Genomic DNA, 56,607 nt, shown 5'->3' with positions numbered 1-56,607 from the left:
ACTATTTAGAAGTGCCTGAGCATAGAAGCGAACAAGGATAATGGTGTAAAACATACAGGTGGTTCACCTGAGCATGTTAATAATTGCCTCTATCCTGCTATCAAAGATGGGGCGTGCCCATGACATCGCTATATTAGCTAAACAAAATAATCGCGAATGCCCGTTTTCTGACGGCCAGACATCTATAAAAATTGAACTAATAGGGTAAGGAGAAGCGTGTGGAAACGTTAAATAGCCTTTTTGGGGCGATCAATGGCGTCGTGTGGGGGCCATTGATGTTGATTTTGCTACTGGGTGTGGGGATCTACCTACAAATTGGTTTAAAATTAATGCCCATTAGAAAGTTGGGCATGGGCTTCAAGCTACTTTGGCAGGGGCGTGAGCCTAAACCTGCCCACAAGGACGCCGTCGCTAAGGCTAGCGTCGACAAGTCCGATGAAGACGGCGAAATTTCCCCTTTTAATGCCCTGATGACGGCGCTTTCAGCCACCATCGGTACCGGCAATATTGCCGGTGTGGCCACCGCAATTGCATTAGGTGGCCCAGGTGCTGTGTTTTGGATGTGGATTACAGCGCTGGTGGGAATGGCAACAAAATTCGCCGAAGCGGTATTGGCTGTACGCTATCGTGAAACAGATAATACCGGCCACCATGTAGGCGGCCCCATGTTTTATATTAAAAACGGGCTGGGTAAAAAGTGGCTTTGGCTTGGCGGTCTGTTCTCGTTTTTTGGTGCTGTCGCAGCCTTTGGTATTGGTAATACGGTGCAGTCTAACTCGGTCGCAGATGCGATGGACGTCACCTTTGGCGTACCGCATTGGCTTACCGGTGTCATCATCATGGTATTGGCCGGCGCGGTCATTCTAGGTGGCATCAAGCGGATTGCGAAAGTCGCTGGGAAACTCGTACCGATCATGGGGATAGCCTATGTGATTGCCGGTGTGCTGGTGCTGATTGTTAATGCAGGGCAAATCGGCGAGGCCTTTAGTCTGATCTTCTATTACGCCTTTAATCCCATGGCGGCGGCAGGTGGTTTTGCGGGTGCCGCTGTGATGGCTGCTATTCGCTTCGGTGTGGCGCGGGGTATTTTCTCCAATGAGGCAGGTTTAGGTAGTGCGCCTATTGCTCATGCCGCGGCCAGAACTAAAAACCCGGTTCGCCAAGGGCTTATTGCCATGCTGGGCACCTTCATTGATACCATCATCGTCTGTACTATTACGGCACTGGTGATCCTGACCTCTACGGTATGGCAAACGGGTGAAGAAGGCGCATCGCTTACCGCGCTCTCCTTTGACCAGGCACTGCCTGGATTCGGTAACCCCATTGTGGCTATCGCGCTGGCTATCTTTGCCTTCACGACCATTCTAGGCTGGTCGTTTTATGGCGAAAAATGTTTCCAGTTCCTGTTTGGAACGCGCTCCATCATGCTCTATCGCGTTCTGTTCGTATTAGCCATTCCACTGGGTGCTATTGCGCAACTCGGCTTTATTTGGCTCATGGCCGACACCTTTAATGCCATGATGGCCATTCCTAACCTGATTGCACTGGCGCTGCTTTCCCCGGTGGTTTTCAAGCTGACCAAAGACTACTTTGCGGGCAAGGAAGTGTTAGCCGGTGAAGAACTAGACCATGACAAGTAAGCGATATTGGCCGCTTAAGCAGTAATCGCATCGGGGAGCTATGACAATAGCTCCCCGTTGTTCGTTTTTACCAAGGAAACTATCATGACCGATCTAAAGCATACGCCACTTCACGCACTGCACCTTGAGCTCGGGGCAAAAATGGTGCCCTTTGCTGGATATGATATGCCGGTGCAGTATCCACTGGGGGTAAAAAAAGAGCATGAGCATACCCGGCAACAGTGTGGCCTCTTTGACGTTTCTCACATGGGGCAGATTCTTGTATCGGGGGAAGATACCGCCAAGGCGCTGGAAACACTGATTCCAGCGGATTTAGTGGGGCTCCCAAAAGGTGAGCAGCGCTATGGTCTGTTCACCAATACTGAAGGTGGAATTATTGATGACTTAATGGTCGTTAATGGTGGCGACCACTTCTATCTGGTGGTTAATGCTGCTTGTAAAGACCAGGATTTGGCGCATTTGCGGGAAAGCTTGGGCGCCACCCACAAAATTGAGTTGTTAGACCGCGGCTTGCTTGCCCTGCAAGGCCCCCAGGCACATGCTGTTATGCAGCGCCTTTGCCCAGCGGCATGTGAACTGGTGTTCATGCAGCATCAACGTTTTACTATTGATGGGCATGAGGTATGGGTGAGTCGCAGTGGCTATACCGGCGAAGATGGGTTTGAAATTTCCGTGGCAGCCGATGCGTGTGAAGCGTTTGCCAAGCGCCTGTTGGCGGAGCCGGAAGTTGAGGCGATTGGGCTAGGCGCTCGTGATTCGCTGCGCCTGGAGGTCGGGCTATGCCTTTATGGGCATGATATGGATGCCACTACAACGCCAGTGGAAGCCGGATTGATTTGGGCGATTGGTAAGCCCCGTCGTCATGGGGGCGCGCGTTCGGCAGGTTTTCCTGGGGCAGATGTCATTCTTCATCAAATCGATGCCAGGGATCATTTACGCAAGCGTGTAGGGTTGCTGGCAGAAGGTAGGGCACCTATTCGAGAAGGCGCTGTGTTGCGGGATGCGGCAGGTAACGAAGTTGGAGTCGTAACGTCAGGCACGTTTGGGCCAAGCGTTGGGCATCCTGTCGCCATAGGGTATGTTAGCCGCGATTGGGAAGCGCCAGCAAGCCACGTGTTTGCGGATGTGCGTGGGAAACAACTGCCGATGACCGTGACGCCTATGCCCTTTGTTAAGCCCCGCTATTATCGCGGTTAAGTCAACCGTAAATAGTCGTTCTAGAAAACAAAGCCCCTTTTGATAAGAGGCTTTGTTCGTTTAGCAAGCGTGTTAACCAAGCATTGTGTTAACGCAGTACCTTGCTGGGATCGATCGGCTTGCCGCCCTGGCGTAAATCAAACAGCAGATCGTAACGTTGAGTGGTATTACTTTGGCCTACTTCACACAGTTCATCACCTGCTTTGACTTGCTGTCCGACCGAGACCAGCGTGCGTTCACACAGTGCATATACGGTTTGCAGATTATCAGCGTGGTGCACAATCACGACTTCACCTAGCTGGCGCATACCGTTTGCAAAGCGCACCTCGCCGGGGGCTACGGCCTGAGCACGCGCACCGGCTTGGGTCGCAAGCAGCATGGGTTGCAATGCTCCTCGGCTGTCTGCACCAAAACGTCTGACAATGCGGTAGTCTTCAAGCGGCCAAGGCCAGCGGCGCGCGGATGCGGGTAATGACGTAGAGGCCGGAGGCGACGCTGCCGGGGTGTTGCTAGAGGTACCGCTAGAGGGCGCCGGACGATTACTAGGCACTGGGCTACGCGTACCGCCGCTACTTAAAGGAACGCTGATAATTTGGCCTATCCTTAGTGCGGTGGGCGAAGCGCCGGGGTTGGCGCTCTGAATACGTCCACTGGTCGTGCCAAAGTGTCGTGCTATGTTGGAGTACGTATCGCCAGGCCGGATTTGATAACGGTAAGGGCCGCCGGAGGGTGCACGCTCTTGTTGAGTAGGTATCATCAAGCGCTGGCCAACCGCAAGACGACGCGCATTGACGCCTGGATTAAAACGCTCCAGACGCTCAAGAGGTACGTTAGCCCGGTTAGCCAGTTTTCCTAGCGTATCTCCACGTTGAACGGCCACCCAGTTGCCACTGATTTGGCTCGTACTATGGGTAGGTACGGCATCGCGTTGGGAGGAAGAGGGCGACGAACCTGCACAGCCTGTTAATACGCTAATTAGCAAGCAGACACCAAGCCAGACAGTTAGGCGTGATCGGATTGGCTGTCCAACAAGGCATCTTTTTCCTGCCAGAGTGAATTGGTCCATGCGTGGAAGCGTTCCTTATGCTGCTTTTCTTCGTGGTAGTCGGATTCGTGCATCCACTGGGGAATGGGCAATGTTCGTGCCTGTAGTGTAATAGGCGCTTCCTGACCGCATAAAAAACCCCAAAACGTTGGCGACGGGTTAGCGTAACTGATCGTTACATCAAGAATACCATCCAATTGATCGCCAAGCAGGCTAAGTACCTGCGAAATTCCCCCTGCTTTTGGCCTTAACAAATGCTGATATGGGCTTTTCTGTGCGTCGCGCTTCGCTATGGTAAACCGTGTGCCTTCGATGAAATTAAATATGGCGATGGGCGCGCTCCGCGCCCGGTGGCACATGGACGCTGTGGATTGGCGGTCTATCGTGGCAAGAGTGGGGTTCTTGGCGATCTGTTCACGGCTAAAGCGGCGCATAAACGGAAATTCAAGTGCCCAAAAGGCAAGACCTACAATCGGGATCCAGATCAATTGTCGTTTTAGAAAAAAACGCGGCATAGGGATACGGCGGTGCAAGGCCATGAAAAGAATAAAAATATCGGTCCAGCTACGGTGATTGGATATGACCAGCCACCATTGGTGTGGGCTCAACGATTCAGGAATCGAAAAAGTGACATCTGGCCTCAGCCAGCGCTTCATCCACCAAAGATTAGCGCCGATCCAGTTAAGGGCCACGGCGCATAAGCCGTCAAGTATCCATTTTCTAAAGCGTTTCACTGGGATAACGACTTTTAGAAAAGTGAGCGCAATAAGTGGAATGCCCCAAAAAAGCGTGGTGAGCGTGAACAGCGCAATGCTGACTAAGCCCTTGAAAATAGTCATATCCGTCCTTCAATGAAACGTATAACGATGCGATTAATGCTAATGGATCAATGCCATACTGCCCAGCACAATGGTAAAAAAGCACTTATTTTATTGTCGTTACCTTTGCGCGCTTCAAAAAGTAATTTTCTATCCAGCGACACTTCTGGCTCTTTAATGGCTAAGCTTAAGGCAGCCTGTGATAGGCATCACTTTTTGGGCTTGGGTAACCAGGTATAGTAATAGAGACAACACTGACAGTACCGATAAGCGCATTGTACGCACCACCGACAACGAGGCGAGGCATAATAATGGCAGGATTTGATAAGCGTGTTGCTTCCTATGCCGAAGCGATGGAAGGTATCGAAGACGGAATGACCGTACTGGCTGGCGGCTTTGGCCTATGCGGAATACCAGAAAATCTAATAGCAGAAATAAAACGTCGAGGTGTTAAGAACCTGACGGTTGCTTCTAATAATTGCGGCGTTGATGGTTTTGGTTTGGGCGTTCTGCTTGAAGATCGTCAAATCCGCAAAATATTTGCCTCTTATGTCGGCGAAAACGCGCTCTTTGAGCAGCAGATGCTCAACGATGACATTGAGGTTGTGCTTACTCCTCAAGGCACGCTGGCTGAAAAAATGCGGGCGGGTGGCGCAGGTATTCCAGCGTTCTATACCGCGACAGGCTACGGTACTCCCATTGGTGAGGGTAAGGAGGTGCGTGAATTTAATGGGCGCCACTACATCATGGAAGAAGCCATCGTCGGTGACTTCGCAATAGTAAAAGGCTGGAAAGCGGATCGTTATGGCAATGTCGTGTACCGCCATACAGCGCAAAACTTTAATCCCTTGGTGGCGACCGCTGGAAAAATCACAGTGGTGGAAGTTGAAGAAATTGTAGAGCCTGGTGAGCTTGAGCCCAGCCAGATCCATACCCCGGGTATTTATGTGGATCGGATTATTCAGGGTTCGTTTGAGAAACGCATCGAGAAACGCACGGTGCATGGCTAAATCGTTGACCGTTAACGGCTAAACAACTTTTTTAATCGCTCAATAATGAGGTTGCCACCATGGCTTTAACACGTGAACAGATGGCGCAGCGTGTTGCGCGTGAATTGGAAGATGGCTTTTACGTAAATTTGGGTATTGGTATTCCCACTCTGGTTGCCAACTACATTCCTGAAGGCATTGATGTGATGCTTCAGTCAGAAAATGGTTTATTGGGCATGGGGCGTTTCCCGACGGAGGAAGAGCTTGATGCTGACATGATTAATGCTGGTAAAGAGACGGTGACCGCTCGGCCTGGTGCTGCTATTTTTTCATCGGCAGAATCTTTTGCCATGATCCGCGGTGGGCATGTGGATCTCACCGTTTTAGGTGCGTTTGAAGTCGATCAGAATGGCAATATTGCGTCATGGATGGTGCCAGGCAAGTTGATTAAAGGAATGGGGGGCGCCATGGACCTGGTGGCTGGCGCTGAAAATATTATTTGCACGATGACCCACGCCTCCAAGCATGGCGAGTCGAAGCTGCTTGAGCAGTGTACTTTACCGCTGACGGGCGCTGGTTGTATTAACCGCGTTCTGACTGACTTGGCCTACCTGGAAATTAAAGACGGCGCCTTTGTGCTTAAAGAGCGCGCGCCCGGGGTCAGCATCGATGAAATTATCGAAAAAACGGCGGGTAAGCTGATAGTGCCTGACCATGTACCCGAAATGACGTTTGTGGAAGCGTAAACGCAAATGTAAGTACGTTACTTGTTTTAAGCAGCCTTGGCAGGCTGCTTAGACAATCTCACAGCGGGCATGGGCCGGAATGAGTATTTCGGCGATGCGTTCATGGCCCGCATCGATATGTTTTTGAGTCAGCGCCAGGCCGCCCAGGCAGAGACGATGCTCATCGCCATCACTAAAGATGATGCGTTGCGGCATGGCTGGATAAAAATGATGCTCAATAAGCGTCGAAAGCGCAAACACGCCGTTTTGCGGCTCTTTTTCACCGGGCATGCCTGTTTTTTCTAGCTGGTCATTAAGCGCTGTTAGCGTATCGCCGAGCTCGGCACAATCAAAGCCTGCATGGTGTAGGCGCGGGCCCATAACCGCCAGCCAGGCAGCAAGAGGGTGCGCCTTTAGAAGCTGCTGATATAGCGACCAGGAGGGCATGGGCCACGGACGACCGCGACAAAGTAAGTTGTGGCCCTTGCAGTCCTGTGGGTGTGATTGATTCACCAGCGCAGCCAGTGCCTCACGAGGCAGTTTTGACAGCGTCCCCAACTGTAGCTCAGCTAATACTAGCCAACTTCCTTGGTCATCAGGCGCGAGAAGGCGAATAAGAAGGCCCTTGTCAGCCATCGCATAATGAGCAACCTGACGATACCCCATGTGCGCCAACCGGTTATTCAAAACGGAAGCAGAAAAAGGACCATGGTTAAGCGTTACGAGCGTTAAGTATTCCGCCGTAGAGGAGAGAGGCCAAAGACGCAAACCGCCGATGTCGGGGTGCGAGTGAATATAGTCAAGCCAAAGCTGCTGTACGAATTCATCACGTTGCACGATGCTATCCTCGCCGCCTAAACAAGCGATGTTAGAAAGAGGGTACTTGTTTAAAACCCAGTATAGGCAGGCGAGAAAAAGCGTGTTCAACGACTATAAACGGCAAATTTAACGTAACGAATCTTCCTGGGGAGCTAATAACTGCTTCTCACGTACAAACCTGTCGAATTCGGTAAAACCGCCTATGTGCGTTTGGTCGACAAATACTTGCGGCACCGTATGGATAGGCTTGCCTGCCGTTTTAGCGATGTCCTCTTTAGTAACGCCTTCAGAGGGCATATCGACATAGCGGTAACCCTCGATCTTACCGATTGTTTCCAAATGCTCAGCAAGTTGCTTGGCACGGACGCAGAAAGGGCAGGTCATTCTGCCAAAAATAACCACAAACATGCGAAAACTCCTAACGTCAAAGTGATGGATGGCTCAAGGGGGCTTATTGTGGCGTAGCAGTCCTTGTTTCGCCAATAGGGTAAGGCAATGACGCCGATGGTATCGGCGTCTGCGGTGGCTGGTTTGGGAGCTAATGCGGTAGGCAAACGCAACGCGGAGAATGCTAGCTTTGTTGCGGAGTAGGCCGCTGGTGCAGGACTAACGCTTAACGGGGCGTTTTTGCAGTTTACGCTGGAGTGTCCGGCGATGCATGCCGAGCGCGCGAGCTGTCGCGGAAATATTGCCGTCGTGTTCATGAAGCACTTTTTGAATATGCTCCCACGTGATTCGATTAATGGACGGAGGGTTATCAGCAAGCTCTATATTGGGGTCGCCTTCCTGGTGTTCAAAGGATGCGACAATGTCGTCAGCGTCGGCTGGTTTGCACAGGTAGTTGACGGCTCCGAGCTTCATGGCCTCCACGGCCGTGGCAATGCTTGAGTAACCGGTAAGCACCACAATACGGCAGCTTGGCACGGCGGCCAACATCTCAGGGAGCAGCTTTAGTCCTGAGCTGTTTTCAAGCTTGAGGTCGAGCGTGGCCATGGTGGGTTGAAACTGAACGGCTACCGCAAGCGCCTGGTCTGCATCATGCGCTGTCATTACCTCATAACCGCGGCGGGTAAACGCGCGGCTGAGCACGTGACAGAACATTTCATCGTCATCAATAATTAGCAGGCGCTGATCTGTCGTTTGCATGATGTCCTCAACGATAGTGCTTGAAACACACTAAAACGCGTTTCAATTAGGCTGTGCCGTTAGTTTGGCTTAAAGGGGGGCGGAGCTACGCGGAAGCGTTACTTCTGTCAGCGTGCCACCTTCGGGATGATTATACAGACTAACACCTCCGCCAAAGCGATTGATCGTGGCATGGGTCAAAAACAGGCCAATGCCCATTCCCTTGCTCTTGGTAGAAATAAACGTATCACCGAGCTGGTCAGCGATAGACATGGCAATGCCCGGGCCGTGATCACGAATATCAATGACAACACTCTCTTCCTGCCAATCAAGACGAATAGAAACATGTTCGGGGTTGGCATCAGCGGCATTGTTTAGCAGGTTCATTAGTGCCTGGTCCAGCGTTGTGTCAACCGCAAGCCAGGGTTTGCCGCGCCTTTCAACGATCTCAAATTGGTGGCTAACATCTGGCCGCAACACTAACCAGCGCTGCACAACGCCGGTTAGCCAGGTCTGGGCATCCAGTATTTCGGGTTCTGCCATACGTCGCCGATCGGCACTGGTGACCAAATGCTGAAGACGAGATTTGCAAATGTCGACTTGCTGGCGCAGTAAGCGAATATCCTGCTGTAACGTTCCCCCTTCGGGGGCCTCATCCTGCATCTCTTTTAACAGTATGGCCATGGTCGAGAGCGGGGTGCCTAGTTCGTGTGCTGTGCCCGCCGCCTGAGTGGCTACAGCCAGCACCTGTTCGTTACGCAGCGCCGCTTCGCGAGTAAGTGAAAGTGCTTTATCTCGATTACGCAGTGCATGGGCCATTTTATAGATAAAAAACGTGACCAGGCCTGCTGAAAGGCCAAAGTTAAGCCACATGCCCATGACATGCAGATTGAGCATTTCATCGCTATTAATATGTGCCAGTTGGGGGACGTGGTGGTAAAAGAACATTAGAAAGCTGTAGCCTGCCATGGCGCAGACCGCACATATCCAGGCATGGCGCCATGGTAGCGTTGCCGCGGCAATCGTCACAGGCACCAGATAGTAGGTAATAAACGGATTGGTGGAGCCTCCCGAAAAATAAAATACCAGGGTCAGGCCCGCAATGTCGGCCAATAAATGCAGCAGATACTCAATATGTTCCACCGCTCGCGGGCGCCCCAATCGCCACCAGGTGGCGATATTCAATAAGCCCATAGCGATAACGACACTGACGACCGCGGTGACGGGTAATTCAAAGGCCAGTAGCTCCACGCCGACCACAATGGCGATCAGAAACCCTGTCCAGGTGATTCCCCGAACAATAGTGAGGCGAACCAGATTGCGGTTCGGGGTCGAGAGGGGCAGCGGCAAAGCCGTTTGCATGGGCTACTACCTATTTACGTGAAGTTTTGATGCTGTGAATGACAACCTTAATGAGTAGCGTCATGACATAGGTCAGCCAGCCAGCGGATGCCATTAGATTGAATAACAGCATTTTTGGTGGCAGCCAGGTGCTGCCTAACGTCGCTTCCACCATGATATGAAAGAACATCGCGAGCAGAAGGGGTAGCGCTAGAATATGAATCCACATATCCGTGCGCCGCTTACGGATATGGTAGCGGCACAGTAGATAGCGCATCGGTCGGTGTGCCCAGCTAAATAGCACCAGCGCACCCACGATAAAAAGTGCTGCCAGCGTCGGCTCGGTATTGCCGGTATGTACGGAAATAGAAATCGACCAAGCGAGACCTAGCCATACCAGCCCCTCTATGCTGGCAATAATATCCGCATAGCGTCGCACATTTTGCATAAACAATTGGACCTTGAACCTCTAAGAGTGCCGTTATAATACGATACTTGTTACGGTGTGTGACATTGATAAGCAGATTTCTCCGCCAAGTGGATCACGTATACTGTATTGGCTTTTCTTCTTTAAACAGCTTAGGACTTGCCGTGGACGCTATTACCCTGACCCGCCCCGATGACTGGCACCTCCATTTGCGTGATGGCGAGGCGCTGAAAGCCGTGGTAGGCCATACCGCCGCCCAAATGGGCCGTGCGATTATTATGCCTAACTTAACGCCTCCGGTAACGACCACGGCTCAGGCGCTTGAATACCGTGAGCGTATTTTGGCGGCCTTGCCTGAAGGCAGCACGTTCGAGCCACTTATGACGCTCTATTTAACCGATACGACGCCGCCTGAGGAAATTGAGCGCGCAGCACAAAGCGGCGTGATTAAAGCGGTTAAGCTTTACCCTGCCGGGGCAACCACCAACTCGGATTCGGGTGTCACCGATCTTGCGCACTGCGATGACACCATTGCCATGCTTGCCAAGGTGGGAATGCCGCTGCTTGTTCATGGTGAAGTAACCACTGCTGATATCGATATTTTTGATCGTGAAGCGGTATTTATCGAAACGGTAATGAAGCCTCTGCTGGCGCGTCATCCCGCGCTAAAGGTTGTTTTTGAGCATATTACGACCCAGCAAGCGGCAGAGTTTGTGGCAAACGCGCCGGATAATGTTGCGGCCACTATTACGGTTCATCACCTGCTGTTTAACCGCAACAAAATGCTGGTGGGTGGGATTCGCCCGCACTACTACTGCCTGCCCATCTTAAAGCGCGAACAGCACCGCCAGGCATTACTGAAAGCAGCCTCCAGTGGCAGCCCCAAGTTCTTTTTAGGTACGGATAGCGCGCCTCACGCCAAGGGCGATAAGGAATCCAGTTGTGGCTGCGCTGGCGCTTACACGGCACCGGCGGCGATTGAATTATATGCAAGGGCCTTTGATGAAGTGGGCGCGCTCGATAAGCTGGAAGCGTTTGCCAGCCTGAATGGTCCGCGTTTTTATGGCTTGGCGCCTAATGCCGATAAAATCACGTTAGAGCGTAAACCCTGGCAACTGCCGGAAGCCTATCCTTACGCGGGGGGCAAAACGATTGTCCCATTGCTGGCGGGAGAGTCGCTTGAGTGGTCCATTAAAGCGTAACTGTTGATGAAGTAAGAAATCTGTTGATGAAGTAAGAAACGAAAACGGAGCCATTTGGCTCCGTTTTCGTTAGTGGTAAACACCGGCTATTGCTACGATCTTAGCGCTGGCCAAGTGTCTGTAGCATGTGGTCCACCATGCGCGATGAGTGGGCGGCGGCTATGTCCAGGAACTGTTCAAAAGAAAGGTGGTTATCATCGTTGCCCGGAATATCGGATAACGCACGAATCACCACGAATGGGCATTGATATAGGTGACAGGTTTGCGCAATCGCTGCAGCCTCCATCTCAACCGCCAGCATAGAGGGGAAGTGGGCCTGTGTCGCAGCCACGCGTGCAGGGTCAGACATAAACGCATCACCTGTCGCAATGAGACCCTCTCGGACGTTAACCTCGCCAACCTCTTTGATTGCCTGGCGGGCAATGGCGCGTAGCTGAACATCTGCCAGGTAAGCCGCGGGCATGCCGGGCACCTGACCTATTTCATAGCCGAACACCACTGCATCGACATCATGATGGCGTACTTCATCTGAAATGATGACGTCACCAATGTTGAGATCGCTTGCAAATCCGCCCGCTGAACCCGTATTGATGATAGCGTCGGGGTGGTGGCGTTCCAGAAGAATGGCGGTACCCACAGCCGCATTCACCTTGCCAATGCCGGACTGTAGTATCACTACCTCTAGCCCATGGCGCATACCGGTATGAAATACAAACCCTGCATGCTCATAGCGCTCAGCATTGTCGAGCTGCCCGACCAGAATGCCGACTTCTTGCGCCATTGCGCCAATAATGCCAATACGCTTCATCGAATAGGCTCCTTTATCAAACCCTAAAAATTAACAGTACAGTAAGCCTAAGCGTTGGCGTCGTGATGCTCAGCCGCTTCAAGCGTATTTTCGAGCAAAGTGGCAACGGTCATGGGGCCTACGCCACCCGGAACGGGGGTGATAAAGCTGGCCCGCTCGGCCGCAGCTGCAAAATCGACATCTCCCACCAGCGAGCCATCTTCCTGACGGTTAATACCAACATCAATCACAATGGCACCTTCCTTAATCCACTCCCCTTTAACAATGCCAGGTTTGCCGACAGCCACGACCACCAGGTCGGCACGGTTAACATGGGCCTGCAAATCCTGGGTAAAGCGATGGCATACAGTGATGGTCGCGCCTGCCAGCATCAGTTCCAGCGCCATTGGGCGGCCCACGATGTTAGAAGCGCCAACGATAGTGGCGTTTAAGCCACGCACCGACAGGCCGCTTTCTGCCAGCATGGTCATGACCCCTTTGGGGGTGCAGGGGCGTAGAGCCGGCAACCGCTGAGCAAGCCGGCCAAGATTGTAGGGGTGAAAACCATCGACATCTTTGTCGGGCTTAATGCGCTCCAGAATCGGGTTGGCGTCCAGGTGAGCTGGTAGCGGTAGCTGAACCAGGATGCCGTCTATGCTTGCATCATCATTAAGCTGGTCAACCAATGCTTCCAACGCTTGCTGCGTGGTAGCGGCGGGGAGGGCATGTTGAAACGATAGGATGCCCGCTTGTTCGCAGGCTCGATGTTTATTACTAACATAGACGTGAGACGCCGGGTCTTCACCGACCACAACAACGGCTAGTCCTGGTGCACGAGCGCCTACTTGCTGACGTTTGGCTATCTTCTCGGCAACGCGTTGACGGACATGAGCAGCGATGGCTTTTCCATCGATAAGTTGGGCGGTCATTTACAAAGATCCTATGGAGGTTGGAGCGCTGATGCAAAAGCACGCTTGCTTGAGCATTTACTATAGGGAGTAATTTTCGCATGCCCAAGCGGCCAGGCAAAGCATCTACACAATCAATCGCGTTAAGTGTTGACTTTAATTTTAAAAATAGTAATATATGCCTCGCTTGAGACGAGCAGCGCGGTAAGCGTCAAAGGTGATAAATCGGGATGTAGCGCAGTCTGGTAGCGCGCCTGCTTTGGGAGCAGGATGTCGGGGGTTCGAATCCCTCCATCCCGACCACACTTAACGCGAAAGGCGTTACTTTGCTTTTCCAAGTTTGGTTGTGGTCAAGTGCTCATTGGCGTTCAGTGTTTTTTGGGATGCTTTATGTGCGCCCATAGCTCAACCGGATAGAGCAACGGCCTTCTAAGCCGTAGGTTGCGGGTTCAAGTCCTGCTGGGCGTGCCATTAGTAATGCTGTTCGATGGTCATTTGCCGGTTAGGAAAGTTTAAGTACGTTAGTGCTATCAATGGTGGGTGTAGCTCAGTGGTAGAGCCCCGGATTGTGACTCCGGTGGTCGTGGGTTCGAACCCCATCATCCACCCCATTCGATAGTAATATGCGGCTACAGTTTTAGGTTGTGGTGGATGTAGCTCAGTGGTAGAGCCCCGGATTGTGACTCCGGTGGTCGTGGGTTCGAAACCCATCATCCACCCCATTCGTATTGCTTATTTAATATCTTCTCTTCATATCTGATACCACTTAATTGTGGTTTTTTTGTTTTTGATCCCTGCATTTTTCTTTCATATCCCTTCCTGCATGTTGTAATGTCTGTTTAAAGACAGCTTGTTTTATTCGTCATGCTTCCTTACTGCTTCCCTGGCTGTGCTTGCTCTTCATGCACCCTGCATTTAATTGCTGCTTAAGCTGTTTTTGTGGCTTTGTCCGCCTGCAAAGCTCTAAAGCAGTGGAGTTGTCTGCTAGTGATATTTTTATAGCGTTAATTGCTGTAAAAAGCCTTGAAAAAAGCTTTTTAAGCTGTGCAAGTGCCCTTTGTTTAGTGATATTTTTCAATCAGTTGCTGGCGTTGTTTTCGCCTGTATTAAACGTAGGTATTAGCGCTGAGGAGAATACAAGATGACGCGACAAACGGTAGTGCTAGGGGCAGGCATGGTGGGTGTCAGTATTGCATGGCATTTACAGCGTCGCGGGCACCAGGTCACCTTGGTGGACAGACGCCAGCCTGGTCGGGAAACGTCGTTTGGTAATGCGGGCATCATTCAGCGAGAAGCGGTGCGTCCTTATGCATTCCCTCGTGATATGAAAACCATTTTAAGCGTGCTGCCTAACAAGCGCGTGGATATTCGTTATCGCCCGGCAGGCATGCTGAATGCCGCTTCACCCCTGTTAAGCTATTGGCATAACTCTTCATCAGGCCGCTATAAAAAAATCATTCCTGAGTGGGCTTCTCTCATCCAATTGTGCTTAAAAACGCACGGTCCGATGATTGAAGCTGCTGGCGCCGAGCACTTGGTGCGCCGTGAAGGGTGGTTAGAGATTTACCGCACGCAGTCGCGCTTGGAAAAACGTATTAAAGAGGCTGAAGAAGCTCGTGAGCATTATGGGGTGCAGTTTAACGTGCTGGATCGTGCAGGCATTGAAAGCAAAGAGCCGAATTTAGGTAAGGATATTATTGGCGCTATTCATTGGCTGGACCCCTGGACGGTGGCCGATCCGGGTGCCTTGGTGGCCGCCTATGCGCAAGATTTTATGGACAACGGAGGCAAGCTTCTTCAGGCGGATATTCAAAAAGTTGAGCAAGCAGGCGAGCGCTGGCGGATCGTTACTGAAACGCAAACCCTTGACACTGATGGCGTGGTGGTTGCCTTGGGACCATGGTCTGGCGAATGGATGAAAGGGCTGGGCTATCATTTTCCTACCTTTGTTAAGCGTGGCTATCACATGCACTATGCTGCCCAAGCGCCAGCCAAGCTGAATTACTGGTTAATGGATGCTGAAGTTGGCTATTTGCTGGCGCCCATGAACGCAGGAGTGCGTCTGACGACCGGTGCTGAGCTTGATCGAATAGAGTCGCCCGCTGATGAGCATCAGCTGGAAGCGGCGGAAAAAGTGGCCAGGACTATTTTTCCGCTTGGCGAGCGCTATGATGCGGCCGCCTGGAAGGGCGCGCGCCCCTGTTTGCCAGATATGAAGCCGATTATTGGACCGGCACCACGCCATCCTGGGTTATGGTTAGCATTTGGGCACGGGCACCAAGGGTTTACCCTTGGTCCAGCGACAGGTCAGCTATTGGCTGACATGATCGAAGGCAAGCCGACAGAAATTGATATGTCACCCTTTCGAGCTGAGCGGTTCTAAATCGCCACGCCGCTTTGTAGGTTGTCCGGTTATTTGCTAAGCTGATTTGACGTTTGACTTCTGAGGGCAGGCTTTATGGATGTATCTATAAGCAATACGGTGAGTACAGCGCTTTATATGAATCAAGCGCAAACTGCTGAACAGGCCCAAATGCAGATCTTCAAAGACGCATTGGATATTCAGGCCCAACAGGTCACGGAAATCATGGCGTCAGCGGATATGGGCGCTGAACCCAATCTTGCTCAAGAAGGTAATGTGGGTACGCAGGTTAATACCTACGCTTAGAACGTTGTCTGCGACCACCATCAGCTAGCATTTTAAAGCGCCGACCCGTTCGGCGTTTTTTGATTGGGCTCAAAAGTGATTTTGCAGGCCTCGCTCGCGCGGACACATGGTAGTAGCCCTTAAAATGTCCCAGCATCCATCATGTGTCTTCCCCCAAGGGTTTCAAGGCGCAGGTTTCAATGAACATGGCACCAAAACGGTCATAACGTTACAATCTCGCCCCATTCTGAATCACTCAGCCAGAGTCGCGTTACGTTGCTGAGTACTAATTTCTGTAGAGGCAAGATGAAAGACACTCAGTTAGCCCAGGAAGCGGATCTGCGCCGCACATTCGCTATCATTTCGCACCCTGATGCGGGTAAAACAACCATCACCGAAAAAATGCTGCTGTTTGGGAATGCTATTCAGCTGGCAGGCTCGGTGAAAAGCAAGCGTAATGACCGACACGCGACGTCTGACTGGATGAAGATGGAGCAGGAGCGGGGAATCTCGGTGACGACCTCCGTTATGCAGTTCCCCTATGGCGGTCGTGTTGTGAACTTGCTGGATACGCCAGGGCACGAAGACTTCTCGGAAGATACCTACCGAACGCTGACCGCCGTTGACTCCGCTTTGATGGTGATTGATGGCGCCAAGGGTGTCGAAGATCGGACCATCAAATTGATGGAAGTGTGTCGTTTACGTGCCACGCCCATCTTGACTTTTATTAACAAAATGGACCGTGATATCCGTGACCCTATTGAGGTGATGGACGAAGTCGAGACGGTTTTAAATATTCAGTGCGCGCCCATGACATGGCCTGTTGGTATGGGGCGTCATTTCAAGGGTGTCTACCACCTTTACAATGATGTTATCCATCTGTATACCCAGGGTCAGGGCAGCCATATTCCGGAAGACAAGCGCATCGAGGGCTTAGATAGCCCTGAGGTTGATGCCGTTCTGGGCGAAGAGCAGGCCGAAGAGCTGCGTATGGAAGTCGAGCTGGTGCGGGGCGCTTCGCACACGTTTGATCTTGAGGCTTATCGGCGAGGTGAGCTTACGCCCGTCTACTTCGGTACTGCGATGGGGAACTTTGGTGTACGCGAGATGCTGGACGGCTTCGTCGAGTATGCGCCTGCCCCTCAGCCGCATAAAACTGACCTGCGTGAAGTAACCGCTCACGACGAGCGTTTCACCGGGTTTGTATTTAAGATCCAGGCCAATATGGATCCTAATCATCGGGACCGTATCGCTTTTTTACGTGTTTGCTCCGGCAAATATGAGAAAAACATGAAGATGCGCCATGTGCGTATTGGCAAGGATGTCAAAATTGCCGATGCGTTGACGTTTATGGCATCTGATCGTTCCCATGTAGAAGAAGCCTGGCCGGGTGACATCATTGGCTTGCATAACCATGGCACGATCCAAATCGGCGATACCTTTACCGTTGGCGAGGATATGCGTTTTACCGGTATTCCTCACTTCGCGCCCGAGCTCTTCAAGCGAGTCCGCCTGAAAGACCCGCTGAAAATGAAAGCGCTTCAGAAGGGCTTGCAGCAGCTGTCCGAAGAGGGCGCTACTCAGGTCTTCATGCCTATGGATAACAACGATCTAATCCTGGGGGCGGTGGGCACCTTGCAGTTTGACGTGGTCGCCCATCGGCTAAAGGAAGAGTACAAGGTCGATTGTCTGTATGAGGGGGTCAACGTACAAACGGCCCGTTGGGTATATTGCGACGATGCCAAAATGCTCGAAGAGTTTAAGCGTAAAGCCAGTACGAATTTGGCTATTGATGGAGGCGGTTACTTAACCTACATCGCACCTACTCGGGTTAATTTACAAATGACCCAGGAGCGCTGGCCCGAGATTCGCTTCCAGCCCACACGAGAGCATTAAGTTAGCTACTCTTTAAGATAAGCAAAGGTTGGCAAGCCCAGGGAGGGGCTTGCGTGATATATCAACAGGGAGGCCCGGCAGTGCTTATCGATGCCCATTGTCATCTGGACTTTAGCGCGTTTGATCAGGACCGCGATGCTGTTTTTGCAGCAGCACACACGGCCGGTGTCTCTCATTTCATTGTGCCTGGCACTACTCGGAAGCGTTGGCAACAGGTGCTGGCGCTAGGCGAGCGCAGTGATGTTAGCGTGTGCTTGGGCCTCCACCCCTATTTTATGGAACAGCACCAGCGCGATGAGGATATCCTTGCGCTGGAGCAGGCGCTGTATTCAAATCCACAGGTGGCAGCGGTTGGGGAGTGCGGTATTGATGCACGCTTTACAGATTCCTGGGAGCCGCAGTGGCGCCTTTTCGATGATCAGCTGCGCTTGGCCAAGCAGTACAAGCTTCCTGTCGTGGTTCACTGTGTGCAGGCCAATGACAAGGTCAGTAAACGACTGCGCCAGTTAGTGCTTCCCCAAGCGGGGCTGATTCACGCCTTCTCTGGCTCTATAGAGCAAGCCCAAAAGTTTTTAGACGGAGGCTTTGTACTGGGGCTTGGGGGCGCTGTTACCTATGAGCGTGCTCAGCGGCTGCGGCGAACGGTAGCGGCACTGCCCAATGATGGCTTTGTACTGGAAACAGATAGCCCTGACATGCCCCTTAGCGGTCATCAGGGTGAGCGTAACGAACCCCAATGTGTTGCTCGCGTGTGTCGCGTCGTGGCCACGCTGCGCAACCAAACAGAAGAAGAGGTGGCGGCACATAGCAGTGCCAATGCCGCCCGATTGTTTAACCTTAAGGCTTTTCAGGATTCTTAAACGAGTGAGCTTAGCCCTTGTAAGCCTAGTCCTTTTAAACCTGACCCTTTTAAACCTGGCCCTTTAACGTGGCCACCAGTTGTTCAGGGTCAAGCCGTTCAATAGCGTAGGGTAGCGGCAGTAGGGTGATTGCGTTGCCTTCCCAGTAAAGCGGTATCGCTTCTTCTGTCGCCTTGGTATTCATCACTGCCAGTAGCTCCACACTATCATTATCGCGCCTTACGCTTGCAACGACCTCGCCCATGGCTTTATCCAGCTCGGTTTTTATGCTGGCGCCTGTCTCGGGTAGCGTTGTCGATGTAAGTTCAGCGTGAACCAAGCGTTTTTTAACTTGTCCACGAAAGTGTGCTCGGGCTACCACTTCCTGTCCTGTGTAGCAGCCCTTTTTAAAGCTAATGCCCCCTAGTGCTTCCCAGTTCAGCATTTGAGGCAGAAATTGATCCTGCTGAGCCTCTGAGAGCCAGGCAATTCCGCTGCGAATGTCGGCAAGTTGCCAGGCAGCCTGCTGGGCTTCGTCGTCCACCACCTGTTGAGAGGATGCCTCTGTCGTTGTCTCAGTCGTGCAAAACAGCCAGCGAGGCATTTTCCCGGCCACGCGTACAACGCTTGATTGTTCATTAACGCTTTGTGCGTATGGTTGTTCAGGAAGGGTTAATCCCAGTGACTCAGCTAAGGTGTCTGCTGCTTTGCTGGCGCCAATAAACGTGATGTTTGTGTTATGGATCAATTCAGCCCGATAAAACGCGGCAAATTTTTTTAAATGGGCCGCCAGCGAGTCGGCAAGAGAGACACTAAGGATAAGTCTAAAGTGTTCAGCGTTAAGGCGCAGCAGCTGACCATTGGCGAGCATTCTTCCTTTGGGTGTGCAAAAACACGTAAGAGGGGCAAACTCGCCATCCGCTAAACTTACCTGAGCGCTTGTTTGGCCCTGCAGGAATTTTTCAGCATCTGCCCCTGTTACATCCAGCGCTGCCAAGTGATGAAGGCGCACATTGTCGGTGATCGCAGTAGAGGGGATAACCGTTGCCATATAGACTCCTGATGAGTAGCTGATCGCTGAAAGTAGGATTAGGACACCGCGCTTCTCAACCTGTGGGCGAATGATGCTAATTGCAAGGTGTAAGAGCGTGCTAGAATCTTTCTGTTGTATCAGTTTTGCATAAGGTTAAGTGAGGAGGGTAGCGTAATGGCACAGCAATCGTTAACGTTTCAAGGCGTAAAAAACGCTGATCAAGTCAACAAGATTACCACGGCGTTGATGATGTTGGAGGGGGTTGATAGTGCAGAGGTAGGTCGCCACGGCGCAGATGTGGATGGCCGTGTTAAACGTGAGGCACTGATCAACGCTGTAGAGAAGCTCAAACTGGGAGTGAAAGTATCCTGATGCATCCGCCTATTACGGTAATCAGCCAGCGTAACCATGTATTTCGCCAGCGTATTGAGGTCGATAGCCTGGAGGCCCTGTATGCCGATGTTCCCACTCTGGTCGGAGGCGAAGGCAGTGCGCCCGACCCACATGACTATTTCGATATTTCTCTGGGAACGTGTAAGGCCATTACGGTGCAGATGTATGCCAAGCGCAAGAAGTGGCCGCTTACCGCGATTACTGTCACGGTGCAGCGGGACGACAGTGAGGAGGCGCATGGAACTTATAAATTGAATGTAGCGTTAACACTGCATGGGATCAGCGACCCGGAACAGCGGGCACGCCTGGAAGAGATCAGCCATCGCTGCCCCATCCAGCGCCTGATGACGCAGGCAACTGTCGATATCACTACGCACGTTATTTAACTTTTCATTCAGGAGCAATGATGAGCAAAGAGTTTCGGTTACAGTCGAAATTTAGGCCTGCCGGTGACCAGCCAAATGCGATAAAAGACTTGGTAAGTGGCCTGGAGTCAGGACTTGCCCATCAAACGCTGCTGGGTGTAACCGGGTCGGGCAAAACATTCACCATGGCGAATGTGGTTGAGCAGCTTCAGCGCCCGACCATTGTGATGGCACCTAACAAAACCCTCGCGGCTCAGCTTTATGGAGAGTTTAAGTCCTTCTTTCCGGATAATGCTGTCGAGTACTTTGTTTCGTATTATGACTACTATCAGCCCGAAGCCTACGTACCATCATCGGATACGTTTATCGAAAAAGATGCCTCTATCAATGACCATATTGAGCAGATGCGTCTCTCGGCAACCAAGGCGTTGCTTGAACGTCGTGATGCGCTCATCGTTGTTTCCGTTTCTGCTATTTACGGGTTGGGTGACCCCGACCAGTATTTAAAAATGCGTCTGCACTTTACCCGCGGCGAGTTGATTGATCAGCGTGCCTTTTTGCGTCGTTTGGCGGAGCTTCAATACACCCGTAATGACATGGACTTCCGCCGAGGTACGTACCGCGTGCGCGGGGATGTTATTGATATTTTTCCTGCTGATTCTGATGAAGATGCGGTAAGGGTTGGGCTGTTTGATAACGAAATTGACTCTATTCGAATTTTTGATCCGCTAACCGGGGACATACGGGGCCAGGTCCCGCGTATGACAATTTACCCCAAGTCCCACTATGTGACGCCACGTGAAACCATTTTAGGCGCGATTGACTCAATAAAAAATGAGTTAAAAGAGCGCCTTGAATGGATGCGCAAGCATGAACGCTTGGTAGAAGCGCAGCGCCTTGAACAGCGTACGCTTTACGATATCGAGATGATGCTGGAGCTGGGTTACTGCAACGGTATTGAGAACTACTCACGCTACTTATCCGGGCGTGCGCCTGGCGAGCCGCCGCCCACGTTTTTTGACTACCTGCCTGACGACGCGCTGCTGTTTATTGATGAGTCTCACGTCAGCGTGCCTCAGGTGGGCGGTATGTATAAGGGTGACCGTTCACGTAAAGAGACGTTGGTAGAGTATGGTTTCCGCTTGCCTTCGGCGTTGGATAACCGTCCCATGAAATTCGAAGAGTGGGAATCCATTGTTCCTCAAGCTATTTTTGTTTCGGCGACGCCAGGCAAATATGAAGCCGAACATGCGGGCCAAGTCGTTGAACAGGTTGTGCGTCCTACGGGGCTGCTGGATCCTGAAATTGAAGTGCGCCCGGCCAGCACTCAGGTGGACGATCTGCTTTCCGAGATCGGCTTGCGTACTGCCGCCGGTGAGCGCGTACTGGTGACAACGCTAACCAAGCGTATGGCTGAAGATTTAACAGAATACTTTGATGAACATGGGGTGCGTGTTCGCTATTTGCACTCCGATATCGATACCGTCGAGCGGGTGGAAATTATTCGTGATCTGCGCTTGGGCAAGTTTGATGTGTTGGTAGGTATTAACCTGCTGCGCGAGGGGTTGGATATTCCAGAAGTTTCGTTGGTGGCGATTCTAGATGCTGACAAGGAAGGCTTCCTGCGTGCAGAGCGCTCGCTAATTCAGACCATTGGACGCGCGGCACGTAACGCTCACGGTAAAGCCATTTTGTACGGTGATCGTATTACCGACTCCATGCGCAAAGCGATTGATGAGACAGAGCGTCGTCGGGCCAAACAGCAAGCGCACAATGAAAAGCATGGTATTACGCCAACCACCGTGACGCGCTCCGTGGCAGATATTCTGGAAGCTGCGCAAACCCCCGGCAAAAAGAGCAGCCGCAAGCGTGGGTTCGAGCGTAAGGTGGCAGAAGGTGCCGGTGATTACGATATCGCCAGCATGGGGGCGCATGATTTGTTAGCCGCTATCAGCAAGCTGGAAGACGCAATGTTTGAGGCAGCGCAGAATCTGGAGTTTGAAGAAGCAGCGCGCCTGCGCGATCAACTGCATCAAATGAAAGAAAAACAGCTGGCGCTAGGATAGAGATATGCCAGAAGGCCCCGAAATCCGCCGGGCAGCCAAGCGCATAATAAAAAATTTATACCGTTATCTTGTTCCGGTTGTCAAAACATCACTATCAAACTCATTCAATGGTAAATAAGAAATCGTAGAAGCTGCCGCTTGGGGATCAATACGGTATACTGCTTGCACGCTTAAACGGCTATTTCCACCTTCGTTAAAGTAGCCGTAGACAAGACGAAAACCAAGGAGCTGTTACTCCATGACCGTGATTCGCCAGGACGACGTGATACAAAGCGTTGCCGATGCTCTGCAGTATATCTCTTACTATCATCCTAAAGATTTTATTGATGCCATGGATGCAGCATATAAACGGGAACAAAACCCGGCTGCAAAGGATGCTATCGCGCAGATTTTGATTAACTCAAGAATGTGCGCTACTGGCCATCGGCCTATCTGCCAGGACACGGGTATTGTTACCGTCTTCGTTCATGTAGGCATGAACGTTACCTGGGACGCGGATATGAGCCTGGACGACATGGTCAACGAAGGTGTTCGCCGCGCTTACCAGTTGCCCGATAACGTGCTGCGTGCATCCGTGCTGGCAGACCCGGACGGGAAGCGCCAAAACACCAAAGATAATACGCCGGCTATTATCCACCACAAGCTGGTGCCTGGTGACAAGGTCGACATTCACGTTGCGGCAAAAGGCGGCGGTAGTGAAGCGAAATCCAAGTTCGCGATGCTCAATCCCTCTGACAGCGTTGTCGATTGGGTCATGGAACAGCTTCCCAAAATGGGGGCAGGGTGGTGCCCGCCGGGCATGTTGGGTATTGGGATTGGCGGTACGGCTGAAAAAGCGATGCAAATCGCAAAAGAAGCACTGCTTGACCCTATTGATATTCAGGACCTGCAAGCACGTGGCCCGAGCAACCGCGCTGAAGAACTACGGTTAGAGCTTTTTGATAAGGTCAATAAAAGTGGTATTGGCGCTCAGGGTCTCGGCGGCCTTACCACGGTGTTGGATATAAAAGTAAAAGATTACCCGACCCACGCAGCGAATAAGCCGGTTGCGATCATTCCTAACTGTGCGGCAACTCGCCATGCGCATTTCACGCTGGATGGCTCAGGCCCTGCAGCGCTTGACCCGCCGAAGCTGGAAGACTGGCCAGAAATTACCCGTGAAATGGGTGATAACGTGAAGCGCGTTAATCTGGATACCGTAACACCTGAAGAAGTTAAAACCTGGCAGCCCGGTGATACGCTGTTACTGAATGGCAAACTACTGACCGGTCGAGATGCTGCTCATAAGCGCATGGTGGATATGCTGGCGAAAGGCGAGCCACTGCCTGTTGATATGAAAGGCCGGTTTATCTATTACGTTGGCCCAGTTGATCCGGTACGTGACGAAGTGGTGGGGCCAGCAGGGCCCACAACGGCGACGCGGATGGATAAATTCACGCGCACCATGCTCGAAGAAACCGGGCTTTTGGGTATGGTCGGTAAAGCGGAACGTGGTCAAGTAGCCATAGATGCAATCCGCGATAACGAGGCTGTCTACTTGATGGCGGTAGGTGGCTCGGCTTACCTGGTCGCTCAGGCAATTAAAAAATCCCGGGTCGTCGGTTTTGAGAACCTGGGGATGGAAGCCATCTATGAGTTTGAAGTAGAAGATATGCCGGTCACCGTAGCGGTTGATAGCCAAGGCACTTCGGTTCATCAAACCGGACCGGCCAAATGGAAGGAGATTATTGCTCAAACGGCATAAGGCGGTCTGTGCTGTGGAGTGATTAAATTACAGAAGCCCCGTTCATACGGGGCTTCTGTGCATTGAGAACCATAGCGATACCCTGTTTGAAATATCCATACGTTTAATGGAGATGTAGGTATGGTCTCTTGGCTGCTAGGGACAAGCATTATGCTGATACACCTGTTAGGGGTGATGTCGGCGATCATGGCGCTAATGTCTAGCCGGACATCACAAGGTGCCGTCGCGTGGATTATCTCTCTTCTTACCTTTCCTTATATCGCCTTACCGGCCTATTGGTTCTTTGGTCGACCGCGTTTTTATGGATACGTAATGGCCCGTGGGGAGCGCGATAGCGTGTTAAGGCGTGTGCTTGCTCGCTACCAGGAAAGCTCCTTACCTTATTTAGTCCCGTTTTCTAATTCTGATACACAAGCAGTAGAGCAGTTGGCCATGATGCCTCTCACTCGGGGCAATAGCGCTGAGTTGCTTATTGATGGTGACGCCACGTTCAATAGCTTGTTTAACGGTATTGATGAAGCAGAGCACTATTTACTGCTGCAGTTTTTTATTGTGCGAGATGATGCGCTGGGTCGCCGTCTTCAACAGCACTTGCTGGGTGCGGTACGCCGTGGGGTACGCGTGTATTTTCTTTACGATGAAATTGGTAGTCGCAAACTCAATGAGGGCTATCTTCGGGAACTGGCCGCAGAAGGCGTAGAAGTCAGCCCGTTTCGCTCCTCAAGAGGCTTTAAACATCGCTTTCAGCTCAATTTTCGTAACCATCGCAAGGTAGCTGTTATCGATGGTAAGCGGGGTTGGTTAGGAGGCTTTAATGTGGGGGTTGAATATCTGGGCCAGGACCCTCGCCATGGGCCTTGGCGTGACACGCACCTGGTACTGGAAGGCCCCAGCGTATTGGGGCTACAAGAAGCTTTTTGGGAAGATTGGCACTGGGCAACGGGGGAGGTCACCAGCTTGAATTGGCAGGCGGAAAGCCACCCTAATATTGACCAGAATGTTGTTATTGTCCCTTCAGGCCCCGCGGACAAACAGGACACTGCCAGCCTGTTGATTCAGCAATTGATTCATAGTGCAACGCATCGGCTATGGGTCACCAGCCCCTATTTTGTACCCGACCAAGGCGTTCAGGATGCGCTACGCTTGGCCGCCATGCGGGGAATTGACGTACGAGTGATGATTCCCGAGCGGCCAGACCATCTGCTGGTATTTCTCTCGGCCTTTGCTTTTTTGGCCGATATGTTAAAAGCAGGCGTTAAAATATACCGTTATCAACCTGGGTTTCTGCACCAAAAAGTAATTCTGATTGATAATGATGCCGCCACCGTAGGTACGGTAAACTTGGATAATCGTTCATTTCGCTTAAATTTTGAAATTACAGCGTATATTCCTGACACCATATTTGCCGCCGAAGTGCACACCATGTTGGTGAAAGACTTTAATGATTGTCGGCGTATCACAATTGATGAAATTCAACAGCGTCCATTATGGAAAAAAGTAGTATCACGGGCGGCGTATTTAATGTCGCCTGTCCAATAGCAATAATCGGCAAAGGAGTGTTGGGTGAATCTTGAAACAAAATGGCTAGAAGATTTTGTCGCACTTGCGAATACACGCAGCTTTTCAGCGTCTGCCCGCCAGCGTCATGTTACTCAACCTGCTTTTAGCCGCCGCATTCGAGCACTGGAACAAGCCATTGGCGTAACCCTTGTTGACCGCTCAACAACTCCCGTAGGGCTTACGTCAGAAGGGCAGTTGTTTCTGGTGACGGCGCGAAACCTCGTTGAACAGCTTAACGAGTCATTAAGTCATTTGCGTGGCTTGTCGATTGCCAATGAAGCACTTGATATTGTGGCCGCTCACTCATTGGCATTAAGCTTTTTCCCCCCTTGGATTTCACGCCTTCAGAAAGGCCTTGGAGAGCTGCCAACGCGTTTGGTCGCCATGAATGTAGGCGAAGCGATCCACGTGCTGCGTGAAGGTAATTGCGATCTCATGCTGGCCTATTATGACCCCTTTGCCACTATGCAGTTGGATGCCGAGGTTTTCCCGTCCTTCTCGATAGGCAAGGTCAATATGCTGCCCGTCTCGCTACCCGACGAGACGGGGAAGCCCTGTTTTTCGCTGCAGCAAGAGGCCTCAATTCCCTACCTGGCTTATACCCAGGGCGCTTTTTTAGGGCGTAGTGTGCGAATGTTGTTAAAAAATGACCCTTTGCGTATGAAATTACGTACGGTTTATGAAACCGCCATGGCAGAAGGATTAAAAGGCATGGTGCTTCAAGGTATTGGAGCGGCATGGATCCCTGATTTTTGTATTCGTGAAGAGCTCAAAAGTGGGCGCTTGGTCAGAGCCGGTGATGAAAGTTGGGACATACCGCTCGAAATTCGCCTTTATCGCTGCTCGTTGGTACACAAACCAGGCGTTGAGAAGCTTTGGCGTCAAATGATGAAGCTGCCACGTGATTTTTTACAAGCGTAATGGGTTAAGTTGACGTGCTGAAGTCAGCAGGCAGGCCAAGAAAGTTTTGAATAATAAAAAAATGATCTTCGAATAGGCTGTCTGGCTCTAAATCAGCCAGTGCCACCCACCGTGCATGATCACCGCCTTTAACGGGTTTTAAACGTGGCAGCTGTTGGTCTGGGCGTAGTGCAAAGTAGAAAGCTTCCGCTAGCGTGCGTCCTCGCCAGCTTCGGTGCGGCTCATCAAAAAGGCGCTGCCCACGTAATGATCCTTTTAGAACGGGTTCTGGTACTTTCAAGCGCAGCCGTTCCCTGAGCTCCCGCAAGCACGCATCCAGCAGTCGCTCATGAGGGTTAATGAATCCGCCAGGCAGCGCAAACAACCCTTTACCGGGTGCTGAATTACGGCGCACCAGAAGTACATGCCCGGATTGCACAACCACCGCATTCACGGTAACAAAAATAGGTGGGTAGGGAGCATGTGACCAGGCTTGATGGTACTGGTCCAGTAGTCGTTGCTCTTCCAGTAATTGTTGATAGGCGCTTTCGCGACAAAATTCGCTAACGCGACTGACCACGCCGGGCGGCAGGTCATGATAAGCCCCCGTGCTCAAATAATCGTCTGAAGCGCTTGGCGATCGAAATAGTCGTTCACGAATCTGGCTGGCTGAAATGCCTTCAATCAGCGGAACGCTGACGGATTCCCACTGCGGAAACAGAGACAAGTAGTAGCTTGACTGGCCACGGCTTGCACCAATCAAACCAATGCGTGGTAAACGAATATTAGCCGGTGCGGCCAAGTCTCGTACCTTTCGCTGTACATCTCTTACCCAAACATCATCGTTATACAGAGCATCCAGCAGCGGCGTGATTTCTAACCGCTGGTTATCAGCGTCATCAAACCCGGAACGAATCATTGCCTGGCGTTCATCAAAGCGCCATGGGTTTCTCAGCGAGCGCGCCTGCCATGCAGAGCCTACCAGTACAATGACCTGACGTGCCTGATTAAGCGCTTCACGGATAACGGCCAAGTGGCCTAAGTGAGGAGGCTGAAAACGCCCAATAAATACCAAACAATCAAAGGTGTAATCAGGCGTAGAGCATGTTGCATCAAGGGCCATGGTGCTTCCTTTAACATTTGGTCAAATAACAGCGTCATTATGAAGAGAGCGGTTCAGCGGTGCAATCTGGCGAAGGCTACGTACTGCACCCGTATTGGGTATGCTGCTAAGCTATTGCACATAAAGGTATCCATCAATGACGCAAGGGACTGAATATGACTAAAGACACCCTCACTTTTTGGTGGAAGGTGGTTCAGGATGCAACGAAGCTATGGTTAGAGCGTCATGCGTTTAGCTTCGCGGGCTCATTAGCGTTTTATACGCTTTTTTCATTAGCCCCTACTGTCATTATTGCCGTTGCGGTTATCGGTATTGTCTTTGGTGAAAACGCTGCTCAGGGGCAAATCGTGGCCCAGTTGCAGGACTCACTGGGTACCGATGTGGCCTCCGCGATTGAAGAGGCCGTTATCCACTCTCGGTTCGAAGAGTCTGGTGTATTGCCTTCTGTGTTAGGCGTTTGTGCTCTGTTAGTCGGTGCAACAACCGTCTTTGCGCAAATGCAGCTTTCACTGAACACCATATGGGGAGTGATCGCCAAGCCGGCCAGTAACAGCTTGTTTGTATTTATAAAAACGCGCTTTTTATCGTTAATGGTTGTCTTTCTCATTGGTTTTATTCTATTAATTTCGTTGGTATTAAGTATTGCTTTGCGAAGCATCCTGCAAATGGCAGGTGATCTTGTCCCGCTCGCGGGCTATACCACGACACTATTGGACTCTCTTGTGTCACTTGGCGTCGTTACCTTGCTATTTGCTGCTATTTTCAAAGTGTTGCCCGATGTAGTGCTACGTTGGCAGGATGTCCTAACCGGGGCTGTTGTCACGGCCGTACTGTTTACTATCGGCCGCACCGTAATTGCGATTTATCTCACCTATACCGCAACGGCATCGACATACGGCGCTGCCGGGTCGGTGGTGATGGTATTGCTCTGGGTGTATTACTCGTCACTTATTTTATTGTTTGGTGCCGCCTTTACACGCTCGCTTTTACTGCGTCGAGGCAGAAAGCTTATTCCGCGAAACAGTGCCGTTCAGGTTAGGCAGGAAGTCTTGGAAACAGAGGCGTTTACGCCCAGGATAGCAGGAGACGAATAGTGTCAGCGTGTTGCATAAAAGCCTTGGTCACCGGAAAAGTGCAGGGCGTAGGGTATCGCCGCGCCGTTCAAAAGCAGGCGTTACCGGCGGGAGTAACCGGTCATGCCAAAAATCTGGCGGATGGTCGGGTTGAGGTGCTTATGTGTGGCGAGTGCCATCATGTAAATATGCTGGTGGAGTGGCTTTGGCAAGGCCCTGCTAATGCGCAGGTAACCCATGTTGAATATGAGGCATTAGCCCAATGCCACGCTCCTGATGCTTTCACGACGCATTAGGCTAATATTTATTTTAGGCTTACCTGGTGTGCTTCCAATGAGCAATATTATCCGCCGTTAGGGCGATAATATTCTGGCGCGCTTCTGGCGTTACCCATGCATTGTGCGGGGTGACAATCAGATTGAGTGGTTCATCCAGCGCTGCCAATAGTGGATGCCCCTCCCTCGGTGGCTCTACAGGAAGCACGTCTACGGCTAACCCGCCGATACGCCCTTGGCGTAATGCCTCAAGCGCCGCTACTTCATCAATAATGCCACCGCGAGCGCAATTTACGAGCAGAAGGGACGGTTTAGCCTTGGCCAAGCGCTCTTGGTTAATAAGGTGCTGCGTATCAGCATTAAGCGGGCAGTGTAGGCTGATAATATCGGCTTCAGGCAGCACGTCATCGAGAGAAGGGCGTGCGTCGTTAGCTTCATGACCGGGGCGTGCCGTAAAGGTCACCTGAAGGCCAAAGGCCTCCGCCAAGCGCGCCACTTCCGTTCCCAGTTCGCCCTGGCCCACCATCACCAGCCGCTTGCCCGCTAACTGTAGCGTTACGTGGTCCTGGAGGCAGAAAAAGTCGCTTTGCTGCCAAACACCTTTGGCGACTTCCTGTTGGTATAGAGGTAGCCGGTTTGCCAGGTTAAGTATCAGCATTAATGTGTGCTGCGACACGCTTGCCGTGCCGTATGCCGCGACATTCTTAACGCTGATATTAAGTGCTTTTGCTGCCTCAAGGTCGATATTATTTAGACCAGTAGCCATGACACAAATCAGGCGAAGCGAAGGCAGCTGTTTTAACGTTTCCGCATCCAGTACCACCTTGTTTACTAATGCGATGTCAGCATTTGCCAAGCGCTCTTTAGCTTGTTGCGTTGTACTTTGATCGAAGACATCCAGTTGAGTAACCGCACCGCGAATAGCGCTTAAATCTATTTGAGGCCCAAGACTTTTCGCATCCAACATGACCGCATGAGGCATTTTATTCTCTCCAGTTGCTGCCAGGGCTTGTTAACCTTGCTCGGCAGGGGGCACAAAAGGGTATAATATTGACGCTTTATCAACCGCAGCCTTGGATTTTATATCGACAGGCTACATATTCGCAGCTGACTGCGTTTATATTCGACAATATTCTGTCGTCGTTGAGCTTTCAGGAATTATCAACATGCCTATCTATGAATATGAGTGCAAGGCCTGCGGCCATCGCATGGAAAAATTACAGAAAATCAGCGCAGATCCGTTAAAAGAGTGCCCTGCGTGCAATCGTAATGACTTGGCGCGGCTTGTATCCGCGGCAGGGTTCCGCCTGGCGGGCGGTGGTTGGTATGAAACCGATTTTAAAACGGGAAGTAAAAAGAACTTGGTCGCTGATGCAAAAAGCACAACGGCTAACACCAGTGCTAAAAGCGATACTACTTCCACGTCAAAAGACTCTGCAGTTTGACTGTAGCGGTCGGGGCCTGGTTGGCCCAAGACACCTTATTTGCCACGAAACAGAACAGGATTTGACATGCGCAGCCATTATTGCGGCCAGCTAAACGAGACATTGGTAGATCAAACGGTCACCGTTTGCGGATGGGTACACCGTCGTCGCGACCACGGCGGGGTAATTTTCCTCGATATGCGTGACCGTGATGGCATCGCTCAGTTTGTGGTAGATCCGGATACTGCTGATGCATTTGCCAATGCCGATCGTGCGCGCGGTGAGTATGTTCTGCGTATTACCGGCCGCGTTAGGCTGCGCCCAGAAGGTACCCAAAACCCCAATATGCCCACCGGCATGATTGAGGTGCTAGCCAAAGACGTTGAAGTGTTGAACACCGCGGCCACACCGCCGTTCCAGCTTGATGAGCATGGTAAGGTGGGTGAAGAAGTTCGCCTGAAGCACCGCTATATTGATCTGCGTCGCCCTGACATGATCGAAAAACTGCGTCTGCGCTCGCGCATTTCGCATAACGTCCGTGCGTTCCTGGAGAATCAGGGCTTTCTGGATATCGAAACGCCGATCCTAACGCGCGCGACGCCCGAAGGTGCCCGAGATTACCTGGTACCTAGCCGTACGCATGCGGGTAACTTCTTTGCACTGCCTCAGTCGCCACAGCTCTTTAAACAGCTGCTGATGGTGGCGGGCTTTGATCGTTACTATCAAATTGCCAAGTGCTTCCGTGACGAAGACCTGCGCGCCGACCGTCAGCCTGAGTTTACTCAGATTGATATCGAAGCGTCGTTTGTCGAAGAAAACGATATCATGAGCATCACTGAAGACATGATTCGTCAGCTCTTCCAGGAAGTGCTGAGCGTTGAACTGTCAGAATTTCCGCGCATGACCTGGCAAGAAGCTATGGACCGTTTTGGTTCAGACAAGCCGGATCTGCGTATTCCGCTTGAACTGACCGACGTTGACGACCTGATGAAACAGGTCGATTTCAAGGTTTTCTCTGGCCCCGCCAGTGCCGATGATGGCCGAGTAGCCGCGCTTAAAGTACCGGGCGGTGCCAAGCTCTCGCGTAAGGAAATCGACGAATATACCAAGTTCGTGGGTATCTATGGCGCGAAAGGGTTGGCCTGGATCAAGGTCAATGAGCGTGCCAAAGGACTTGAAGGGCTTCAGTCGCCTATCGTCAAGTTCATGGAAAACATCGTTGAAGAGCTGCTTGATCGTCTTGGCGCAGAAGATGGCGATATCATCTTCTTCGGTGCTGACAAAACGCGCATCGTTAACGAAGCCATTGGCGCGCTGCGCGTTAAGCTGGGTGCTGATCTTGATCTGTACACCCAAGCGTGGGCACCGCTGTGGGTGGTCGACTTCCCGATGTTCGAGGCGGATGACAATGGTCGCTTAAGCCCGTTGCACCACCCGTTCACCGCGCCGTCCTGCTCGCCGGAGGAGCTCAAGGCTGATCCGGCAAAAGCGCTTTCACGCGCCTATGATATGGTGCTCAACGGTACCGAGCTGGGTGGCGGCTCTATCCGTATCCATAATCAAGACATGCAAAGCACGGTGTTTGAGATTCTGGGTATTGGCGAGGAAGAAGCCCAAGAGAAGTTTGGCTTCCTGCTGGACGCACTTCAGTACGGTGCACCGCCTCATGGTGGTTTGGCCTTCGGCCTGGACCGCTTGGTGATGTTAATGGTCGGTGCCAACACCATTCGTGAAGTTATTGCCTTCCCGAAAACGCAAAGCGCCGCTTGCTTAATGACGGATGCACCTGGTGAGGTTAGCCCAGACCAGTTGAAAGACCTTAATATCCGCTTGCGTCAAAAAGCCAAGCCTGAAGCAGCCAGCGAGTAAGCCTGGCGCTATTTGATGTAACGGCTATGAGTTGCACAATGGCTAAAAACACCGACGCCCCGGCGTCGGTGTTTTTGTATCAGTGCTTTTTGTGGTGTGGAATTTGTAACCTTGAGCGGATAAACGTTAATGGATAAAGCAGGCGCTGCGTTACCCGTGCGTATATTAGGCATCGACCCTGGGTCTCGAATTACTGGCTATGGTGTTATTGATCTTGTCGGTGTTAAACCCGGCTATGTTGCTAGCGGCTGCATTCGCACCTCAGAAGGGCCGCTGGAGCAGCGTTTGGCGCAAATATACGCAGGACTAAGCGAAGTAGTGGGTTTGTACAAACCCACAGATACTGCGATAGAGCGCGTTTTTATGGCTAAAAACGTCGATTCAGCGCTAAAGCTGGGGCAAGCGCGTGGTGCTGCGTTGGTATGTATGGCAAACCACGGGCTAAGCGTCGCCGAATATGCCGCACGGCGTATCAAGGAAGCAGTAACCGGGCAGGGAGGCGCAGATAAAGAACAGGTTCAGCACATGGTGACCGCGCTTTTAACGCTGTCTGCCACACCTCAAGCGGACGCGGCAGACGCCTTGGCCATCGCATTAACCCACGCTTATACCAACAATGCAGTTTCCAGTACGCCTCGTGGGCGCGGGCGGCGCGCCTCTACAGGGCGCTGGCGACTTTAACGACCACTGGTCACTTGTACAGAGTAGCATTATAGTAACCGTCTGTTTTTACTATCGCGAGCGTATTTATGATTGGACGTCTAAGTGGCTATTTGCTGGAAAAACAACCGCCCTGGATCGTTATTGACGTTCATGGCGTGGGTTATGAGCTTGAGACTTCAATGAATACGCTTGTCTCGCTTCCTGCATTAGGCGAAAGCACATCTCTGTATACACATTTAACCATTCGTGATGATGCCCACCTGCTGTACGGGTTTGCGCGACAGCACGAACGCGCTCTTTTTCGGGCGCTGATTAAAGTCAACGGTGTAGGTCCCAAGCTAGCGTTGGCGATCTTGTCAGGAATGGATGAAGACGCCTTCATGCGCTGTGTTCGTGATGATGACAGTAAGGCGTTAACCAAGCTGCCTGGTGTTGGCAAGAAAACCGCCGAACGACTTATTATCGAAATGCGTGACCGTTTTCCTGAATGGGAGCAAGGTGCTGACGCGCCGCTTGCCCTGGAAGGCGCCAATGGGCAACCGAGCCGTAATAACCTGGCCGATGCCGAGTCCGGGCTCGTTAGTCTGGGCTACAAGCTAGCCGAAGCCAGTAAAATGCTCTCAGACCTTGACCCACAACAATCGGCAGAGGCCTTGATCAAGGCAGCGTTAACACGGCGAATGAGCGGTTGATTGCGGTCGCCGTTTTGCCGTCACCCAGTGCAAGCAGATCGCCAGATATTCAAAAAGAGCATCTATGTTAGAACATGATCGGTTGATAGCGGCTGAACCAGAACAGGGAGAAGGGCGGATTGATTATGCCATTCGCCCCAAGCGGCTGGATGATTACATCGGCCAGCCACGGGTTCGCGAGCAGCTTGAGATATTTATTGGCGCAGCCCGATTACGCGAAGAGAGCCTTGACCATACCCTTGTATTTGGCCCACCAGGGCTAGGTAAAACCACCCTGGCCAACATCATTGCAACGGAAATGGGCGTAGGGCTTAAGTCAACGTCTGGTCCCGTATTGGAGCGTGCAGGCGACTTGGCTGCCATGCTGACCAACCTTGAGCCAGGCGATGTCTTGTTTATCGATGAGATCCATCGGTTATCGCCCGCCGTTGAAGAAGTCCTTTATCCCGCCATGGAAGACTTTCAGCTGGATATCATGATTGGTGAAGGACCCGCTGCACGATCCATCAAGCTGGACTTGCCGCGTTTTACGCTGGTGGGGGCGACGACCCGCGCAGGTCTTTTAACAGCACCGCTACGTGATCGGTTCGGGATCGTTCAGCGGCTTGAGTTTTATAATCTCGAAGAACTCACTGAAATTGTGACCCGTTCAGCTCGCCTGTTGGGTGTAAAAACCAACCATGAAGGCGCGGTTGAGGTTGCCCGGCGCTCCCGAGGGACGCCACGTATTGCCAATCGCTTGCTGCGCCGAGTGCGTGACTACGCAGAAATTAAAGGGGATGGCACCGTAGACGTGGCATTGGCGGATGCGGCGCTTAATATGCTCAATGTGGATCACTATGGTCTGGACCACATGGACCGGCGGCTGCTGCTCGCGATGATCGATAAGTTCGAAGGCGGCCCGGTAGGCGTCGACTCTCTCTCGGCCGCCATTGGAGAGGAGCGCACAACGATAGAAGATGTCATTGAGCCGTATCTTATTCAACAAGGGTTGATGATGCGCACGCCGCGCGGACGTACCGTTACGCGTCAGGCATGGCGGCACTTTAACCGCGTTCCCAACGAGCACTCGGTTGATATGGAAGGGGAGCGTCGCCCATGAGTACTTCGTTTTCAATGCCTCTACGTGTTTATATGGAAGATACTGACGCTGGCGGCATTGTCTACTACGTTAACTACTTGAAGTTTATGGAGCGAGCGCGCAGTGAGTGGCTGCGCGAGCAAGGACTCAACCAGCAAACGTTACTAGACGAAGGCACGCAGCTAGTGGTATATCGCTTAGCTTGTCACTATGCGAAACCGGCTCGCCTGGACGAAGCGCTTGAGATAACCGCACGCGTCATTGATATAGGGCGATGCCGAGTAACGTTTGAGCAGTTTGTAATGCGCGGTGAGGAACTCCTATGCAGCGCGACAGTCGAGATAGCGTGCTTGAGCGCTGAACGGATGCGGCCCAAAGCCTGGCCCGCTTTTTTTCAGTCCCAGCTACAAACGTTAGCGATTTCTTAATATTCGATTTCTTAACAGTCGATTTCTTAACACTGCGGTTTCGTAATTTAGAGACCACTACTTGTCGGGCTTGACCGGCAATCATTGATTGATGAGGGCACCTGTGAACGATAACACCATGTCCATCCCGCACCTGATTATGAATGCCAGCACGGTTGTACAGCTGGTAATGCTACTCCTGGTGGTGGGGTCAGTCCTCTCTTGGGTGGTGATTTTTCAGCGCAGTATTGCGCTGCGCCGCGCCAAGCGGGAATACGACCAATTCGAAGAGTCGTTTTGGTCAGGTGTCGACTTAAACGAACTTTACCGAGAAATACCAGCTGATGACCCGCGCCATGGCGCCGAACATATCTTTCAGTCTGGGTTTCGTGAATTCAACCGACTAATGCCAAAAACTCACAATGCCGACACCGTGCTTGAAGGTGTGCAGCGCAGCATGCGCGTTGCCTGGTCACGCGAAGAAGACCGTCTGACTCAACACCTGGTGTTTTTGGCAACGGTTGCCTCTGCCAGCCCCTATATCGGCTTGTTTGGTACCGTCTGGGGCATCATGGGCTCTTTCCAGTCCCTTTCAATGACCCAACAAGCGACACTGGCAACCGTAGCACCCTGGATCGCCGAGGCACTCATTGCGACCGCTATGGGGCTTTTCGCGGCTATTCCCGCTGTTATCTTCTATAACCGCTTATCTAACAGTGCGTCTCGCTTACTCGGTAAATATGAAGACTTTGCCGAAGAGTTTCACGCTATCTTGCATCGTAATTTGCAAGGCCGTGATGGCAAGCCTAGCGCCAGTTAAGGGAGTTAGCCATGCAAGGTCCGTTCAATCGCAGCGGCAAAAGTAAGCCGATGGGGGAGATTAACGTTGTCCCCTTTATCGACGTTATGTTGGTACTGCTGGTCATTTTTATGATTACCGCTCCGATGCTAACGCAAGGCGTTCAGGTGGATTTGCCTCAGGTGTCATCCGAACCGATCGATACTCAGGACAGTGACCCGATCATTATTTCGGTGGATCGTGAAGGCGGATATTTTATTACGCTGGGTGAGGATTCAACCGCCGTTTCGCTTGAGCAAATATCAGAACGCGTTTCGGCCATATTGCAACGTCGCCCGGGCACGCCCGTCATGGTGCGTGGCGACCGAGGCGTACAGTATGGACAAATTGTTCTACTCATGAGCACGCTCCAGCGCTCGGGCGTTGAAAACGTAGGACTGCTTTCAGAGCCGCCGCAAGATGAGTAAGGGCAAGCCGCAAGTAACCGTTGCTGCGCCGCATGACCCGCAAGACGTTGGCTACACATTGCCAATCATCCTCGCGGTCGCTGTGCATTTGGCTATTATTGTTTTTAGCCTTATTAATTGGCCCAGTTCAACCCCGGAACCTGACTCTTCATCCATTGTTCAGGCCACGTTTGTGAGTACCGAGACGTTCACAGATCAGGCCCAGCAGGTAACTGAACAGCAGGCGGCAATGAACAGCTCAACTGAACCTGTTCCTGAGCCGGAAGTGAGTGAGCCTGAGGTAGCTGAGCCAGAGCCGGATAACCAAGAGGCCGAGCAGCAGGCTGCCGCTGAAGCTGAAGCGCAGGAACAAGCTTTGGAAGAAGCCCAAGCCGCAGCAGAAGCCGAAGCGCAACGCCGCGCTGAGGAAGCCGAACGACTAGCGCAAGAACAGGCGGCGCAAGCTCAAGCCCGTGAGGCAGAAGCCCAAGCTGCGGCGGAAGCAGAAGCCCAGGCAGCGGCCGAAGCAGAAGCTCAGGCAGCAGCCGAAGCAGAAGCTCAGGCAGCGGCTGAAGCAGAAGCTCAGGCAGAAGCCGAAGCAGAAGCCGAAGCAGAAGCTCAGGCAGCAGCTGAAGCAGAAGCCCAGGCAGCGGCCGAAGCAGAAGCTCAGGCAGCAGCCGAAGCAGAAGCTCAGGCAGAAGCCGAAGCAGAGCGTCAACGTGAAGCTGAAGAGCAGCGTGCTCGTGAAGAAGCTGAACGCCAAGCTGCTGCCGCAGCGGAAGCCGCCATGCAGCGCCAGTTAGAAGGTGAGGCGGAAGCAGCAGCCAATGCACAGCAAGCGCAGCAGGCCGCCAATAGCTTTATCAATATTGTGCGTCGCGCGGTTGAACAGGCGTGGTTGATCCCACCTGGAGCAAGCGACTCATTGAGTGCTACGCTACAAATACGTTTAGGCCCTTCGGGCGAGCTGCTTGCAACGTCAATTGCTACATCTAGTGGCGACAGTGCATTTGATCGGTCTGCCATGCAAGCCGTTGAACATGCTGCACCGTTTGGTGAATTAAGAGATTTACCTGCGGAACAGCAGCGGAACTTACGTCAATTTAATCTGCGATTTACCCCGGGGGATGTTCGCTGATGCAAAAACTAAGGAAAGTGTGGTTATTTTGCGTACTACTGCTAGTAAGTGGTTTCGCAGCTGCGAATGCAAACTTGACCATCGAAATTACACGGGGCAGCGACCAGGCATTACCCATTGGGGTGGTGCCTTTCGCAGGCAATCAGGGCATGTCGGAAGATGTTGCTCAAATCATTCAGGATGATCTTGAGCGTAGTGGTCTATTTTCACCGCTAGAGCGTAGTGCCATGTTTGACCAACCAAACCAAGCGGATGATGTTGAGTTTGGGACCTGGCGGTTATTGGACGTGCGTTATCTGGTCGTTGGGCGTGCCGAGCAAACGGACAACGGCTATCAGCTACAGTTTGACCTGATGGATGTCAGTGGCCAGCGCCGGATGATTGGCGAAACCGTCATAGCGAATGCCGATGATCTGCGTGGTGCGGCACACTACATCAGCGACCAGATATTTGAGGCGATTACTGATATACGCGGTGCTTTCTCAACCAGCATTGCTTACGTAACGGCCCAAGGGGTTGGCGATAATATGCAGTTCGGTCTCTATATAGCCGATGCTGATGGTCGCAATAGCCAGCAGGTATTAACGTCTGATCAACCGATTATGTCGCCCACTTGGTCGCCGGACGGACGCAAGCTTGCTTATGTTTCCTTTGAAACGGAGCGCCCAGCGATTTATATCCAGGATATCGCCACCGGTCAGCGTGTCATGGCAACATCCTTTGACGGTATCAATGGTGCACCTACGTGGTCCCCCGATGGTCGCCGTATCGCTATGTCGTTATCCAAGGATGGGCAGCCTGAAATCTATATCATGGATATCGCTAACCGCTCGGTAGAACGCGTTACCAACAGCAATAGCATTGACACTGAGCCCGCTTGGTCACCGGATGGTCGTAGCCTGCTGTTCACCTCTGATCGTAGCGGCGGCCCTCAGATTTACCAGCTTTCGTTAGGTAGCGGCGAGACAAACCGCGTGACATTTACCGGCAATTATAATGCCCGCGCGCGCTACTCTCCGGACGGCGATCAGATCTTTTTAATCCACCGTTCCAGCCGAGGATACCAGGTCGCACGCCAGGATTTGGATGGAGGGCGGCTGGTCGTAATAAGCGATTCGATAAGAGATGAATCTCCTAGTGTTGCGCCGAACGGGACCATGGTAATCTTCGCTAACCAAGAGGGTAACAATGGGGTGCTAAGTGCCGTTTCTGCCGACGGGCGATCGTCATTCCGGCTTCCTGCTGCTCAAGGCGAAGTACGTGACCCCGCATGGTCACCGTTTTTAAACTAATGATCTATCGTGTTATTTTTTCAGGCAAGGAGTCTGATTATGCAACTTAAGCCGTTGGCTCGCTCATTGGCCGTAGCGTTATCTATCGTAGCGATTGCTGGTTGCTCCAGCACCGGCGGAACCCAGGATGGGGATTCTTACGGAAGCCAGAATGGCAGCAGCACGGGCGCTGGCACTTCTGGTGCGGGTACCGGTGGTCAATATGGCTCTACTACCGGCTCAGGTACAGGCGCTGGTCAACAAGCTGACTCTCGCATTCCTGAGGTACGCACGATTTACTTCGATTATGACCGCGATGCTATCAAGAGCGAGTATGAATCTGCGGTAATGGCTCATGTACGCTACCTGCGCGCTAATCCGAGTGCCCAGGTTGTGTTACAGGGACATACCGATGAGCGTGGTACCCGGGAGTACAACATGGCACTGGGCGAGCGTCGCGCACGCGCTGTTCAGCGTTTCATGAATATCCAAGGCGTTTCTCCTTCACAAATGACTGTTGTAAGCTATGGCGAAGAGCGTCCGGCAGTAAATGGTCATAACGAAAATGCTTATGCCCAAAACCGTCGCGTTGTATTTAATTACTGATATTGACGGCGTGTAAACGGCACGCCGACTTTGTCTACGGAGTCGTCATGAATCACAGTCTCAAACGCTGTTTTGAGAGGCTGTGCGGTGCGGGAGCCTTAGTGCTCCCGCTGTCCGTATTGCCCCTTGCAGCTATTGCCCAGCAGCCGCTGGTCCAGGATCTTTCTTCCGGTAATTCCAGCGGATTTTATCAGCAGACTCAGCGTCAGGAAGCATCCGGTGGCAACCTTGTGCTGTTCAACCAGGTGGAAGCGCACACGCAGGAAATCCAACAGTTGCGTGGCCAAATTGAAGAGTTGCGCCATCAGCTTGAACAATTGCGTCGCCAATCGCAGCAGCAGTATCTGGACATCGAAGACCGCCTAATGAGCAGTGGATCTACGCCCATAGAGCAGTCTACGCCACAGGTTGAACCTGAGGCCGCTCAAGAAGTTATCAGTGCACCCTCAGCACGTAACGTGAGTGATGATGCCCAGGCGGACTATCAGGCTGCCTTTGCCCATGTTCAGGCACGCCAATTTGAAGAGGCAATTCAAGCGTTTGATGAATTCGTCACTGCTCATCCTGATACCAGCTTGACCTCTAATGGCTATTACTGGTTAGGTGAATTGTATGCCGCTGAAGGCCAGCTTGATAATGCCGATGCGGCCTTTAGCCGGGTTATTACCGACTTTGATAGCAGCAGTAAAGTGCCCGATGCCCTTTATAAACTTGGTTTGGTTAAAGCACGTCAAGGCGATGCAGAGCGCAGCCGTGAGCTGCTAGAGCAAGTGCGTGACGACTATCCGCAAAGTAGTGCGGCTGGGCTTGCCAATGATTTTCTTCGCCAGTCGGCTGGGTAATATCACGTTAAATGTTTGTTTGCAGGAAGTATCATGAGTTGCAAAATCGACTATCAAGCATCGCCGCAATTGCTTGAAAACCGTGTCGTATTGGTCACTGGAGCCGGCGATGGGATTGGTCGTGCGGCAGCGTTGCAGTATGCGCAACACGGTGCGACCGTTATCTTGCTAGGCCGTACTATCGAAAAGCTGGAGCGGATCTACGACGAAATTGAGGCGTTAGGTGGGCCACAGCCCGCTATTTTTCCGCTTAATTTTGAAGGCGCAACGCTTAGTGACTTCGATGATATGGCCAAAACGCTCGATAAAGAGTTTGGTCGTTTGGATGGGCTTTTGCATAATGCTGGATTGCTTGGCCGGATTACTCCCTTCGAGCAGTACGATGCTGAACTATGGGAGCAGGTCATGCAGGTGAATATCAATGGCCCAGTATGGATGACTCAAGCGTTATTACCGTTGCTTAAACAATCAGACGACGCCTCAATTATTTTCACCTCATCCAGTGTGGGACGAAAAGGACGCGCGTATTGGGGGGCCTACTCGGTTTCCAAATTTGCCACCGAAGGGTTTGTTGAAGTGCTGGCCGACGAGCTTGAGCATCAAGCCAATATCCGGGTGAATACCCTTAACCCGGGAGCTACCCGCACTCAAATGCGCCGAAGCGCCTACCCTGGTGAAGACCCTGCCACACTTCGAACGCCCAATGACATTATGCCGACCTATTTATGGCTAATGGGCCCCGATAGTACCGGTGTTAGCGGCCAAAAGTTTGATGCGCAACCGCCGCGTGTTTGATTCTTAATTCTACCGTTAGGGCTTGAATGCAGCGCCTTTAAAAAAGAGCCTTTAAAAAGAAGCCTTAAAGCAAGGCCCTAACGGTGGTTATTACGCCAGCTGTAGTGATAGCTGCTAACTACTCCGCATTATTAAAAGCGTTTAATGCATCAACCAGCATTGAGCACTCTTCAAACCACAGGTCGGCGGGCCACTGCTGATAATCATCCTCTTCACTGATATAGCCATACCCTACCGCAACGGCTGTCATGCCAGCGGCTTTCGCTGCTTGCATATCACGTACGTGGTCGCCGACATACCAGCACTGTTCCGGCGCGACGCCTAAACGACGGGCCGCTTCCCACAAAGGTTCCGGGTCGGGCTTCTTGACACTCAGGTCATCGGCACACAGTAACGCACCGGGCTCCAGCGCTAATGCGGCGAGTAAAGGCTCGGTATAGCGGCGCGGCTTATTGGTGACAATCCCCCAGGGCCGTTGACTTCCGTGCCATTCAATAAGCCATTGGTTAAGCGGGATAAATACTTGGCTATGCACCGCTACGGCTTGTTCATAGGCATCGAGCAGAAACTGGCGGGCGGTATCATGGCCTGGGGCTTTGTGATCAAGATCCAACGCCAGGGTGACTAGCGCGCTCCCCCCATTGGAAACCTGACGACGTATCTGCTCGTAGGCCAGGGGCGCCAGCCCGTGGTGGGCGCGTAGGGCATTTGTTGCTTGAGCAAGATCGGGCGCGGTATCCACCAGGGTTCCGTCAAGATCAAACAGAATGGCAAGCGGTGGCGTCGTTGGCATCTATTGACTCACTTTGCGGCAATACATCATGTAGTTTACAGAGACATCGTCAGCCACTAAGCGGTAGCGACGAGTAAGAGGGTTGTAGGTCAGCCCTGTTTGCTCACGTACTTCCAGGCCCACTTGGCGGGACCATGCCGCCATTTCAGACGGACGAATAAATTTGGCATAGTCGTGGGTGCCGCGGGGCAGTAGCCTAAGGACATATTCGGCGCCTAATATCGCAAATGCGTAGGATTTTGGCGTACGGTTGAGCGTTGAAAAAAACACATAGCCGCCAGGGCGTACCAGCGCACAGCAGGCCCGAATCACTGAGGCGGGGTCAGGTACGTGCTCCAGCATTTCCATGCAGGTAACGACATCAAAATGTCCCGGGGTTTGAGCAGCCAACGCTTCAACACTAATATTTTGGTAGTCAACGGACACGCCGCTCTCTTCTGCATGCAGCCTGGCAACGCCAAGCGGCGCTTCGCCAAGATCAATGCCCGTTACCTTGGCACCACGATGTGCCATGGACTCACTCAGGATACCGCCTCCGCAGCCCACATCCAGCACCTGTTTTCCGGCTAAACCGGCGCGTGCGTCAATAAAATTCAGACGCAGGGGGTTTATCTCATGTAGCGGCTTGAATTCACTCTTTGGGTCCCACCAGCGGCTAGCAAGTGCTTCAAATTTAGCAACTTCCGCTGCATCGACGTTGCCTTGGTAGCGATCAGCAGTGCTATCCTGAGGTGTCGCTTGCATGTGTTGACTCCCATCGTCAGTCAGCAATGGATAGTGTTTTCCTATCCAGCCTGGTTATTAGCATCAAGTGCGAGTGGCATCCACTCAATCATTCAGTATTATGGACATTCTAACCACTCCCAGGTCAGAACGCATGAAAAGGACCATTGTATGAATCTTATGGCTATATTTTCTCGCTTTTCCGCCGTACAAGGAGTTCGGTAAATGCGAGTATTTCTTTACGGCAGTGAACTAAGTGCGGTGACAGCAGCGTCCGCATTAGCCTGGGTAGGTCATCAAGTAGAGTGGTTACCTCATCAGAGTGCGCCCTGGACGGTTCTTTCGCAGGTGGATTGGCTGCGCAGTGAGCCGGAGCTAATGCCGCATATCGAGCAGGGACTGGCCGATGGCACGTTAGTACTGATTAATGATGTATCACAGGCGTCTTCGGCTGATGTTGTCTGGCTTGCACTTTCGCCAAGCCAGCGTAACGACGCCAGCACACTGCTTCAACAGTCGGAACTATGTCTGCAGCAAGGTGCCGTGTTAATTAATAACTCTACGTTTCCGGTCGGCGAAACGGAGCGCTTGGATGATTTAATGAGAGGCCAACATAGCAGCGTGGCCTTGCCTGATACGCTTGAAGAAGGGCGTGCCTGGGCGTCGTTTACTCGCCCCACGCGTTGGCTGCTTGGGTGTGATGATGCCCACGGAGAGCACGTTGCACGCGAGCTTTTACGCGCGTTCAATCGCCGACAAGAAGTTTTCCAGCCCATGCCGCGCAGGGCGGCAGAGCTTACCAAGCTTGCCATCAATGGCATGCTGGCCACACGAATTAGCTATATGAATGAAATTGCCGGTTTAGCCGATACACTAGGCGTGGATGTTGAGCATGTTCGCCAAGGTATGGGGGCCGACACACGTATCGGTTTTGAGTATTTGTATCCCGGCTGTGGTTTTGGTGGCCCCAACTTTTCGCGGGACTTAATGCGCCTGGCAGATGTTCAGTCAAAAAGTGGCCGTTACTCCGCGTTGCTTGAACAGGTCATGGATATTAATGAGCAGAAAAAAGAGACGCTGTTCCGTAAACTTTGGGCCCATTTTGAAGGCGAGTTAGCGGGTAAAACGATCGCTATTTGGGGGGCCGCGTTCAAACCTGGCACAGCACGTATCGACCATGCGCCGGTATTGACGCTTTTAGACGCTTTGTGGGCACAAGGTGTAAAGGTAAAGCTTCATGACCCCGCCGCTACTAGCGCATTACATCAGCTTGTTGGGCAGCGCGATGACCTTCAAACATTTGATCAAGACCCATATCAGGCGTGTGAAGGTGCCGATGTGCTAATGCTGGTTACGGAGTGGAAGTCATACTGGAACCCGGACTGGCATCGACTTGCAGGGCTACTCAGCGCTAAGCTGGTGTTAGATGGTCGAAATATTTACGACCCTACATTTGTTGCCAACTGCGGCTTAAAGTACCGTGGTATTGGTCGTCGTGCCGACCCTACGTCTTTTTGAGAAAATGCCATGCCTAATCCGACGCCTTCCCAACGTATTGTTCCCGATGTAGGCCAAAGCTTAACGGCCCAGCATTTGCGCCACCGAAAAGGGCCTCTCGTATGGCCCTTATGGCTTGGAATGCTCTTGTTCTGTGTGCTACTCGCAGGCGCCGCTGTCGTGCTGTGGTTTGAGCGCGAGCGTTTATTAACCGAACTCCACCGTGTCAGTGGCGAGGTCTCTAACGTTCATGCTCGGTTGGACTCAGGTGATACTGATGTGCAGGATACAATTGCGCTTGTGCAGGCTCAGATGACAACGCTGTTCCAAGAGCAGGAGCAGCTGTCTGTTGCTTTAATCAATACGCGTGAAGAGCTTTATGGTGCGCTGACAGATGACGAAGAGCGCCCATCCAATGAGATGATAACGTCGTTTAATCAGCGCCTTTCCCAGTACCAAGAGCAGGCTGCCTTACGTGATCGCCGCTTGGCAGCGTTTAGCACCTCCCTGGATGCACTGGAACAGGCGGGCATATCCGGTCGGCAAAACCTTGTTGAAGAGGTTAATCATGTGGAGCAAACCACCACTCAGCAGCTCACGTCACTGGAAGAGCAGGTCAATCAGTTAAACCAAACAGTAACAGGGCAGTTGGAAGAGCAAATCGCTGCTTTGAGCGAGCGCTTTAATCAATTGGACACTCAGCTAAATACGCTACAGTTAGACTCATCCTCTCCAAGTGATGAAATTGCGGCATTTGAAGAGCAGTGGACTCAGCGTTTATCTACCCTTGAAAGTGATATACGGCAAATTCGCCAGGCCCAACTCGCTTTTAGCGCCCAAATAGAAATGCTTAGATAGTAGTGGAACAGGCTATAACCGCCAACAAAAGAGTTTGTTAGGGAGTTTATTGTATGGGAAGACAGTGGCGTTGGCTTTCAGCTACTCGGATGGCTTGTTTGATTGCGCTCCCTCTGAGTTTTGCCTATGTTCCATCAGTTTTGGCGTTAACGGCTACTATTAACGGGGTTGACGGCGACGTTGAAGATAATATCAGCGCCTATTTAGAGGGCATTGATAAAAAACAATATACCCAAACTCGTTTAGAGGGTGAGATACGTAGCCGTACAAAAGTGGCAATGCGTGTCTATGGTTATTATGAGCCCACCGTTGAGATTCAAATTGACCCTGCCGTTGTACTCAATATTGATTCTGGTCCTCGAGTCGAAATTCAGGAGCTTGCGATTAATGTTGATGGCGATGCCAAAGATGATCCTACGTTTAAAGACGCCCTGGATAGCTTTCCCTTAAAAGTAGGCGACCCGTTAGTTCAGCCGCCCTGGGATCAATTGCGTTCGCAGTTTTCGGGGTTAGCTATCGAACGTGGCTACTTTGATTGGGCTTTTACCAAACGGCGTATGGAAGTGCGCCCTTATTTACGAAGTGCGCGCCTCTATATGGATTTTGATAGCGGCCCACGCTTTCGGTTTGGTGAAACCAATATCACAGGGAGCCACATTGTTCTTGATCGCCTGCATAATATGCAGACGTATGAGAATAACGATCCCTATCTCGCGGAGTCGCTTGCTACTTATACGCAGCGCTTGGTTGAAACCGGTTGGTTTCGATCCGTTTCGATTCGCCCTCGTTTGACAACGGCCCAAGAGCTGGTGATTGCGCCTCCTGAGGGCGGTGCCTCGCCTTGGTGGGAGTCAGCCACAGCTTCCCAGCCGAAGCGCCCGCGGATTAGCAGTGCGGCACTGGCGAGCGTACTGACTATCAATAAAAATGACGATATTCGTTTGCCCATTGATGTGAACGTTGATCCTGCGAACCGTCACCAGTTTGAGGTGGGTATCGGTTATGCGACAGATGTAGGCCCCCGTTTACGCTTTAGCTGGCACCAGCCATGGATTAATAGTTTAGGTCACAGCCTGAATCATGACCTTTATCTTTCTGCGCCGGAACAGCGTTTTACCGGTGTGTACAACGTTCCCCTTGAAGACCCGCTCCGCGATAGCTATCGATTGCAGTACGGGGTTCGCAATATTGATAATAGCGATACCCGGTCGATGCAAGGCTCTGTTGAGCTGGCTCGTCGTTGGCAATTTGACAACGACTGGATCCAGTCGGTGTATTTTCGAACAACGTATGAAGACTTTACTCAAGGGGGAGAGGCAGACAAAGTCTGGCTCTTTTATCCAGGCATCCAGTGGTCCCGAACGCGGACACGGCCACAGCGGTTCCCTCTTTGGGGCGACCGTCAGCAGCTCTCGATTGAGTATTCCGACACAGTGTGGGGATCAGACGCCCAGTTTTTGCGTTTAACCGGTGATACCGAATTTATCCGCACTATTAACAACGATAATCGCTTTTTAGCACGGCTAAGCATTGGCGCTATCGAAACAGATGATTTTTCCAAAATTCCACCCTCGCTGCGTTTTTTCGCAGGGGGCGATCGCAGCGTGCGCGGATACTCCTATGAGAGCCTGTCGCCACGAAACGACGAGGGACGCTTGCAGGGCGGGCGTCAAATGATTACCTCGACGCTTGAATATCAGCGTCGTGTTAGGGGCGACTGGTGGGCGGCGACGTTCGTGGATACCGGTGATGCGTTCGATAACTGGGGTCCACACGATTTAAAAACCGGCGCCGGGGTGGGTGTCCGCTGGGTATCGCCGGTAGGGCCAATTCGCTTTGATGTAGCGCACCCCTTCGATAACGACGATGCATATCGTGTGCATTTCTCCATCGGCCCGGAATTCTAGGAGTACGCTTTGTCCCAGGTTGAATCTTCTACTTCTACGACGCGCCAACCATACTCATCCCGACACCGGGCGTGGTTATTGATCTGGAGCCTTATACGGCTGGCTATTGTTCTGCCACTTTGGTTATTTGGGTTAGTCGCACTGCTACTGGGTACGGCATTATCGCCTTGGGGGACGGATTTTTTATTCTCACAAGGGGAGAAGCGAGGATACTTTTCTTACGAGCAACAAGACGGCGCATTACTGGAACAATTTACGTTAAAAGGCTTTCATCTTGATCTAGGCAACCTAACGATCGGCATTGCTGACCTTGAGATTGCCTGGGCCGATGGTTGCCTCCTCTCTGGACGACTCTGCCTGGATACATTGCACGCTGATGGATTAAATGTGCGCTTGAGTGCAGATGACACGCCTGAAGAGACACAAGCGTCGGGCGAGCCTTTCCGGCTACATCTGCCATTTCCTATCGAGCTGCGCTCGGTGGTTGTCAATAATAGCAATGTGCAGCTTGCGGATGGTACGCGTATCCAATGGGCATCATTTGAATCATCTGCTAGTGCCGCGTGGAGCAACGTTGATTTAGCGCCAACACATCTTGATCAGTTGACCATTTATTTACCGCCCTCAGCGGGTGTTCAGCTTACGCAGGGTGCTCAAACCTCGCTAGCGGCTGAGGGCATTGACGGCGCCATTGCCGTGGCCACGCCTCAGCCTCAAGAGGATGCCTTACCTGCCCCGTCGCTCGAGCAACGCTTGGCTGACGGAGAGCGTATTGAGCTGCCCGAGATCGCTTTACCTGTCGATATAAGCGTAAGCGACCTGACAGTAACCGATGTTCAACTGACAGGTGCCTTTGAATACACTGTCGAGCGCTTACAGTTAGCGGGTAGCACGAAGGAAAGTAAGGTAGATATCACATCTTTTGATGTGGTGACCAAGGATGTTGAAGCCACTCTTGTAGGCAATGTGGGCTTAACCGGTAGTTATCCGCTGGAAGCGCAGTTAAATGCCGAGCTGTTTTTACCCGAACTTTATCCAGAATTAAGGGGGGAAAAACTGGCTCTTACGCTGTCCGGTCCGCTAAACAATCTACAGGCTGAGCTTAGTGCCTCAGAGGTGGTAACCGCATCCCTTGCAGTAAGCGTAGATGCATTAGCACCCGACGTACCTTTCCATGCGCGGCTACAAAGCGACCGGTTGCAATGGCCTTTGGTAGAGGAAACGCCGCCAGAGGGCGAGAGTGCTCTTGAGCCTTATGTGATTGAAGCCGTTGACCTTACGGTAGAGGGCAGTCTTGAGGCTTACCGCACCGAGGTTAGCCTACGCGCACAGGGCCCTCAGTTACCACCGACTCAGGTAACGCTTACTGGTGATGGAGACGTTGGCCATTACCAGTGGCAGCCTTTAGTTCTGCAACTGGGGGAAAACACGCTGCGCAGCGAGGGGCATGTCGATTGGTCAACACCCGATTTATCCTTCCAGGCGCGTGTGCAAAGTGAACGACTGCAATGGCCCTTGGTAGACGAACCTGCGGCCGACGGCGTGCACGCTACTCAACCGTATGTGGCTGAGGCGGTCGACCTGACGGTGGAAGGCAGCATGGAGGCTTACCATGCGGAGGTTAGTCTTGAGGCGCATGGCCCTGAGTTGCCTCGCGCCAGCGTTACACTGACAGGCGATGGCGATGCTAATCATTTCCGTTGGGAGCCGCTGGTTCTTCAGGTAGAAGAAAGCAGGCTGCGCAGCGAAGGGCATATCCACTGGTTAGCGCCGCTAACGGTCGATGCACAGGTCTGGTTGGATCAATTTAATCCCGGCAATTTTGTTGACCAAATGGAAGGTAGCTTAACCGGCGATATTGATCTCAACGTGCGCCAGCTAGACGATGTATGGTCGGTTAACGTGGCAAACATCGATATTGAAGGCAAGCTTCGCGATTATCCCTTGACCTTGCAGGCGGCGCTGGATGCTAACAGCCATCTGGAAATCGATATTCATCAACTTCAGTTCGCTCAGGGCAACAACCGGCTTCATGCGTCAGGCCAGCTAAGCGAGCGGGCAATGTCCTTGAAGGCTGATATTGACCTGCGTGAACTCAATACGCTCTCGCCTGAGTTGGGCGGTACATTGACGGGTAACCTGCAGGCCGGAGGTAGTTTTGAGCAACCTACTCTTGTTGCCGACTTGTCAGGCAGTGATCTGCGCTTCACCGACAGCCTTGTGCAGCAACTCTCACTTAACGCTAATGTGCGGGGGCTTGAGGATCCAAGACTTGATGTTCAGCTAGGCTTGAAAGAAATTTTTGCAGGCGGGCAGGATCTTGAGGCCGTTGACCTGAACCTAACCGGTCGACTTTCTCAGCACCAGCTTGAAGCGACTGTGCAAGGTCAACCAGAGAGTCCATTAAGCCGTGCGGTAGTGGCGTTGAATGGCCGCTTTGATCAACAGCGCCACGTCTACCAGGGCCGTTTGACACCCCTGGAAATTGATTCCGAGGCGGGCACTATTCGCCTGGAGGAACCCTTGGACCTAAGCTACAACCTCGCCAATGGTCAAGCGCGTCTCTCCGCGTTTTGTTTGCGCCGTGAGGAAGGCGGGCTGGTGTGCTCTGAAGAGCCAATTAACGCCTCGGCTAACCAGGGCCGTGCGGTGGTAAGCGTACGCGAAGTACCTATGGAAATGCTCGAGCCTTTCCTGCCCGAAGAGTGGACGTTTGAGGGTGATACAACGGCCGATATGGTTGTTGACTGGCGTCAAGGCGGAGCGCGCTGGCAGGCTGATGTAGAGCTACTAAGCAATCTCGCCATTACCGCTGTTAACGATTATGGACAGCCGGTTCAGCTTCCTGCTATTGACCTCAATGTTCAGGTGCAAGCGAATCAAGCACAAGCGGACGCCAACATCGTACTCTCGTTTTCTGAGGCGGGAGAGCTAACCCTGGATCTTACCCTCGATGATCCGATGGGGCGGGGCACGCTAGATGGCGATCTACGCGCGAATAAACTGTTGCTTGAACCTTATCTACCCATGGCCATCGGCTTAGACCGTCTTGAAGGCGAGTTTGATGGGCGGGTGCTCATTGGCGGAACCACAAGCCAGCCAGATTTACAGGGTGCGTTAGCGTTGCGCAACCTGCATGTTCATGGGCCAGGTATCCCTGTTGACGTCCGTGATGGCGAACTTACGCTTTTATTTGATGGAGAGCAGGGGAATATCAATGGGTTTGTGGAAGCCGAAAAAGGTCGGCTTAACATTACCGGCGACAGCTATTGGCCAGCGCTAGATGATTGGCGTATCGGTGTCGATCTTGAAGCAGTTCAGGAGCCCGTCCTTCTGGTGCTGCCCCAATTTGGTCGTATAGAAGTCGCCCCGGATATTCGGGTACGTGTTACACCCGAGCATTTACAGGTGCGCGGTAATGTTGATTTACCGTGGTCCCGGCTTGTTATTGGTGCCAGATCCTCGTCCGCTATTGAGCCAAGCCCTGATGAGGTCATCATTACTGAGCGTGACGACCGCATGGCAGAAGAGGCCGCGCTCAGGGCCGCGGCAAATGGGGGGATTAGCAATTCGGAGGAGCTAGGCCAAACGGGCATGATGCTTGATGTATTGATTGACCTGACGCTAGGTCGCGATATGCATATTTCCGCTTATGGTCTGGAATCCGATTTGGGCGGGACACTTCAAGTTCGCCAGGATAGCGGTGGACTTCAGCTTTTTGGGGATGTAAACCTGGTTGACGGGCGTTTCCAGGCCTTTGGGCAGGACTTGCTGATTCGCCGTGGCCAACTCCTGTTTAGTGGTCCACCATCGCTTCCCTCACTGGACTTTGAAGCAATACGTAATCCTGATAGAACAGAAGATAACGTTATTGCTGGGGTCCGCGTTACCGGAAGTGCCGCAGAGCCTAACGTCAGGATTTTCTCTGAGCCTTCCATGGGGGAAACGCAAGCGCTTTCCTACTTACTGCGCGGGCGTAGCCAGGATTCAAGTGGTGGGATGGACAGCGCACTGACAACCGCGTTGATCGGAATGTCGCTAGGCCGTGTAGGTGGTGCTGTCGGCTCTATTGGGCAATCATTTGGCATTGATGACCTGGCGCTGGATACAACCGGCGCCGGGGATGAAAGTCAGGTTGCCCTTAGCGGTCAGCTGACCGAAGATATTAGAATTAGCTATGGTGTGGGAATTTTCTCGCCCATTGCAGAGCTAACCGTTCGCTATACGCTATGGCGTAACTTATACGTGCAAGCTGTATCGGGTACTAATCAGGCGATTGATTTGATTTATACTTTTACTCGCCGAGGCAACCCGGTGATTCAGCACGAAACGAATAGAGAGTGATATGACACGATTAACCGAGAACTATGTTCATACTATTAGCGGACACTCCCTGCAAGCGCAGTATCCTGAGGGTTATCAGGAAATCGTTCTGGGAATGGGGTGCTTTTGGGGTGTCGAGCGGCTCTTTTGGCAGCAACCAGGCGTATACGTGACTGCCGCAGGCTATGCGGGTGGCCAAACGCCTGATCCCGATTATGATGCAGTCTGCTCGGGGCGGACCGGGCACGCTGAAGTGGTTCGCGTGGTGTATGACCCCAACAAAACCGATATTGACGCCTTGCTCCAGATATTTTGGGAGCAACACGACCCGACCCAAGGCAATCGGCAGGGAAATGACATAGGCTCGCAGTATCGTTCTGTTATCTATACAACCACCGATGAACAGCAGCAGGCGGCTGAGCAGAGTGCCAAAGCGTACCAAAAGGCGTTAGAGGCGGCAGATAAAGGTACTGTTACCACCGAGATAAAGCCGCTGGATACTTTCTATTTTGCAGAAGCGTACCATCAGCAATATCTGGACAAAAACCCTAACGGATACTGTGGCTTAAAAGGGACAGGGGTAACATGCCCCATTGGCGGGTAGGTAACGCGGTATTAGCAGGCAAAGGCGACTATTGCTTCGGGCAATCGTCGCCTGGGGCTTAATCGGTTGGCTGCACTCGATCAATGCGGTAAAGCGTTTCTACCTGATCCAGCCCAGTGACGGTGCATTTAAGGTCTTTAACACGACCATCGCTTAAGCCGTAGACCCAGCCATGTACTGAAATATTCTGGCCGCTTTGCCAGGCGCGCTGCAAAATTTTAGTGCGACATAAGCTTTTAACCTGTGCTTTAACATTAAGCTCACACATACGGTCAATTTGCTCATCCAACGGAAGGTGATCAAGCGAGTGGCGGTGGTGGTTATATTGCTCACGGACGGAGTGCAGCCAGTAATCAACGACACCGCACTCACCCCCCGTCACTGCCGCTCTAATACCGCCACAGCCGTAGTGCCCCACAATCATGATGTGGCTCACGTTAAGGACATCGACCGCATACTGCACAACAGAGAGCGCATTCATGTCGGTGTGATGTAAAAGGTTGGCGACATTGCGGTGAACAAACACTTCGCCTGGTGGCAATGAAATAATCTGATTAGCGGGAACCCGGCTATCAGAACAGCCTATCCATAAATAATCAGGATTTTGCTGATTAGACAGGCGCTTAAAATACTCGGGATCCTCTTCGCACATGCGTTCAGCCCAGGCACGATTATTTTCGAGGAGCGTCGCAATAGGGTCAGACATTGAGTCTCCGTATCGTTACATCGTCAGGTTAAGGCGAAATCAAGCAAGCGATGAAGGTTTTAACCTTCATCGCGACTAAGGTCAATAAGCATGTGCCGTCGGTTTCTTAACGCGCATGCCAATTTTTAGGAGCAAATAATGGTAGCCGATTCTGAGTATCAATATGACTTATTAGTGATTGGCGCAGGTTCAGGGGGCGTTCGCGCTGCACGCATGGCTGCAGCAACGGGTGCCAACGTCGCTATTGTGGAAGACCGCTATCTCGGGGGGACTTGTGTCAACGTAGGCTGCGTACCCAAGAAACTTTATGCCTATGCCGCACATTTTCATGACAGTTTTGATGACGCTGCAGGTTTTGGCTGGCAGCTATCCGAGCCGGCCACCTTTGACTGGGCCACATTGCGAGACAATAAAACAAGTGAAATTAAGCGTTTAAACAATATTTACCAACGCATGCTGGAGGGGGCTGACGTCACCCTGCTTAGCGCTCGCGGTCGACTGGTCGATGCGCATACGGTGGCGTTAGAAGATGAAAACGGCGTTACTCACGTGAGCGCAAAAAAAATACTATTGGCCACAGGTGGCTGGCCATGGGTGCCTGATTTCCCGGGTAATGAGCATGCGCTGGACTCTAACCAGGTGTTTGACCTGGACGAATTTCCCAAGCGTTTTATGGTCCTGGGCGGCGGGTACATCGCCGTTGAGTTTGCGAGTATTTTTAATGGCCTGGGCAGCGAAACGCATTTGATTTATCGTGGCGATCTATTTTTGAAACCCTTTGATCATGAAGTGCGTGAATTCACTCGTAAGGAAATGGATAAAAAAGGTGTCAATCTCCATTTCAACGCCAATATAGAGCGTATTGAAGCCATTGAATCCGGTTACAACGTTCATCTAACGACCGGCGAGACGTTAGAGGTAGACGTTGTACTGGCAGCAACAGGGCGTAAAGCCAATATTCAGGGCCTGGGCCTTGAAGAGCTGGGTATTCAGTTGGATGGCAACGGCAAAATTCCGGTTGACGCACATTATGAAACGCTGGTCCCGTCTGTGTTAGCGCTTGGAGATCTAACGGTTGGTCCAGAGCTCACCCCAGTGGCGCTGGCTGAAGCCATGCAGTTGGTGGATTATCATTTCAAAGACACCACGCCGACACGGCTTGATTACACCACGGTGCCTACCGCCGTTTTTTGTCAGCCCAATATTGGCACGGTTGGCTTAAGCGAGGAGGGCGCCCGCCAAAAGTTTACCAACATTCGGGTTTACTCCACGGAGTTCCGGGCGATGAAGCACACCTTGTCGGGAAGCCAGGAGCGCACGTTGATGAAGCTTATTGTTGATGACGCAACGGATATTGTAGTCGGAGCGCACATGGTAGGCGAAGAGGCCGGAGAAATTATTCAAGGCATTGCCATCGCCGTTAGAGCTGGTCTTACCAAACAGGATTTTGATCTCACCGTTGGTATTCATCCAACCGGTGCTGAAGAGTTTGTCACCATGCGGACTGTTACTCGGCAATAAACTGCCAGCAGCTTCCTAATGTGCAGTACATCAAGCGAGCCAGTGGCTCGCTTTTTTAATATCACCGTTTTTTAAAAGTTGGACTAAACTCATATTTTCATTTCGCCAGTGGCGATGTCAGTATTAAAAATACCAAGCCTAATATAACCGTAAATTATGGAAAACAGGGTGGTGGATAATATGGCTTTTGAATTGCTAATAATCAGCTGTTATAATGATGCTCAAATTCGCTACAGCGAAGCATAACCATGAATACGCCAATGCAACCTTTTACCCCTTCATCTGAGCTCGCACGACCCACCGTTGCCGACGCGGTCGTTGGGTTTTCAGAAGCGCCTCTCTATATCCGAAAGCCAAATGCAGAGGACGGTTGGGGAATATACGAGCTGGTAAAAGCGTGTCCTCCACTGGACGTTAACTCTGCTTACGCTTACTTGCTGTTAGCCACCCAATTTCGTGATACCTGCGCTGTTGCCACCAACGAAGAGGGCGAAATAGTCGGATTTGTGTCTGGCTATGTAAAAGACAACGCCCCCGATACCTATTTCTTATGGCAAGTAGCCGTAGGTGAAAAAGCACGCGGTACAGGGCTTGCCCGCCGCCTTGTTGAAGCCATCCTTTCTCGCCCTGAACTCGCCGATGTTCACCACCTGGAAACCACTATTACACCTGACAACCTGGCTTCCTGGGGACTGTTTCGACGTTTAGCCACTCGCTGGCATGCGCCGTTAAATAGCCGTGAATATTTCTCTACCGAACAGCTTGGTGGGGAGCATGACCCAGAGAACCTGGTTCGCATCGGCCCATTCCAAACTGATCACATCTGATTTTTCTTTTTCTATCCGTATTGCCACGATGCTCTCGACATCTCTCGGCTTAACGATGACACAAGGAGGTCGCCAATGAAGACCCAATCGCTTGAACGTATGGAATCTAATGTTCGTACCTATTCACGTTCATTTCCCGTTGTGTTTACCAAAGCGCAAAATGCTCGTTTAACCGACGAAAACGGTCGCGAATATATCGACTTTTTGGCGGGCGCCGGAACGCTTAACTACGGACATAACAACCCGCATCTCAAGCAAGCCATGATTGACTACCTGTCTAGCGACGGTATTGTCCACGGTCTGGATATGTGGACGGCAGCTAAACGGGAATATCTCGAAACACTCGAAGAACTCATCTTTAAACCGCGTGGGCTGGATTATAAAGTTCATCTACCTGGCCCGACCGGGACGAATGCAGTTGAAGCGGCTATTCGTTTGGCGCGCGTAGCCAAAGGTCGCCACAATATTGTGACGTTCACTAACGGTTTCCACGGTGTGACCATGGGGGCGTTGGCCACCACCGGCAACCGTAAATTCCGCGAAGCAACCGGCGGCATTCCGACGCAAGGGGCAAGCTTTTTACCCTATGATGGCTATATGGGAGAGCATGCCGATACGCTTGATTACTTTGAAAAATTACTGGGCGACCAGTCAGGCGGATTGGATATTCCCGCAGGGGTTATTGTTGAAACCGTGCAAGGCGAGGGCGGTATCAACGTAGCAGGCTTGGACTGGTTAAAACGGCTTGAAAGTATTTGCCGTGAACACGATATTTTACTCATCGTGGACGATATCCAGGCAGGCTGTGGCCGTACCGGCAAGTTTTTCAGTTTTGAGCATGCCGGCATCAAGCCGGATATCGTCACTAACTCGAAGTCACTGTCTGGCTTTGGCTTGCCCTTTGCTCATGTATTGATTCGTCCAGAGCTGGACGTGTGGAAACCTGGCCAATATAACGGCACCTTCCGTGGCTTTAACCTTGCCATGGTAACGGCGACTGCCGCGCTTAAAAAATACTGGGCAAACGATACGTTTGAGCGCGACGTACAACGCAAAGCCCGTATTGTAGAAGAGCGTTTCCAGAAGCTAGCGGCGCTGTTGACTGAAAATGGTATGCCGGCTACCGAGCGCGGCCGCGGCCTGATGCGTGGTATCGACGTTGTTTCGGGTGACATCGCCGACAAGATTACCAGCGAAGCGTTTGCAAACGGCTTGATTATTGAGACAAGCGGCCAAGGCGGCGAAGTCGTTAAATGCCTCTGCCCATTAACGATTAGCGACGAAGACCTGCTTGAAGCGCTGGATATTCTGGAAGCGGCTGTCAACACGGTTATCAACGGATAACCTGACGTTACTTTGGGTAGTTAACGAACCTTAACGATAAACTCAACGGCTGGTATCGCCAGTCGTTCAGGCATGGAGCATATTATGATCGTCCGTAGTCTTGAAGAAGCACGTAAAACAAGCCGACTGGTAACTGCTGAAAATGGTAACTGGGACAGTACCCGTTTGGTGCTTGCCGAGGATAATGCGGGTTTCTCTTTCCACATCACACGCATCTTCCCAGGCACAGAGACTCACATTCAGTATAAGCATCATTACGAAGCCGTTTTTTGCTATGAAGGCGAAGGTGAAGTCGAAACCCTGGCGGATGGCAAAATCTGGCCAATCAAAGCGGGCGATATTTATCTACTGGACAAGCATGACGAGCACCTTCTGCGCGGCAAAGAAAAAGGCATGACCGTGGCCTGTGTCTTTACACCGGCACTGAGTGGCAATGAGGTGCACCGCGAAGATGGATCCTATGCGCCGGCCGATGAGTAAACCTTAGCTCTCCGCGCTTATAAAAGCAGCCTTGCTAACGCAGGCTGCTTTTTA

The 56,607-nt window shown here is 52.0% G+C and carries 55 protein-coding genes and 4 tRNA genes; 44 read left to right on the top strand and 15 right to left on the bottom strand.

Features of this window, described 5'->3' with window-relative positions; translation table 11 throughout:
• Positions 1-218 precede the first annotated feature (218 nt).
• Positions 219-1,640 carry an alanine/glycine:cation symporter family protein gene (locus ACT3R4_RS11120; protein ID WP_441679040.1) on the top strand — a complete coding sequence of 474 codons (1,422 nt, stop codon included), beginning with the start codon at positions 219-221 and terminating at the stop codon, positions 1,638-1,640.
• Positions 1,641-1,724: 84 nt separating this feature from the next.
• Positions 1,725-2,837, top strand: coding sequence for a glycine cleavage system aminomethyltransferase GcvT (gcvT, locus tag ACT3R4_RS11115; protein WP_441679041.1), 1,113 nt, complete (start codon positions 1,725-1,727; stop codon positions 2,835-2,837).
• An 88-nt stretch (positions 2,838-2,925) separates the two neighbouring features.
• On the opposite strand, the gene ACT3R4_RS11110 is transcribed toward gcvT, so the two are convergent.
• Together ACT3R4_RS11110 and ACT3R4_RS11105 are read right to left on the bottom strand one after the other, a co-directional pair.
• Positions 2,926-3,717, bottom strand: a complete 792-nt coding sequence (locus tag ACT3R4_RS11110; RefSeq protein WP_441679047.1) for a LysM peptidoglycan-binding domain-containing protein — start codon at positions 3,715-3,717, stop codon at positions 2,926-2,928.
• Between the two features lie 122 nt (positions 3,718-3,839).
• Entirely contained in the window at positions 3,840-4,721 is an 882-nt protein-coding gene (locus tag ACT3R4_RS11105; RefSeq protein WP_193053522.1) for a 1-acylglycerol-3-phosphate O-acyltransferase, YihG family, read from the bottom strand.
• 290 nt (positions 4,722-5,011) lie between these two features.
• Between ACT3R4_RS11105 and ACT3R4_RS11100 the strand changes: the two genes are divergently transcribed.
• On the top strand, positions 5,012-5,710 hold the full coding sequence (locus ACT3R4_RS11100; RefSeq protein WP_193053523.1) for a CoA transferase subunit A: 699 nt from the start codon (positions 5,012-5,014) through the stop codon (positions 5,708-5,710).
• Between the two features lie 59 nt (positions 5,711-5,769).
• Positions 5,770-6,435 carry a CoA transferase subunit B gene (locus ACT3R4_RS11095; protein WP_193053524.1) on the top strand — a complete coding sequence of 222 codons (666 nt, stop codon included), beginning with the start codon at positions 5,770-5,772 and terminating at the stop codon, positions 6,433-6,435.
• Between the two features lie 48 nt (positions 6,436-6,483).
• Here the strand turns inward: ACT3R4_RS11095 and ACT3R4_RS11090 are convergent, their stop codons facing one another.
• The 5 genes from ACT3R4_RS11090 to ACT3R4_RS11070 form a co-directional block, all read right to left on the bottom strand.
• Positions 6,484-7,251, bottom strand: a complete 768-nt coding sequence (locus tag ACT3R4_RS11090; protein WP_193053525.1) for a VOC family protein — start codon at positions 7,249-7,251, stop codon at positions 6,484-6,486.
• A 108-nt stretch (positions 7,252-7,359) separates the two neighbouring features.
• Positions 7,360-7,641 (bottom strand): GrxA family glutaredoxin, encoded by a 282-nt coding sequence (locus ACT3R4_RS11085; RefSeq protein WP_193053526.1) that lies wholly within the window; start codon positions 7,639-7,641, stop codon positions 7,360-7,362.
• A gap of 198 nt (positions 7,642-7,839) precedes the next feature.
• Complete coding sequence (locus ACT3R4_RS11080) at positions 7,840-8,379, bottom strand: response regulator transcription factor (RefSeq protein WP_172116582.1); 540 nt, start codon at positions 8,377-8,379, stop codon at positions 7,840-7,842.
• A gap of 69 nt (positions 8,380-8,448) precedes the next feature.
• Positions 8,449-9,720: an ATP-binding protein gene (locus ACT3R4_RS11075; RefSeq protein ID WP_172116583.1), complete on the bottom strand. Its 1,272-nt coding sequence runs from the start codon at positions 9,718-9,720 to the stop codon at positions 8,449-8,451.
• Between the two features lie 10 nt (positions 9,721-9,730).
• Entirely contained in the window at positions 9,731-10,147 is a 417-nt protein-coding gene (locus ACT3R4_RS11070) for a hypothetical protein (protein ID WP_172116585.1), read from the bottom strand.
• 143 nt (positions 10,148-10,290) lie between these two features.
• Between ACT3R4_RS11070 and pyrC the strand changes: the two genes are divergently transcribed.
• Positions 10,291-11,328, top strand: coding sequence for a dihydroorotase (gene pyrC / locus ACT3R4_RS11065; protein ID WP_172116587.1), 1,038 nt, complete (start codon positions 10,291-10,293; stop codon positions 11,326-11,328).
• Positions 11,329-11,428: 100 nt separating this feature from the next.
• Here the strand turns inward: pyrC and mtnN are convergent, their stop codons facing one another.
• Positions 11,429-12,136, bottom strand: a complete 708-nt coding sequence (mtnN, locus tag ACT3R4_RS11060; RefSeq protein ID WP_172116588.1) for a 5'-methylthioadenosine/S-adenosylhomocysteine nucleosidase — start codon at positions 12,134-12,136, stop codon at positions 11,429-11,431.
• A gap of 47 nt (positions 12,137-12,183) precedes the next feature.
• Complete coding sequence (folD, locus tag ACT3R4_RS11055; protein WP_441679042.1) at positions 12,184-13,044, bottom strand: bifunctional methylenetetrahydrofolate dehydrogenase/methenyltetrahydrofolate cyclohydrolase FolD; 861 nt, start codon at positions 13,042-13,044, stop codon at positions 12,184-12,186.
• Positions 13,045-13,249: 205 nt separating this feature from the next.
• Here folD and ACT3R4_RS11050 point away from each other — a divergent pair.
• The 9 genes from ACT3R4_RS11050 to ACT3R4_RS11010 all read left to right on the top strand — a co-directional run bounded on the left by ACT3R4_RS11050 (position 13,250) and on the right by ACT3R4_RS11010 (position 18,426).
• Positions 13,250-13,326: transfer RNA gene (locus ACT3R4_RS11050), tRNA-Pro, on the top strand.
• A gap of 91 nt (positions 13,327-13,417) precedes the next feature.
• Positions 13,418-13,494: transfer RNA gene (locus tag ACT3R4_RS11045), tRNA-Arg, on the top strand.
• Between the two features lie 65 nt (positions 13,495-13,559).
• A tRNA-His gene (locus tag ACT3R4_RS11040) sits at positions 13,560-13,634 on the top strand.
• Positions 13,635-13,670: 36 nt separating this feature from the next.
• Positions 13,671-13,745, top strand: a tRNA-His gene (locus tag ACT3R4_RS11035).
• Positions 13,746-13,925: 180 nt separating this feature from the next.
• Complete coding sequence (locus tag ACT3R4_RS11030; RefSeq protein WP_496201216.1) at positions 13,926-14,168, top strand: hypothetical protein; 243 nt, start codon at positions 13,926-13,928, stop codon at positions 14,166-14,168.
• The gene (locus ACT3R4_RS11025) at positions 14,165-15,406 is read left to right on the top strand and encodes an NAD(P)/FAD-dependent oxidoreductase (protein WP_172116590.1); all 1,242 of its coding nucleotides are present in this window, start codon (positions 14,165-14,167) and stop codon (positions 15,404-15,406) included. Before ACT3R4_RS11030 ends, ACT3R4_RS11025 begins: the two co-directional genes overlap by 4 nt.
• Before the next feature lie 75 nt (positions 15,407-15,481).
• The gene (locus tag ACT3R4_RS11020; RefSeq protein ID WP_172116591.1) at positions 15,482-15,691 is read left to right on the top strand and encodes a putative motility protein; all 210 of its coding nucleotides are present in this window, start codon (positions 15,482-15,484) and stop codon (positions 15,689-15,691) included.
• A gap of 285 nt (positions 15,692-15,976) precedes the next feature.
• Positions 15,977-17,566, top strand: coding sequence for a peptide chain release factor 3 (locus ACT3R4_RS11015; protein ID WP_172116592.1), 1,590 nt, complete (start codon positions 15,977-15,979; stop codon positions 17,564-17,566).
• Between the two features lie 80 nt (positions 17,567-17,646).
• Positions 17,647-18,426: a TatD family hydrolase gene (locus ACT3R4_RS11010; protein WP_441679048.1), complete on the top strand. Its 780-nt coding sequence runs from the start codon at positions 17,647-17,649 to the stop codon at positions 18,424-18,426.
• 49 nt (positions 18,427-18,475) lie between these two features.
• On the opposite strand, the gene ygfZ is transcribed toward ACT3R4_RS11010, so the two are convergent.
• On the bottom strand, positions 18,476-19,456 hold the full coding sequence (gene ygfZ, locus ACT3R4_RS11005; RefSeq protein WP_172116593.1) for a CAF17-like 4Fe-4S cluster assembly/insertion protein YgfZ: 981 nt from the start codon (positions 19,454-19,456) through the stop codon (positions 18,476-18,478).
• 156 nt (positions 19,457-19,612) lie between these two features.
• Between ygfZ and ACT3R4_RS11000 the strand changes: the two genes are divergently transcribed.
• The 6 genes from ACT3R4_RS11000 (at position 19,613) to ACT3R4_RS10975 (ending at position 26,487) form a co-directional block, all read left to right on the top strand.
• A complete protein-coding gene (locus ACT3R4_RS11000; protein WP_087105479.1) occupies positions 19,613-19,810 on the top strand; it encodes a hypothetical protein in 198 nt (65 codons plus the stop codon).
• A complete protein-coding gene (locus tag ACT3R4_RS10995) occupies positions 19,810-20,217 on the top strand; it encodes an OsmC family protein (protein WP_192526950.1) in 408 nt (135 codons plus the stop codon). Before ACT3R4_RS11000 ends, ACT3R4_RS10995 begins: the two co-directional genes overlap by 1 nt.
• 20 nt (positions 20,218-20,237) lie before the next feature.
• Complete coding sequence (uvrB, locus tag ACT3R4_RS10990) at positions 20,238-22,262, top strand: excinuclease ABC subunit UvrB (protein ID WP_441679043.1); 2,025 nt, start codon at positions 20,238-20,240, stop codon at positions 22,260-22,262.
• A gap of 238 nt (positions 22,263-22,500) precedes the next feature.
• Complete coding sequence (locus tag ACT3R4_RS10985; RefSeq protein ID WP_441679044.1) at positions 22,501-24,006, top strand: fumarate hydratase; 1,506 nt, start codon at positions 22,501-22,503, stop codon at positions 24,004-24,006.
• Between the two features lie 120 nt (positions 24,007-24,126).
• Positions 24,127-25,545 carry a cardiolipin synthase gene (gene cls, locus ACT3R4_RS10980; RefSeq protein WP_193053534.1) on the top strand — a complete coding sequence of 473 codons (1,419 nt, stop codon included), beginning with the start codon at positions 24,127-24,129 and terminating at the stop codon, positions 25,543-25,545.
• 24 nt (positions 25,546-25,569) lie between these two features.
• Positions 25,570-26,487 (top strand): LysR substrate-binding domain-containing protein, encoded by a 918-nt coding sequence (locus tag ACT3R4_RS10975; RefSeq protein WP_087105473.1) that lies wholly within the window; start codon positions 25,570-25,572, stop codon positions 26,485-26,487.
• Between the two features lie 4 nt (positions 26,488-26,491).
• On the opposite strand, the gene ACT3R4_RS10970 is transcribed toward ACT3R4_RS10975, so the two are convergent.
• A complete protein-coding gene (locus ACT3R4_RS10970; protein WP_193056387.1) occupies positions 26,492-27,589 on the bottom strand; it encodes a bifunctional nicotinamide-nucleotide adenylyltransferase/Nudix hydroxylase in 1,098 nt (365 codons plus the stop codon).
• A gap of 155 nt (positions 27,590-27,744) precedes the next feature.
• Between ACT3R4_RS10970 and ACT3R4_RS10965 the strand changes: the two genes are divergently transcribed.
• Both ACT3R4_RS10965 and ACT3R4_RS10960 read left to right on the top strand, forming a co-directional pair.
• Entirely contained in the window at positions 27,745-28,683 is a 939-nt protein-coding gene (locus ACT3R4_RS10965; protein WP_172116599.1) for a YihY/virulence factor BrkB family protein, read from the top strand.
• On the top strand, positions 28,683-28,958 hold the full coding sequence (locus ACT3R4_RS10960) for an acylphosphatase (protein WP_193056388.1): 276 nt from the start codon (positions 28,683-28,685) through the stop codon (positions 28,956-28,958). The genes ACT3R4_RS10965 and ACT3R4_RS10960 overlap by 1 nt, the downstream gene beginning before the upstream one ends.
• A gap of 19 nt (positions 28,959-28,977) precedes the next feature.
• Here ACT3R4_RS10960 and ACT3R4_RS10955 read toward each other — a convergent pair whose 3' ends face one another.
• The gene (locus ACT3R4_RS10955) at positions 28,978-29,919 is read right to left on the bottom strand and encodes a D-2-hydroxyacid dehydrogenase (RefSeq protein WP_193053537.1); all 942 of its coding nucleotides are present in this window, start codon (positions 29,917-29,919) and stop codon (positions 28,978-28,980) included.
• A 184-nt stretch (positions 29,920-30,103) separates the two neighbouring features.
• Between ACT3R4_RS10955 and ACT3R4_RS10950 the strand changes: the two genes are divergently transcribed.
• The 13 genes from ACT3R4_RS10950 (at position 30,104) to ACT3R4_RS10890 (ending at position 40,970) form a co-directional block, all read left to right on the top strand.
• Entirely contained in the window at positions 30,104-30,382 is a 279-nt protein-coding gene (locus ACT3R4_RS10950; protein WP_193056389.1) for an FmdB family zinc ribbon protein, read from the top strand.
• 66 nt (positions 30,383-30,448) lie between these two features.
• The gene (aspS, locus tag ACT3R4_RS10945; RefSeq protein ID WP_193056390.1) at positions 30,449-32,230 is read left to right on the top strand and encodes an aspartate--tRNA ligase; all 1,782 of its coding nucleotides are present in this window, start codon (positions 30,449-30,451) and stop codon (positions 32,228-32,230) included.
• Between the two features lie 129 nt (positions 32,231-32,359).
• A complete protein-coding gene (ruvC, locus tag ACT3R4_RS10940) occupies positions 32,360-32,911 on the top strand; it encodes a crossover junction endodeoxyribonuclease RuvC (protein WP_193056391.1) in 552 nt (183 codons plus the stop codon).
• A gap of 68 nt (positions 32,912-32,979) precedes the next feature.
• Positions 32,980-33,585, top strand: a complete 606-nt coding sequence (gene ruvA / locus ACT3R4_RS10935) for a Holliday junction branch migration protein RuvA (RefSeq protein ID WP_193056392.1) — start codon at positions 32,980-32,982, stop codon at positions 33,583-33,585.
• A gap of 64 nt (positions 33,586-33,649) precedes the next feature.
• Positions 33,650-34,687: a Holliday junction branch migration DNA helicase RuvB gene (gene ruvB / locus ACT3R4_RS10930; RefSeq protein WP_172116606.1), complete on the top strand. Its 1,038-nt coding sequence runs from the start codon at positions 33,650-33,652 to the stop codon at positions 34,685-34,687.
• Entirely contained in the window at positions 34,684-35,094 is a 411-nt protein-coding gene (gene ybgC, locus ACT3R4_RS10925) for a tol-pal system-associated acyl-CoA thioesterase (RefSeq protein WP_172116607.1), read from the top strand. The genes ruvB and ybgC overlap by 4 nt, the downstream gene beginning before the upstream one ends.
• Before the next feature lie 103 nt (positions 35,095-35,197).
• On the top strand, positions 35,198-35,893 hold the full coding sequence (gene tolQ / locus ACT3R4_RS10920; protein WP_172116608.1) for a protein TolQ: 696 nt from the start codon (positions 35,198-35,200) through the stop codon (positions 35,891-35,893).
• Positions 35,894-35,904: 11 nt separating this feature from the next.
• Complete coding sequence (gene tolR / locus ACT3R4_RS10915; RefSeq protein ID WP_193053541.1) at positions 35,905-36,339, top strand: protein TolR; 435 nt, start codon at positions 35,905-35,907, stop codon at positions 36,337-36,339.
• On the top strand, positions 36,332-37,456 hold the full coding sequence (gene tolA / locus ACT3R4_RS10910; RefSeq protein WP_441679045.1) for a cell envelope integrity protein TolA: 1,125 nt from the start codon (positions 36,332-36,334) through the stop codon (positions 37,454-37,456). Before tolR ends, tolA begins: the two co-directional genes overlap by 8 nt.
• Entirely contained in the window at positions 37,456-38,748 is a 1,293-nt protein-coding gene (gene tolB, locus ACT3R4_RS10905) for a Tol-Pal system beta propeller repeat protein TolB (RefSeq protein ID WP_193056394.1), read from the top strand. The genes tolA and tolB overlap by 1 nt, the downstream gene beginning before the upstream one ends.
• Before the next feature lie 39 nt (positions 38,749-38,787).
• Positions 38,788-39,333, top strand: coding sequence for a peptidoglycan-associated lipoprotein Pal (gene pal / locus ACT3R4_RS10900; RefSeq protein WP_172116612.1), 546 nt, complete (start codon positions 38,788-38,790; stop codon positions 39,331-39,333).
• Between the two features lie 47 nt (positions 39,334-39,380).
• Positions 39,381-40,175 (top strand): tol-pal system protein YbgF, encoded by a 795-nt coding sequence (ybgF, locus tag ACT3R4_RS10895; RefSeq protein ID WP_172116613.1) that lies wholly within the window; start codon positions 39,381-39,383, stop codon positions 40,173-40,175.
• Between the two features lie 33 nt (positions 40,176-40,208).
• Positions 40,209-40,970 carry a YciK family oxidoreductase gene (locus tag ACT3R4_RS10890; protein ID WP_193056395.1) on the top strand — a complete coding sequence of 254 codons (762 nt, stop codon included), beginning with the start codon at positions 40,209-40,211 and terminating at the stop codon, positions 40,968-40,970.
• Between the two features lie 118 nt (positions 40,971-41,088).
• Here the strand turns inward: ACT3R4_RS10890 and ACT3R4_RS10885 are convergent, their stop codons facing one another.
• The gene (locus ACT3R4_RS10885) at positions 41,089-41,763 is read right to left on the bottom strand and encodes an HAD-IA family hydrolase (protein ID WP_193056396.1); all 675 of its coding nucleotides are present in this window, start codon (positions 41,761-41,763) and stop codon (positions 41,089-41,091) included.
• A complete protein-coding gene (ubiG, locus tag ACT3R4_RS10880) occupies positions 41,764-42,507 on the bottom strand; it encodes a bifunctional 2-polyprenyl-6-hydroxyphenol methylase/3-demethylubiquinol 3-O-methyltransferase UbiG (protein ID WP_172116616.1) in 744 nt (247 codons plus the stop codon).
• Between the two features lie 204 nt (positions 42,508-42,711).
• On the opposite strand from ubiG, the gene ACT3R4_RS10875 reads away from it, so the two are divergent.
• The 5 genes from ACT3R4_RS10875 to msrA are packed head-to-tail and all read left to right on the top strand — an operon-like array spanning position 42,712 to position 51,675.
• Positions 42,712-44,004 (top strand): nucleotide sugar dehydrogenase, encoded by a 1,293-nt coding sequence (locus ACT3R4_RS10875; RefSeq protein WP_193056397.1) that lies wholly within the window; start codon positions 42,712-42,714, stop codon positions 44,002-44,004.
• A 9-nt stretch (positions 44,005-44,013) separates the two neighbouring features.
• Positions 44,014-44,841, top strand: a complete 828-nt coding sequence (locus ACT3R4_RS10870; RefSeq protein ID WP_193056398.1) for a coiled-coil domain-containing protein — start codon at positions 44,014-44,016, stop codon at positions 44,839-44,841.
• A 53-nt stretch (positions 44,842-44,894) separates the two neighbouring features.
• Positions 44,895-46,748 carry an autotransporter assembly complex protein TamA gene (gene tamA / locus ACT3R4_RS10865; protein ID WP_193056399.1) on the top strand — a complete coding sequence of 618 codons (1,854 nt, stop codon included), beginning with the start codon at positions 44,895-44,897 and terminating at the stop codon, positions 46,746-46,748.
• A gap of 9 nt (positions 46,749-46,757) precedes the next feature.
• Positions 46,758-51,092 (top strand): autotransporter assembly complex protein TamB, encoded by a 4,335-nt coding sequence (gene tamB / locus ACT3R4_RS10860; protein ID WP_226912000.1) that lies wholly within the window; start codon positions 46,758-46,760, stop codon positions 51,090-51,092.
• 1 nt (position 51,093) lies between these two features.
• A complete protein-coding gene (gene msrA / locus ACT3R4_RS10855) occupies positions 51,094-51,675 on the top strand; it encodes a peptide-methionine (S)-S-oxide reductase MsrA (RefSeq protein WP_172116620.1) in 582 nt (193 codons plus the stop codon).
• A gap of 58 nt (positions 51,676-51,733) precedes the next feature.
• Here msrA and can read toward each other — a convergent pair whose 3' ends face one another.
• Positions 51,734-52,381: a carbonate dehydratase gene (can, locus tag ACT3R4_RS10850; protein ID WP_087105449.1), complete on the bottom strand. Its 648-nt coding sequence runs from the start codon at positions 52,379-52,381 to the stop codon at positions 51,734-51,736.
• A 138-nt stretch (positions 52,382-52,519) separates the two neighbouring features.
• Here can and gorA point away from each other — a divergent pair, with 138 nt between their 5' ends.
• The 4 genes from gorA to ACT3R4_RS10830 all read left to right on the top strand — a co-directional run bounded on the left by gorA (position 52,520) and on the right by ACT3R4_RS10830 (position 56,553).
• Positions 52,520-53,902: a glutathione-disulfide reductase gene (gorA, locus tag ACT3R4_RS10845; protein ID WP_193056400.1), complete on the top strand. Its 1,383-nt coding sequence runs from the start codon at positions 52,520-52,522 to the stop codon at positions 53,900-53,902.
• A 248-nt stretch (positions 53,903-54,150) separates the two neighbouring features.
• Positions 54,151-54,729, top strand: coding sequence for a diaminobutyrate acetyltransferase (gene ectA / locus ACT3R4_RS10840; protein ID WP_172116622.1), 579 nt, complete (start codon positions 54,151-54,153; stop codon positions 54,727-54,729).
• A 75-nt stretch (positions 54,730-54,804) separates the two neighbouring features.
• The gene (ectB, locus tag ACT3R4_RS10835) at positions 54,805-56,073 is read left to right on the top strand and encodes a diaminobutyrate--2-oxoglutarate transaminase (RefSeq protein ID WP_441679046.1); all 1,269 of its coding nucleotides are present in this window, start codon (positions 54,805-54,807) and stop codon (positions 56,071-56,073) included.
• Positions 56,074-56,157: 84 nt separating this feature from the next.
• The gene (locus tag ACT3R4_RS10830; RefSeq protein ID WP_172116624.1) at positions 56,158-56,553 is read left to right on the top strand and encodes an ectoine synthase; all 396 of its coding nucleotides are present in this window, start codon (positions 56,158-56,160) and stop codon (positions 56,551-56,553) included.
• Positions 56,554-56,607: the final 54 nt, after the last annotated feature.

Source organism: Halomonas sp. AOP7-E1-9, assembly GCF_052376035.1.
GTDB lineage: Bacteria > Pseudomonadota > Gammaproteobacteria > Pseudomonadales > Halomonadaceae > Vreelandella > Vreelandella citrativorans.
The sequence above is the reverse complement of the archived record's forward strand: the minus strand, read 5'-3'. Positions and strand labels throughout refer to the sequence as shown.

Excerpts from the sequence above, each read along its gene's own strand:
- gcvT (WP_441679041.1), top strand. The coding sequence starts at position 1,725 with ATGACCGATCTAAAGCATACGCCACTTCACGCACTGCACCTTGAGCTC.
- ACT3R4_RS11105 (WP_193053522.1), bottom strand. The coding sequence starts at position 4,721 with ATGACTATTTTCAAGGGCTTAGTCAGCATTGCGCTGTTCACGCTCACC.
- ACT3R4_RS11100 (WP_193053523.1), top strand. The coding sequence starts at position 5,012 with ATGGCAGGATTTGATAAGCGTGTTGCTTCCTATGCCGAAGCGATGGAA.
- ACT3R4_RS11095 (WP_193053524.1), top strand. The coding sequence starts at position 5,770 with ATGGCTTTAACACGTGAACAGATGGCGCAGCGTGTTGCGCGTGAATTG.
- ACT3R4_RS11085 (WP_193053526.1), bottom strand. The coding sequence starts at position 7,641 with ATGTTTGTGGTTATTTTTGGCAGAATGACCTGCCCTTTCTGCGTCCGT.
- ACT3R4_RS11080 (WP_172116582.1), bottom strand. The coding sequence starts at position 8,379 with ATGCAAACGACAGATCAGCGCCTGCTAATTATTGATGACGATGAAATG.
- ACT3R4_RS11075 (WP_172116583.1), bottom strand. The coding sequence starts at position 9,720 with ATGCAAACGGCTTTGCCGCTGCCCCTCTCGACCCCGAACCGCAATCTG.
- ACT3R4_RS11070 (WP_172116585.1), bottom strand. The coding sequence starts at position 10,147 with ATGCAAAATGTGCGACGCTATGCGGATATTATTGCCAGCATAGAGGGG.
- mtnN (WP_172116588.1), bottom strand. The coding sequence starts at position 12,136 with ATGAAGCGTATTGGCATTATTGGCGCAATGGCGCAAGAAGTCGGCATT.
- folD (WP_441679042.1), bottom strand. The coding sequence starts at position 13,044 with ATGACCGCCCAACTTATCGATGGAAAAGCCATCGCTGCTCATGTCCGT.
- ACT3R4_RS11030 (WP_496201216.1), top strand. The coding sequence starts at position 13,926 with ATGCACCCTGCATTTAATTGCTGCTTAAGCTGTTTTTGTGGCTTTGTC.
- ACT3R4_RS11025 (WP_172116590.1), top strand. The coding sequence starts at position 14,165 with ATGACGCGACAAACGGTAGTGCTAGGGGCAGGCATGGTGGGTGTCAGT.
- ACT3R4_RS11020 (WP_172116591.1), top strand. The coding sequence starts at position 15,482 with ATGGATGTATCTATAAGCAATACGGTGAGTACAGCGCTTTATATGAAT.
- ACT3R4_RS11015 (WP_172116592.1), top strand. The coding sequence starts at position 15,977 with ATGAAAGACACTCAGTTAGCCCAGGAAGCGGATCTGCGCCGCACATTC.
- ygfZ (WP_172116593.1), bottom strand. The coding sequence starts at position 19,456 with ATGGCAACGGTTATCCCCTCTACTGCGATCACCGACAATGTGCGCCTT.
- ACT3R4_RS11000 (WP_087105479.1), top strand. The coding sequence starts at position 19,613 with ATGGCACAGCAATCGTTAACGTTTCAAGGCGTAAAAAACGCTGATCAA.
- ACT3R4_RS10995 (WP_192526950.1), top strand. The coding sequence starts at position 19,810 with ATGCATCCGCCTATTACGGTAATCAGCCAGCGTAACCATGTATTTCGC.
- uvrB (WP_441679043.1), top strand. The coding sequence starts at position 20,238 with ATGAGCAAAGAGTTTCGGTTACAGTCGAAATTTAGGCCTGCCGGTGAC.
- ACT3R4_RS10985 (WP_441679044.1), top strand. The coding sequence starts at position 22,501 with ATGACCGTGATTCGCCAGGACGACGTGATACAAAGCGTTGCCGATGCT.
- cls (WP_193053534.1), top strand. The coding sequence starts at position 24,127 with ATGGTCTCTTGGCTGCTAGGGACAAGCATTATGCTGATACACCTGTTA.
- ACT3R4_RS10970 (WP_193056387.1), bottom strand. The coding sequence starts at position 27,589 with ATGGCCCTTGATGCAACATGCTCTACGCCTGATTACACCTTTGATTGT.
- ACT3R4_RS10965 (WP_172116599.1), top strand. The coding sequence starts at position 27,745 with ATGACTAAAGACACCCTCACTTTTTGGTGGAAGGTGGTTCAGGATGCA.
- ACT3R4_RS10955 (WP_193053537.1), bottom strand. The coding sequence starts at position 29,919 with ATGCCTCATGCGGTCATGTTGGATGCGAAAAGTCTTGGGCCTCAAATA.
- ACT3R4_RS10950 (WP_193056389.1), top strand. The coding sequence starts at position 30,104 with ATGCCTATCTATGAATATGAGTGCAAGGCCTGCGGCCATCGCATGGAA.
- aspS (WP_193056390.1), top strand. The coding sequence starts at position 30,449 with ATGCGCAGCCATTATTGCGGCCAGCTAAACGAGACATTGGTAGATCAA.
- ruvC (WP_193056391.1), top strand. The coding sequence starts at position 32,360 with ATGGATAAAGCAGGCGCTGCGTTACCCGTGCGTATATTAGGCATCGAC.
- ruvA (WP_193056392.1), top strand. The coding sequence starts at position 32,980 with ATGATTGGACGTCTAAGTGGCTATTTGCTGGAAAAACAACCGCCCTGG.
- ruvB (WP_172116606.1), top strand. The coding sequence starts at position 33,650 with ATGTTAGAACATGATCGGTTGATAGCGGCTGAACCAGAACAGGGAGAA.
- ybgC (WP_172116607.1), top strand. The coding sequence starts at position 34,684 with ATGAGTACTTCGTTTTCAATGCCTCTACGTGTTTATATGGAAGATACT.
- tolR (WP_193053541.1), top strand. The coding sequence starts at position 35,905 with ATGCAAGGTCCGTTCAATCGCAGCGGCAAAAGTAAGCCGATGGGGGAG.
- tolA (WP_441679045.1), top strand. The coding sequence starts at position 36,332 with ATGAGTAAGGGCAAGCCGCAAGTAACCGTTGCTGCGCCGCATGACCCG.
- tolB (WP_193056394.1), top strand. The coding sequence starts at position 37,456 with ATGCAAAAACTAAGGAAAGTGTGGTTATTTTGCGTACTACTGCTAGTA.
- pal (WP_172116612.1), top strand. The coding sequence starts at position 38,788 with ATGCAACTTAAGCCGTTGGCTCGCTCATTGGCCGTAGCGTTATCTATC.
- ybgF (WP_172116613.1), top strand. The coding sequence starts at position 39,381 with ATGAATCACAGTCTCAAACGCTGTTTTGAGAGGCTGTGCGGTGCGGGA.
- ACT3R4_RS10890 (WP_193056395.1), top strand. The coding sequence starts at position 40,209 with ATGAGTTGCAAAATCGACTATCAAGCATCGCCGCAATTGCTTGAAAAC.
- ACT3R4_RS10885 (WP_193056396.1), bottom strand. The coding sequence starts at position 41,763 with ATGCCAACGACGCCACCGCTTGCCATTCTGTTTGATCTTGACGGAACC.
- ubiG (WP_172116616.1), bottom strand. The coding sequence starts at position 42,507 with ATGCAAGCGACACCTCAGGATAGCACTGCTGATCGCTACCAAGGCAAC.
- ACT3R4_RS10875 (WP_193056397.1), top strand. The coding sequence starts at position 42,712 with ATGCGAGTATTTCTTTACGGCAGTGAACTAAGTGCGGTGACAGCAGCG.
- ACT3R4_RS10870 (WP_193056398.1), top strand. The coding sequence starts at position 44,014 with ATGCCTAATCCGACGCCTTCCCAACGTATTGTTCCCGATGTAGGCCAA.
- tamA (WP_193056399.1), top strand. The coding sequence starts at position 44,895 with ATGGGAAGACAGTGGCGTTGGCTTTCAGCTACTCGGATGGCTTGTTTG.
- msrA (WP_172116620.1), top strand. The coding sequence starts at position 51,094 with ATGACACGATTAACCGAGAACTATGTTCATACTATTAGCGGACACTCC.
- can (WP_087105449.1), bottom strand. The coding sequence starts at position 52,381 with ATGTCTGACCCTATTGCGACGCTCCTCGAAAATAATCGTGCCTGGGCT.
- gorA (WP_193056400.1), top strand. The coding sequence starts at position 52,520 with ATGGTAGCCGATTCTGAGTATCAATATGACTTATTAGTGATTGGCGCA.
- ectA (WP_172116622.1), top strand. The coding sequence starts at position 54,151 with ATGAATACGCCAATGCAACCTTTTACCCCTTCATCTGAGCTCGCACGA.
- ectB (WP_441679046.1), top strand. The coding sequence starts at position 54,805 with ATGAAGACCCAATCGCTTGAACGTATGGAATCTAATGTTCGTACCTAT.
- ACT3R4_RS10830 (WP_172116624.1), top strand. The coding sequence starts at position 56,158 with ATGATCGTCCGTAGTCTTGAAGAAGCACGTAAAACAAGCCGACTGGTA.